This is a genomic window from Chelatococcus sp. KU-N122 (assembly GCF_055391085.1).
This window is the reverse complement of record NZ_AP043981.1, coordinates 3139217-3194094: the sequence shown is the minus strand read 5'-3', so window position 1 is coordinate 3194094 and position 54878 is coordinate 3139217. Positions and strand designations below refer to the sequence as shown.

51 protein-coding genes, 3 pseudogenes and 1 riboswitch are annotated in these 54878 nt (G+C 70.3%); of the genes and pseudogenes, 21 read left to right on the top strand and 33 right to left on the bottom strand.

Annotation, left to right across the window (positions count from 1 at the left end; genetic code table 11):
* Positions 1–334: 334 nt before the first annotated feature.
* Genes ACZ5PO_RS14300 through ACZ5PO_RS14290 form a run of 3 tightly spaced genes read left to right on the top strand, consistent with a single transcriptional unit; the run spans position 335 to position 3086 of the window.
* Positions 335–1027 carry a glutathione S-transferase family protein gene (locus ACZ5PO_RS14300; RefSeq protein WP_464194509.1) on the top strand — a complete coding sequence of 231 codons (693 nt, stop codon included), beginning with the start codon at positions 335–337 and terminating at the stop codon, positions 1025–1027.
* 26 nt (positions 1028–1053) lie between these two features.
* Positions 1054–2202 carry a tRNA epoxyqueuosine(34) reductase QueG gene (gene queG, locus ACZ5PO_RS14295; RefSeq protein WP_464194507.1) on the top strand — a complete coding sequence of 383 codons (1149 nt, stop codon included), beginning with the start codon at positions 1054–1056 and terminating at the stop codon, positions 2200–2202.
* The gene (locus tag ACZ5PO_RS14290; protein ID WP_464194505.1) at positions 2199–3086 is read left to right on the top strand and encodes an SDR family oxidoreductase; all 888 of its coding nucleotides are present in this window, start codon (positions 2199–2201) and stop codon (positions 3084–3086) included. The genes queG and ACZ5PO_RS14290 overlap by 4 nt, the downstream gene beginning before the upstream one ends.
* A 56-nt stretch (positions 3087–3142) precedes the next feature.
* Here ACZ5PO_RS14290 and olsB read toward each other — a convergent pair whose 3' ends face one another.
* Both olsB and ACZ5PO_RS14280 read right to left on the bottom strand, forming a co-directional pair.
* Complete coding sequence (olsB, locus tag ACZ5PO_RS14285) at positions 3143–4084, bottom strand: l-ornithine N(alpha)-acyltransferase (RefSeq protein WP_464196832.1); 942 nt, start codon at positions 4082–4084, stop codon at positions 3143–3145.
* 287 nt (positions 4085–4371) lie between these two features.
* On the bottom strand, positions 4372–4626 hold the full coding sequence (locus ACZ5PO_RS14280) for a hypothetical protein (protein ID WP_464194503.1): 255 nt from the start codon (positions 4624–4626) through the stop codon (positions 4372–4374).
* 214 nt (positions 4627–4840) lie between these two features.
* On the opposite strand from ACZ5PO_RS14280, the gene ACZ5PO_RS14275 reads away from it, so the two are divergent.
* Positions 4841–5959, top strand: a complete 1119-nt coding sequence (locus ACZ5PO_RS14275; protein WP_464194501.1) for a CaiB/BaiF CoA transferase family protein — start codon at positions 4841–4843, stop codon at positions 5957–5959.
* A gap of 13 nt (positions 5960–5972) precedes the next feature.
* On the opposite strand, the gene ACZ5PO_RS14270 is transcribed toward ACZ5PO_RS14275, so the two are convergent.
* Complete coding sequence (locus ACZ5PO_RS14270; RefSeq protein ID WP_464194499.1) at positions 5973–8366, bottom strand: heavy metal translocating P-type ATPase; 2394 nt, start codon at positions 8364–8366, stop codon at positions 5973–5975.
* A 90-nt stretch (positions 8367–8456) separates the two neighbouring features.
* Between ACZ5PO_RS14270 and cueR the strand changes: the two are divergent.
* Positions 8457–8828: pseudogene (cueR, locus tag ACZ5PO_RS14265) on the top strand (Cu(I)-responsive transcriptional regulator); the annotation flags it as partial.
* Positions 8829–8921: 93 nt separating this feature from the next.
* On the opposite strand, the gene ACZ5PO_RS14260 reads toward cueR, so the two are convergent.
* The 3 genes and pseudogenes from ACZ5PO_RS14260 to ACZ5PO_RS14250 form a co-directional block, all read right to left on the bottom strand.
* Positions 8922–9626, bottom strand: a complete 705-nt coding sequence (locus tag ACZ5PO_RS14260; RefSeq protein ID WP_464194497.1) for an adenosylcobinamide-GDP ribazoletransferase — start codon at positions 9624–9626, stop codon at positions 8922–8924.
* 336 nt (positions 9627–9962) lie between these two features.
* Positions 9963–11087 (bottom strand): cobyrinate a,c-diamide synthase, encoded by a 1125-nt coding sequence (locus ACZ5PO_RS14255; RefSeq protein WP_464196830.1) that lies wholly within the window; start codon positions 11085–11087, stop codon positions 9963–9965.
* Positions 11088–11197: 110 nt separating this feature from the next.
* A pseudogene (locus ACZ5PO_RS14250) lies at positions 11198–11296 on the bottom strand (hypothetical protein); the annotation flags it as partial.
* A 26-nt stretch (positions 11297–11322) separates the two neighbouring features.
* Here ACZ5PO_RS14250 and ACZ5PO_RS14245 point away from each other — a divergent pair.
* On the top strand, positions 11323–12456 hold the full coding sequence (locus ACZ5PO_RS14245; protein ID WP_464194495.1) for a cobalt-precorrin-5B (C(1))-methyltransferase: 1134 nt from the start codon (positions 11323–11325) through the stop codon (positions 12454–12456).
* A 17-nt stretch (positions 12457–12473) separates the two neighbouring features.
* Here ACZ5PO_RS14245 and cobM read toward each other — a convergent pair whose 3' ends face one another.
* The 3 genes from cobM to cbiE are packed head-to-tail and all read right to left on the bottom strand — an operon-like array spanning position 12474 to position 14901.
* The gene (cobM, locus tag ACZ5PO_RS14240; protein WP_464194493.1) at positions 12474–13232 is read right to left on the bottom strand and encodes a precorrin-4 C(11)-methyltransferase; all 759 of its coding nucleotides are present in this window, start codon (positions 13230–13232) and stop codon (positions 12474–12476) included.
* Complete coding sequence (locus ACZ5PO_RS14235; protein ID WP_464194491.1) at positions 13229–13657, bottom strand: cobalamin biosynthesis protein; 429 nt, start codon at positions 13655–13657, stop codon at positions 13229–13231. Before ACZ5PO_RS14235 ends, cobM begins: the two co-directional genes overlap by 4 nt.
* Positions 13654–14901 (bottom strand): precorrin-6y C5,15-methyltransferase (decarboxylating) subunit CbiE, encoded by a 1248-nt coding sequence (cbiE, locus tag ACZ5PO_RS14230; RefSeq protein ID WP_464194489.1) that lies wholly within the window; start codon positions 14899–14901, stop codon positions 13654–13656. The genes ACZ5PO_RS14235 and cbiE overlap by 4 nt, the downstream gene beginning before the upstream one ends.
* On the opposite strand from cbiE, the gene ACZ5PO_RS14225 reads away from it, so the two are divergent.
* A complete protein-coding gene (locus ACZ5PO_RS14225; protein WP_464194487.1) occupies positions 14900–15694 on the top strand; it encodes a cobalt-precorrin-6A reductase in 795 nt (264 codons plus the stop codon). The genes cbiE and ACZ5PO_RS14225 overlap by 2 nt on opposite strands.
* On the opposite strand, the gene ACZ5PO_RS14220 is transcribed toward ACZ5PO_RS14225, so the two are convergent.
* From ACZ5PO_RS14220 to ACZ5PO_RS14190, 7 genes are read right to left on the bottom strand one after another with little or no spacing between them, the layout of a single operon-like run.
* Positions 15661–16437: a precorrin-3B C(17)-methyltransferase gene (locus ACZ5PO_RS14220; RefSeq protein WP_464194485.1), complete on the bottom strand. Its 777-nt coding sequence runs from the start codon at positions 16435–16437 to the stop codon at positions 15661–15663. The genes ACZ5PO_RS14225 and ACZ5PO_RS14220 overlap by 34 nt on opposite strands.
* Positions 16434–17225 (bottom strand): precorrin-2 C(20)-methyltransferase, encoded by a 792-nt coding sequence (locus ACZ5PO_RS14215; protein WP_464194483.1) that lies wholly within the window; start codon positions 17223–17225, stop codon positions 16434–16436. The genes ACZ5PO_RS14220 and ACZ5PO_RS14215 overlap by 4 nt, the downstream gene beginning before the upstream one ends.
* An 8-nt stretch (positions 17226–17233) precedes the next feature.
* Positions 17234–17869 carry a precorrin-8X methylmutase gene (locus tag ACZ5PO_RS14210; RefSeq protein WP_464194481.1) on the bottom strand — a complete coding sequence of 212 codons (636 nt, stop codon included), beginning with the start codon at positions 17867–17869 and terminating at the stop codon, positions 17234–17236.
* A complete protein-coding gene (gene cobG, locus ACZ5PO_RS14205; protein WP_464194479.1) occupies positions 17866–19365 on the bottom strand; it encodes a precorrin-3B synthase in 1500 nt (499 codons plus the stop codon). The genes ACZ5PO_RS14210 and cobG overlap by 4 nt, the downstream gene beginning before the upstream one ends.
* Entirely contained in the window at positions 19362–23084 is a 3723-nt protein-coding gene (locus ACZ5PO_RS14200) for a cobaltochelatase subunit CobN (protein WP_464194477.1), read from the bottom strand. Before ACZ5PO_RS14200 ends, cobG begins: the two co-directional genes overlap by 4 nt.
* A gap of 22 nt (positions 23085–23106) precedes the next feature.
* Positions 23107–24141 carry a cobalamin biosynthesis protein CobW gene (gene cobW, locus ACZ5PO_RS14195; RefSeq protein WP_464194475.1) on the bottom strand — a complete coding sequence of 345 codons (1035 nt, stop codon included), beginning with the start codon at positions 24139–24141 and terminating at the stop codon, positions 23107–23109.
* Entirely contained in the window at positions 24138–24542 is a 405-nt protein-coding gene (locus ACZ5PO_RS14190; RefSeq protein WP_464194473.1) for a DUF1636 family protein, read from the bottom strand. Before ACZ5PO_RS14190 ends, cobW begins: the two co-directional genes overlap by 4 nt.
* A gap of 140 nt (positions 24543–24682) precedes the next feature.
* Positions 24683–24895, bottom strand: a riboswitch (cobalamin riboswitch).
* A gap of 168 nt (positions 24896–25063) precedes the next feature.
* Between ACZ5PO_RS14190 and ACZ5PO_RS14185 the strand changes: the two genes are divergently transcribed.
* Entirely contained in the window at positions 25064–25477 is a 414-nt protein-coding gene (locus tag ACZ5PO_RS14185; protein ID WP_464194471.1) for a VOC family protein, read from the top strand.
* A gap of 36 nt (positions 25478–25513) precedes the next feature.
* Here the strand turns inward: ACZ5PO_RS14185 and ACZ5PO_RS14180 are convergent, their stop codons facing one another.
* Together ACZ5PO_RS14180 and ACZ5PO_RS14175 are read right to left on the bottom strand one after the other, a co-directional pair.
* A complete protein-coding gene (locus ACZ5PO_RS14180; RefSeq protein ID WP_464194469.1) occupies positions 25514–26911 on the bottom strand; it encodes a DUF1254 domain-containing protein in 1398 nt (465 codons plus the stop codon).
* A gap of 205 nt (positions 26912–27116) precedes the next feature.
* On the bottom strand, positions 27117–28589 hold the full coding sequence (locus ACZ5PO_RS14175) for a DUF1254 domain-containing protein (protein ID WP_464194467.1): 1473 nt from the start codon (positions 28587–28589) through the stop codon (positions 27117–27119).
* Positions 28590–28822: 233 nt separating this feature from the next.
* On the opposite strand from ACZ5PO_RS14175, the gene ACZ5PO_RS14170 reads away from it, so the two are divergent.
* The gene (locus ACZ5PO_RS14170) at positions 28823–29512 is read left to right on the top strand and encodes a Crp/Fnr family transcriptional regulator (protein ID WP_464194466.1); all 690 of its coding nucleotides are present in this window, start codon (positions 28823–28825) and stop codon (positions 29510–29512) included.
* A 48-nt stretch (positions 29513–29560) separates the two neighbouring features.
* Here ACZ5PO_RS14170 and ACZ5PO_RS14165 read toward each other — a convergent pair whose 3' ends face one another.
* The 3 genes from ACZ5PO_RS14165 to ACZ5PO_RS14155 all read right to left on the bottom strand — a co-directional run bounded on the left by ACZ5PO_RS14165 (position 29561) and on the right by ACZ5PO_RS14155 (position 32978).
* On the bottom strand, positions 29561–31138 hold the full coding sequence (locus ACZ5PO_RS14165; RefSeq protein ID WP_464194464.1) for an FAD-dependent monooxygenase: 1578 nt from the start codon (positions 31136–31138) through the stop codon (positions 29561–29563).
* Between the two features lie 104 nt (positions 31139–31242).
* Positions 31243–32280, bottom strand: coding sequence for an MBL fold metallo-hydrolase (locus ACZ5PO_RS14160; protein WP_464194462.1), 1038 nt, complete (start codon positions 32278–32280; stop codon positions 31243–31245).
* Positions 32281–32312: 32 nt separating this feature from the next.
* Positions 32313–32978, bottom strand: coding sequence for a peroxiredoxin (locus ACZ5PO_RS14155; protein WP_464194460.1), 666 nt, complete (start codon positions 32976–32978; stop codon positions 32313–32315).
* A gap of 138 nt (positions 32979–33116) precedes the next feature.
* Between ACZ5PO_RS14155 and ACZ5PO_RS14150 the strand changes: the two genes are divergently transcribed.
* From ACZ5PO_RS14150 to ACZ5PO_RS14140, 3 genes are all read left to right on the top strand, one after another.
* Entirely contained in the window at positions 33117–34832 is a 1716-nt protein-coding gene (locus ACZ5PO_RS14150) for a BTAD domain-containing putative transcriptional regulator (RefSeq protein ID WP_464194458.1), read from the top strand.
* 78 nt (positions 34833–34910) lie between these two features.
* Positions 34911–35303: a barstar family protein gene (locus ACZ5PO_RS14145; protein WP_464194456.1), complete on the top strand. Its 393-nt coding sequence runs from the start codon at positions 34911–34913 to the stop codon at positions 35301–35303.
* 279 nt (positions 35304–35582) lie between these two features.
* On the top strand, positions 35583–36425 hold the full coding sequence (locus tag ACZ5PO_RS14140; protein ID WP_464194454.1) for an alpha/beta fold hydrolase: 843 nt from the start codon (positions 35583–35585) through the stop codon (positions 36423–36425).
* Between the two features lie 125 nt (positions 36426–36550).
* Here ACZ5PO_RS14140 and ACZ5PO_RS14135 read toward each other — a convergent pair whose 3' ends face one another.
* Entirely contained in the window at positions 36551–37207 is a 657-nt protein-coding gene (locus ACZ5PO_RS14135; RefSeq protein ID WP_464194452.1) for a methyltransferase family protein, read from the bottom strand.
* Between the two features lie 228 nt (positions 37208–37435).
* The gene (locus tag ACZ5PO_RS14130) at positions 37436–38866 is read right to left on the bottom strand and encodes a TIGR00366 family protein (protein ID WP_464194450.1); all 1431 of its coding nucleotides are present in this window, start codon (positions 38864–38866) and stop codon (positions 37436–37438) included.
* Between the two features lie 100 nt (positions 38867–38966).
* Here ACZ5PO_RS14130 and ACZ5PO_RS14125 point away from each other — a divergent pair, with 100 nt between their 5' ends.
* The 4 genes from ACZ5PO_RS14125 (at position 38967) to ACZ5PO_RS14110 (ending at position 42027) form a co-directional block, all read left to right on the top strand.
* Positions 38967–39659 carry a GntR family transcriptional regulator gene (locus tag ACZ5PO_RS14125; RefSeq protein ID WP_464194448.1) on the top strand — a complete coding sequence of 231 codons (693 nt, stop codon included), beginning with the start codon at positions 38967–38969 and terminating at the stop codon, positions 39657–39659.
* 591 nt (positions 39660–40250) lie between these two features.
* A complete protein-coding gene (locus ACZ5PO_RS14120) occupies positions 40251–40469 on the top strand; it encodes a rubredoxin (RefSeq protein ID WP_464194446.1) in 219 nt (72 codons plus the stop codon).
* Positions 40470–40498: 29 nt separating this feature from the next.
* Positions 40499–41302, top strand: coding sequence for a pirin family protein (locus tag ACZ5PO_RS14115; RefSeq protein ID WP_464194444.1), 804 nt, complete (start codon positions 40499–40501; stop codon positions 41300–41302).
* Positions 41303–41469: 167 nt separating this feature from the next.
* The gene (locus ACZ5PO_RS14110; RefSeq protein ID WP_464194443.1) at positions 41470–42027 is read left to right on the top strand and encodes a tautomerase family protein; all 558 of its coding nucleotides are present in this window, start codon (positions 41470–41472) and stop codon (positions 42025–42027) included.
* Positions 42028–42252: 225 nt separating this feature from the next.
* Here ACZ5PO_RS14110 and ACZ5PO_RS14105 read toward each other — a convergent pair whose 3' ends face one another.
* On the bottom strand, positions 42253–43005 hold the full coding sequence (locus ACZ5PO_RS14105; protein WP_464194441.1) for a response regulator transcription factor: 753 nt from the start codon (positions 43003–43005) through the stop codon (positions 42253–42255).
* A gap of 918 nt (positions 43006–43923) precedes the next feature.
* Between ACZ5PO_RS14105 and ACZ5PO_RS14100 the strand changes: the two genes are divergently transcribed.
* Positions 43924–44817 (top strand): Hint domain-containing protein, encoded by an 894-nt coding sequence (locus ACZ5PO_RS14100; protein ID WP_464194439.1) that lies wholly within the window; start codon positions 43924–43926, stop codon positions 44815–44817.
* Positions 44818–45300: 483 nt separating this feature from the next.
* On the opposite strand, the gene ACZ5PO_RS14095 is transcribed toward ACZ5PO_RS14100, so the two are convergent.
* The 4 genes from ACZ5PO_RS14095 to ACZ5PO_RS14080 form a co-directional block, all read right to left on the bottom strand.
* Positions 45301–45543, bottom strand: a complete 243-nt coding sequence (locus ACZ5PO_RS14095) for a hypothetical protein (RefSeq protein WP_464194437.1) — start codon at positions 45541–45543, stop codon at positions 45301–45303.
* Positions 45544–45914: 371 nt separating this feature from the next.
* Positions 45915–46079, bottom strand: coding sequence for a hypothetical protein (locus ACZ5PO_RS14090; RefSeq protein ID WP_464194435.1), 165 nt, complete (start codon positions 46077–46079; stop codon positions 45915–45917).
* A 125-nt stretch (positions 46080–46204) separates the two neighbouring features.
* Positions 46205–46474, bottom strand: coding sequence for a hypothetical protein (locus ACZ5PO_RS14085; protein ID WP_464194433.1), 270 nt, complete (start codon positions 46472–46474; stop codon positions 46205–46207).
* Between the two features lie 13 nt (positions 46475–46487).
* Positions 46488–47129 carry a TetR/AcrR family transcriptional regulator gene (locus ACZ5PO_RS14080; RefSeq protein WP_464194431.1) on the bottom strand — a complete coding sequence of 214 codons (642 nt, stop codon included), beginning with the start codon at positions 47127–47129 and terminating at the stop codon, positions 46488–46490.
* 82 nt (positions 47130–47211) lie between these two features.
* Between ACZ5PO_RS14080 and ACZ5PO_RS14075 the strand changes: the two genes are divergently transcribed.
* Both ACZ5PO_RS14075 and ACZ5PO_RS14070 read left to right on the top strand, forming a co-directional pair.
* Positions 47212–47637 carry an ester cyclase gene (locus ACZ5PO_RS14075; RefSeq protein WP_464194429.1) on the top strand — a complete coding sequence of 142 codons (426 nt, stop codon included), beginning with the start codon at positions 47212–47214 and terminating at the stop codon, positions 47635–47637.
* A gap of 43 nt (positions 47638–47680) precedes the next feature.
* Positions 47681–48016, top strand: a complete 336-nt coding sequence (locus ACZ5PO_RS14070) for a DoxX family protein (protein ID WP_464194427.1) — start codon at positions 47681–47683, stop codon at positions 48014–48016.
* A gap of 359 nt (positions 48017–48375) precedes the next feature.
* On the opposite strand, the pseudogene ACZ5PO_RS14065 reads toward ACZ5PO_RS14070, so the two are convergent.
* From ACZ5PO_RS14065 to ACZ5PO_RS14055, 3 genes and pseudogenes are all read right to left on the bottom strand, one after another.
* A pseudogene (locus ACZ5PO_RS14065) lies at positions 48376–49598 on the bottom strand (extracellular catalytic domain type 1 short-chain-length polyhydroxyalkanoate depolymerase).
* Positions 49599–49709: 111 nt separating this feature from the next.
* Entirely contained in the window at positions 49710–50126 is a 417-nt protein-coding gene (locus ACZ5PO_RS14060; RefSeq protein ID WP_464194425.1) for a CopG family transcriptional regulator, read from the bottom strand.
* A 108-nt stretch (positions 50127–50234) separates the two neighbouring features.
* A complete protein-coding gene (locus ACZ5PO_RS14055) occupies positions 50235–51131 on the bottom strand; it encodes a LysR family transcriptional regulator (RefSeq protein ID WP_464196828.1) in 897 nt (298 codons plus the stop codon).
* Between the two features lie 291 nt (positions 51132–51422).
* On the opposite strand from ACZ5PO_RS14055, the gene ACZ5PO_RS14050 reads away from it, so the two are divergent.
* Positions 51423–52157, top strand: coding sequence for an SDR family NAD(P)-dependent oxidoreductase (locus ACZ5PO_RS14050; RefSeq protein ID WP_464194423.1), 735 nt, complete (start codon positions 51423–51425; stop codon positions 52155–52157).
* A 122-nt stretch (positions 52158–52279) separates the two neighbouring features.
* Positions 52280–52879, top strand: coding sequence for an NADPH-dependent F420 reductase (locus ACZ5PO_RS14045; RefSeq protein WP_464194421.1), 600 nt, complete (start codon positions 52280–52282; stop codon positions 52877–52879).
* Between the two features lie 47 nt (positions 52880–52926).
* Here the strand turns inward: ACZ5PO_RS14045 and ACZ5PO_RS14040 are convergent, their stop codons facing one another.
* On the bottom strand, positions 52927–54264 hold the full coding sequence (locus ACZ5PO_RS14040) for a GAF domain-containing protein (RefSeq protein ID WP_464194419.1): 1338 nt from the start codon (positions 54262–54264) through the stop codon (positions 52927–52929).
* Positions 54261–54740: a pyridoxamine 5'-phosphate oxidase family protein gene (locus ACZ5PO_RS14035; RefSeq protein ID WP_464194417.1), complete on the bottom strand. Its 480-nt coding sequence runs from the start codon at positions 54738–54740 to the stop codon at positions 54261–54263. Before ACZ5PO_RS14035 ends, ACZ5PO_RS14040 begins: the two co-directional genes overlap by 4 nt.
* Positions 54741–54878 lie beyond the last annotated feature (138 nt).

The following is a 54878-nucleotide window of genomic DNA, read 5'->3' as shown; positions in this document are numbered from 1 at the left end:
CCGGCAGCGGCAGCCGCGTGACCGGAATGCGCCTCCCGGCGGGCCCGGCGTTCACCATGCCTGCAGAGGGTGCAGGGCTGCCGGCAGCGAATTCGGTTGTCGCCAAGCCGGTGCGGCTCTATACGGGCCGCGCACGCTCCCGACGCTCGTCCCCCCAGATCGCGACGAGCAGACCCCACCGGCTCCTAGCCAACCCGACGCGGACCGCGATGCGACGAAGGCGATTAACGGCTCTTTGACCACATCGTGCTCCCATCCCTTGGATTTTCGATGACGTTGATGCCGATGGATCGCACCGATCCGGGCGCATGGACGTAATCCACGCCCGGCCCGCATGGCGACGCTTCATCACCATCCGCTTTGTCCGCATTCGCGCTTCATCCGGCTCGCCCTGGGCGAGATGGGCAGCGACGTGCAATTGACGGAAGTGCGCGCCTGGGAGCGGCGCGAGGAGTTCCTGGTCCTCAATCCGGCGGGGACGACCCCTGTGCTGGTGGAAGACCAGGGCTTCGCCGTGCCCGGCACAGCTCCCATCTCCGAATACCTCGACGAAACACGCGGGCTGGTGCTCGGCAAGAACCGCCTGCTGCCGGAGGACGTGGCGGCGCGCGTGGAGGTGCGCCGCCTGCTCGACTGGTTCAACGGCAAGTTCTTCGACGAGGTATCGAGCCACCTGGTCACCGAAAAGGTCTACAAGCGCTTCATGGCGTCGGACCTGGGCGGCGGGCCGCCGGACATGAACGCCATCCGTGCGGCACGCACCAACGTGCGCTATCATCTGCGCTACATCGGCTTTCTGCTCGGACGGCGGAACTGCCTGGCGGGCGAAACGCTCACCTACGCGGACCTCGCCGCGGCAGCGCACCTCTCCTGCGCCGACTACCTCGGCGACGTCCCCTGGAGCGAAGACGAAGCGGCGAAGGCATGGTATGCGCGGGTGAAGTCGAGGCCGTCATTCCGGCCACTGCTGCAGGACACGGTGCCCGGCATGGCGCCGGCGGCGATCTACACCGACCTGGACTTCTGAGCGGCGAAGCGCTGAAGCGCGCCGTCGTGGCCCGCGCCCGGGCCCACGGCTTCGACGTCGTCCGGGTGGCGGCCGCCGACAGCATCCCGGAGGCCGGGCCGCGGCTGGCCGCCTGGCTCGACGCCGGCCATCACGGCGCCATGGCGTGGATGGCCGACACAGCCGCGCGGCGGGCAAGCCCGAAAGCGATGTGGGACAAGGCCCGCTCGGCCCTGGTGCTCGGCCTCAACTACGGCCCCGACAGCGACCCGCTGGCCAGCCTCGCCGACGCCTCCCGCGCCACCATCTCGGTCTACGCCCGCGGGCGCGACTATCACGACGTGATGAAGGGCCGCCTGAAGCAGGTCGCCGGCCTGCTGGCGGCCAAGAGCGGGGCCGACGTGAAGGTGTTCGTCGATACGGCGCCGCTCATGGAAAAGCCCCTCGCCGCCGCCGCCGGCCTCGGCTGGCAGGGCAAGCACACGGTGCTGGTCTCGCGCGAGTTCGGCAACTGGCTGTTCCTGGGCGTGATCCTCAGCGAAGCGGAGTTGCCGCCCGACGAAGCCATGGCCGACCACTGCGGGACGTGCAGCCGCTGCCTCGACGTCTGCCCGACGCAGGCTTTCCCGGCGCCCTACCAGCTCGATGCCCGGCGCTGCATCTCCTACCTCACCATCGAGCACGCCGGGCCGATCCCGCACGAGTTCCGCACCGCCATGGGCAACCGCATCTTCGGCTGCGACGATTGCCTGGCCGTGTGCCCCTGGAACAAGTTCGCCCGCGACGGCCGCGACGCCAAGCTGGCGGCGCAGGCGGATCTCGATGCGCCGCGGCTCGACGAGCTCCTCAGCCTCGACGATGCCGCCTTCCGCGCCCGCTTCGCCGGAACGCCGATCAAGCGCACCGGCCGCGACCGGTTCCTGCGCAACGCGCTCATCGCCGCCGGGAATTCGGGCGACGTCGCCCTCCTGGAGGCTGTCGAGCGGCTGTTGGACGACCCCTCCGCCCTGGTCAGGGGGGCGGCGGTGTGGGCCTTCGGCCGCCTCGCCCCCGCCGCAACGGTTGCGGCCGTGGCGACGCGGCGCGGCCGGGACGCCGACGAGACCGTGCGGGCGGAGTGGGAGGCGCTGCACCATCATGGCCGGACCAACCCCGGCCAGGACTCTGGACGCTCCAAGATCGATAGCCACGCATGACCCAGCTCTTCGTCTTCGGCCTCGGCTATACCGCGCAAGCCTATGTCGCCCGCGCCAGCAGCGTGTTCGACCGCGTTGCCGGGACGGTGCGATCGCCCGCCCGCGCCGCGCATGCCGGCCTCCCTGCCGATGCCGTCCATCTGTTCGACGGCAGCGACGTGGCGACCCGATTCGATTCGGCGATCGGCCGGGACGTCGCCGCGGCCGATCTCCTGCTCGTCTCGGTGCCCCCGGACCAGGTGGGGGACCCGGTGCTGCGCTTCTATGCCGACGCCATCTCGACGGCGCCGCGCCTCAAGCAGATCGCCTATCTGTCGACGGTGGGCGTCTACGGCGACCATCAGGGCGCCTGGATCGACGAGGACGCGGCGCTGGCGCCCACCAGCGCCCGCAACGCCCGCCGTGTCGAGGTGGAGCAGCAATGGCTGGCGCTCGGCGCAGCCGCGGGAAAATCCGTTCAGGTCTTCCGCCTGGCAGGCATCTACGGGCCGGGCCGGAACGCCCTGGTCAAGCTGCGCGAGGGCACGGCCAAGCGCCTGGTGAAGGACGGCCAGGTGTTCAACCGGATCCACGTGGACGATATCGCGGCGGCCGTCGGCGCCGCCTGGCGCCGGGCGGCCGACAGCGCCGTCTGGAACGTGACCGATGACGAGCCCGGTCCGCCGCAGGACGTGATCGCCTATGCCGCCGGGCTGCTCGGGCTGCCGCCGCCGCCGGAGGTGGCGTTCGCCGAGGCGGATCTGACGCCCATGGCGCGCAGCTTCTGGGGCGAGAATAAGCGGGTGTCGAACCGGCGCCTGCGCCGGGACCTCGACATCGCCCTCACCTATCCGACCTACCGCGAGGGGCTCGACGCCCTCGCCGCCGCCGGCGAGGGCCGCTGAGGCCTATCGCCGGGCGCTGCGGCCGCGTATGACGCGGCCGCCCGCGGCATGGATCGCTACGCCGCGTGCCGGTTGGCCGACGGCCCGAAGTGGTTGATGTAGCGCTGGCTGATCCCGGACACCGGCAGGACGACGGCGACGTCCGTGGTGCCGAACTGGCGGTCGACGACGGCACCGTCGCCGAAGCTGGCGCCGAGCCTGAGGTAGCCCTTGATCAACGGCGGCAGCGATTGCATCGCCTGCTTGACGTTGACGGCCTCCTTGGGCAGCCGGTCCATGGCCACGTAGCGGTTGCCCAAGGCGCTCATGCGCCAGGGCTCCGGCGACCGGGCGTAGTGGTGGAGGAAGCTGAGCTGCAGCTCCAACTCCGCCGGATCCGTGCCCTCCAGGCTCGCACAGCCGAACATGGCGTCGATGCGATGGTGCAGGATGTAGGTCCACACGCCGTGCCAGAGCAACTCGACGGTGCGCTTGTTGCGGTAGGGCTTCAGCACGCACGAGCGGCCGAGCTCCAGGAAGCGCAGGCCGCGGTGGCGGTCGAGCAGCGGCTGCAGGTCGAACTCGCCCGTCGTGTAGAAGCCGAAGTTGCGATCGGCGGCCTCCTGGCGGAGCAGGCGATAGGTGCCGACCACCTTGGGCTTGCGCGGGGCGAACGGCTTGCGGTCGGCGGCGTGATCCAGCACCAGCAGGTGGTCGCAGATCGGGTCGAAATCATCCATGTCGCGCCGCGCCAGCATGGACGCCGCATTCGGCACCGCCGACAGCTCCTCGTAGAAGACCCGGTAGCGCAGCCGCTGGGCCCGCTTGATGTCCTTCTTGGTGGTGGCGAGGCGCACCTCGAGCGATCCGAGCCGGCCGAGGCAGGGATCGAGGCCTCCCTGGTCGGGCAGCCGATTCGGCAGCGGCACGAGGCCGGGCAGCAAGCGAATCGGTGCCCCCGCCCTCGGCGCCGGTCGCAGCGCAGAGGGAAGGAGCAACGGCTTGAAGACGTTGAGCATGGGCTTTGCCGCAGCCGGCGGCCAGCTCTCGCGCCAATTGTCGCGCATTGCAGGCGTATGCTCCCTTGGCGTTCGGACGGTTGCGACGAGGCCCTGGTTAACTGACTAAAGTTGGACGGAAGCATAAGCGTCCAAAGCTTTTATGACAATGCGGCCGCCGAGGTCGAGGTTCGGCCGTCAGTGTTGACTTGCCGGCAAACAAAAAGAGAGCGCCAGCATCCCGGCGCTCTCCGACCAGCTCGACGACTTGACGTGCGCGGCGCGACCGCAGCGGCAGCCGCGGCCGCTCAGTTCTCGCAGTTCGAGCAGATGCTGCCCATCAGGCGCTTCATCCGCGTGTTTTCCTTGTCGATCTCGTTGAGCTGCCGCGAATTGCTGCGCTTGACGTTGATGTTGTCGGCACGCTCCGCGTTGATCACCGAGTCTCGGGTCGGCTGGAGATGGCCGTTGTTGACCCGCGGCGCGCTCGGGTTGGTCTGCGCCGCCGCAGCGAACGACAGCACCAAGCCAGCCCCCACGGCGACAAATCTGATGATAGACACGACGTCCCTCACGCACTCGACGAGCCGCCAATATACATCAATTCGCCGGCGCCTGAAGATTTTTGGGACGGCGAAGGCGCGACGACGGCCCCGCTTTGACGCAAGTGACGGCGCGTGCCATGCGGGCGGTGGGGACTTGTGAATCCGGGCGCGTCCTTCGCGGTAGGCCGCAGCGGCCGCAGCGCAGCGGGGACAGAGCAGACAGGGCTGACTCATGCAAGACCTCGACGGCATTCTGGTGGTCTCGGTCGAACAGGCGGTGGCGGCGCCCTACGCCTCCTCGCGCCTGGCCGATGCGGGCGCCCGGGTCATCAAGGTGGAGCGTCGCGACGGCGATTTCGCCCGTGGCTACGACCGCTACGCACAGGGGCAGAGCAGCTACTTCGTCTGGCTGAACCGGGGCAAGCAATCGATCGCCGTCGACCTGCGCGATGCCGGCGACATCGCCCTGCTGCGGCGCATGATCGGGACGGCCGACGTCTTCATCCAGAATGCCGCGCCGGGCGTCATGGCTGGCCTGGGGCTCGATCCCGACGAGCTGCGGCGCGACAACCCCCGCCTGATCACCTGCACCATCACCGGCTACGGCGAAGACGGGCCGCTGAAGGACCTCAAGGCCTACGACCTCCTGGTGCAGGGCGAGACGGGATTGGCCGAGATCACCGGCAACGCCGCCGGCCCCGGCCGCGTCGGCGTGTCCGTCTGCGACATCGCCGCCGGCATGACGGCCCTGAACGGCATTTTGCAGGCGTTGATCGGCCGCGGCCGGACGGGTCTCGGCCGGCACGTATCGGTGTCGCTGTTCCATGCGCTGGCCGATTGGATGAACGTGCCGTTCCTGCAATTCGCCTACGGCGGCCACACGCCGGCCCGTATGGGCCTGAACCATCCCACCATCGCCCCCTATGGCGCCTATGCCTGCCGTGGCGCCCAGGCGATCCTGTTCTCCATCCAGAACGAGCGGGAGTGGGCCAAGCTGTGCAGCGACGTGCTCGGCAAGGCGCAGCTCACGCAGGACCCGCGCTTTGCCGACAATAATCTGCGCGTGGCCAACCGCCCGGCCCTCGACGCCGAGATCGACGCAGTGTTCTCCACCCTCGATCGCCAGGAGGTGGTTGAACGCATGGAGCGGGCGCGCATCGCCTACGGGCGCATCAACGCGCTGGCGGACCTGGCCGCGCACGCCCAGGCCCGCTTCATCGAGGTCGCCACGCCCGGCGGCCCCGTGCGCATGCTGGCACCGGGAGCACTGCACGACGGCGCCATCCTCGCAGCCGACGGCGTGCCGGCGCTCGACGCGGACGGCGCCGCCCTGCGGGCGGAGTTCGGCTGACGGCGTACGGGCGCTACAGCTTCAGCCGGCCGAGGCGGGCGGCGTTGGTGATGACGCTCACCGACGACAGCGACATGGCGGCCGCGGCGATGACCGGCGACAGCAGCAGGCCGAAGAGCGGATAGAGCACGCCGGCCGCGATCGGCACGCCGGCCGCGTTGTAGATGAAGGCGAAGAACAGGTTCTGCCGGATGTTGCGCATGGTCGCCTCCGACAGGTGCCGGGCCTTGGCGATGCCGGCGAGATCGCCCTTGAGCAGGGTGATGCCGGCGCTCTCGATGGCGACGTCGGTGCCGGAGCCCATGGCGATGCCCACGTCCGCCGCCGCCAGCGCCGGCGCGTCGTTGACGCCGTCGCCGGCCATGGCGACCACCTGGCCCGCGGCCATATGCCGGCTCACCACCGCCGCCTTGTCCGACGGCAGCAGCTCGGCCTCCACCGCGTCGATGCCCAGCCTGGCGGCGAGCGCCTCGGCGGTGGCACGATGATCGCCGGTCAGCATGACCACCCGGATGCCCTCGGCCTTGAGCGCGGCGAGCGCCGCCGGCGTCGTCGGCTTGACCGGATCGGCGACCGCGATCAGCCCGGCGAGGCGGCCGTCGACGGCCGCGAAGACCACGCTGGCGCCATCGCGGCGCAGCCCCTCGGCGGCCGCCGTCAGCGGGCCGGTGTCGACGCCGCGCTCGGCCAGGAAGGCCGCGCTGCCGACCGCGACCTGGCGCTGCTCGACCGTGCCGAGCGCGCCCTTGCCCGCCGGCGACTCGAAGCCGGCTACGGCCGCAAGCGCAAGCTTGCGGGCCTCGGCCCCCTCCACCATGGCGCGGGCCAGCGGGTGCTCGCTCGCCCGCTCGACACTGGCCGCGAGCCGCAGCACCTCGTCGGCGGTGAAGCCCTGCGTCGGCACGACCTCGGTCAGCGCCGGCCGCCCCTCGGTGAGCGTGCCGGTCTTGTCGATCATCAGCGTATCCACGCGCTCCAGCCGCTCGAGCGCCTCGGCGCTCTTCACCAGCACGCCGGCGGCGGCGCCGCGGCCGACGCCGACCATGATCGACATCGGCGTGGCGAGCCCCAGCGCGCACGGGCAAGCGATGATGAGCACGGCGACGGCGGCGATGAGCGCGTAGCTCAGGCGCGGCTCCGGGCCCCAGATCATCCAGGCGGCGAAGGCCAGCACCGCGACTGCGATCACCGCCGGCACGAAATAGCCGGCCACCCGGTCGGCGAGGCGCTGAATCGGCGCGCGGCTGCGCTGGGCCTGGGCCACCATCTGCACGATGCGCGCCAGCATCGTCTCCTGGCCGACGTGGGTGGCCACCATGACCAAGCCGCCGCTGCGGTTGATGGTGCCGCCGGTGACCTTGTCGCCCACCGATTTGGTCACCGGCATCGGCTCGCCGGTGAGCATCGCTTCGTCGACGGCGGCACGGCCGTCGATCACTTCGCCGTCCACGGGCACGGCCTCGCCCGGCCGCACCCGCAGCCGGTCGCCGACGGCGATGGCGTCGATCGCCACGTCCGCTTCGGTGCCGTCGGCGGCGATGCGCCGGGCCGTCTTCGGCGTCAGGTTGAGCAGGGCCTTGAGCGCGCCGCCGGTGCGCTCGCGCGCCCGGAGCTCCAGCACCTGGCCCAGCAGCACCAGCACGGTGATGACCGCCGCCGCCTCGAAATACACCGGCACGCTGCCGTCGTGGGCACGCGCCGCGGGCGGAAACAGGCCGGGCGCCAGCGTCGCCACCACCGAATAGGCCCAGGCGGCGCCGGTGCCCATGGCGATCAGGGTGAACATGTTGAGATTGCGGGACGTGAGCGACGCCCAGCCGCGCACCAGGAACGGCCAGCCCGCCCACAGCACTACCGGCGTCGCCAGCACCAGCTGGATCCAGTTGGACAGGCTGCCGCCGATGGCGTGGGTCCAGCCGAACAGATGGCCGCCCATCTCAAGCACGAACACCGGCAGGGTGAGCACCAGGCCGATCCAGAAGCGCCTGGACATGTCGGCCAGCTCGGGATTGGGCTGATCGTCGAGCGACACGACCTCCGGCTCCAGCGCCATGCCGCAGATCGGGCACGAGCCCGGGCCGACCTGGCGGATCTCCGGGTGCATCGGGCAGGTGAAGATGGTGCCGGCCGGCACGGACTTCGCCGCCGGCGCCGACCCGTGGTGATGGTGACCGTGGCCATGGGCACCCGCGGCGGCGTGGCTGGCGCCGGCGGCGAGGTAGCGGTCCGGCTCGGCGACGAACTTGCTGCGGCAGCCGGCGCAGCAGAAATGGTATGTCTGTCCCGCGTGCTCGGCGGAATGCTTGGCGGTCGCGGGATCGACGCTCATGCCGCAGACGGGATCGATCGCCGCGGCGGGGGCTGGCGCGGCGGCGTGCGCGCTGCAGCAACTGCTATGGTCGGCCATGGGGGCCCTCATCTTCATCCGGTTCTCTTGCAAACGACCGTGCACCTTCCCATCATGGGAAGGTCAAGCCCGTTGTCCGAGTGCCCCGTCATGAACATCAGCCAAGCCGCGACACGGTCCGGCGTGTCCGCCAAGATGATCCGCTACTACGAGCAGATCGGCCTCATCCCGGCGCCGGCGCGGCGCGACAGCAATTATCGTGACTACGACGTCAGCGACGTGCACCGGCTGAGCTTCGTGCGGCGCGCGCGCGACCTGGGCTTCCCGATCGAGCGCATCCGCACCCTGCTGGCGCTCTGGGGCGATCGCGGCCGCAGCAACGCGGAGGTCAAGGCGATCGCGCTCGCCCACGTGGAGGAGCTCGAGGCGCAGCGCGCCAGCCTGGACGAGATGCTGCGCGTGCTGCGCCACCTGGCCGACAGCTGCGAGGGCGACGGCCGCTCCGACTGTCCGATCATCGACGGGCTGGAGGGGCATGGGCCGCCGATCTGCGCGCCGGACCATCCTTGCCATGAGGCAGCTCGAGCGCAGGCGGTTCAAGCCCATGAGCCGAGCCTAACGGGCGAGACTCGCCGCGCAGAGCACGGCCACCTCGGCCCCCTGCTGGAGGGCGCCCAGGACGTCGCCGGTCTGGCCGCCGATGTGGCGCAGGGCCAGCCACGCCAGCACGGCCGCCCAGCCCGCCAATAGGCCGACCGCGATCAGCCAGGTGGCGAGGCCAAGCGGCAGCAGGGCCGCGGCGCCGAGCCCCAGCGCCAGCGCCGCGGTGCCGCCGCCGGGCGAGCCGGCCCGCGCGGCGAGACCGTCGGTGCGCGCCCGGGGCAGCGTCCGCATCATGGCCGGCAGCAGGCCGCGGCTCGCCGCGTGGGCCGCGATGAGCGCCACGATGGCCGCACCGGCCCCATGGGCCGCGAGGACGGCGGTCAGCGCCGACCAGCGCAGCAGCAGGACGAGGGCGAGCGCCACGACACCGTAGGTGCCGATACGGCTGTCCCGCATGATCTCCAGCTTGCGCGCCGCGGTCCTGCCGCCGCCGAAGCCGTCGGCCACATCGGCGAGGCCGTCCTCGTGCAGCGCCCCGGTGGCGAGGACGCCGGCGCCCAGGGCCAGAGCGGCGGCGACCGTGGGCGGCGCACCGGCCGCGTGCGCGGCGAGGAGGACAAGCCCGGCGATCAGGCCGACGGCAAGGCCGGCAACGGGCGCCGCCCAGATCGCCTGCGCGAGATCGGGCGGCCGATCAAATGGCGCCTCTGAAGCCATCAGCCTTTGCCGAACAGCGTAGAAGCGGCTGAACCACCCCCCACCCCTGCCCCTCCCCGCCACTTCGTGGGGGAGGGAGGAGCTTCGGCTTGCGAGCGTGGAGAGTTGGGTGGGGCCGCTGCCGAACGGCCTCCCCCTTGTGGGGAGGCTGTCCCGACCAAAGGGGAGGGACTGGTGGGGGTGGGGTCCAACCGCCTCGACGCTGGCTGAGGTTGCTCGGCCGCGCCATGCGGCAAGCCCCCCTCACCCGCGGGATCACTGGGCGACGTTGCCGCCGCGACCGGCAGGCGGGTGAAGAAGGCCAGGCATAGCCGGATGTCGGCGAGCGCCCGCATGTCAGGCCGACGCGATGGCGTGGAAGAAGGTGCCGGAGACGTGGCCGCGCCGGCCGCCGGCGGCGCCCAGAGGGCGGCCTTCGCCGTCCGCGAGGTCGGCGAGCGGCTCATCGGTGCCCGCGTCGGCGACGACGGCATAGTGGAACTCGTGGCCGCGCACCACCGCGCCGGCGGGCCCGAGCACGCCGGCCGTCCGCAGGGACGCCTCGCGATAGCCCAGGTTGAGCTTGCGCCGGGCATAGCTGGTGCTGTGGCCGAGCAGGCCGAGCATGGCGTGCGGAAGGCCGTCCGCATCGGCGAGCGACTGGCCGAGCACCATGTAGCCGCCGCACTCGCCGTGGACGGGCCGCGTCTCGGCGAACCGCCGCACGCCCGCCTTGAAGTGCTCGGCCGTGGCGAGCCGCCCCGCATGCAGCTCGGGATAGCCGCCGGGCAGCCAGCAGGCGTCGCACTGGTCGGGCGGCGGCTCGTCGGCGAGCGGCGAGAACGGCACGATCTCGGCCCCGGCGCGGCGCCAGCCCGCGAGGACGTGGGGGTAGATGAAGCCGAAGGCGGCATCGCTGGCGAGCGCGATGCGCTGGCCGGGCGGCGGCAGCGGCAGCGGAGGGGCATGTGCGCCCAGGTCCGGCAGTTGCTGGGCGAGCGCCAGGATGGCGTCGAGGTCGAGGTGGCGCTCGGCCACCGCCCTGAGCTGCGCCAGGCGCTCGGTGAGGTCGGCGTGCTCGGCGGCCTGCACCAGGCCGAGATGGCGTTCGGGCAGCGCCAACGCCGCGTCGCGGGGGATGGCGCCCAGCACGGGCATGCCCAGCGTTCGCATGGCGTCCGTCACCAGACGGATGTGCCGGTCGCTGCCGGCCCTGTTGAGGACGACGCCGGCGATGCGCACCGCCGGGTCGTAGCCGGCAAAACCGCGGGCGACGGCCGCCGCCGACTGCGACTGGCCGGAGATGTCGAGCACCAGCACGACCGGCAGCTCCAGCCGCGCGGCGACGTCGGCGGGGCCCCGGAGCGGCCGGGCCGGCCCGGGATGCCGTCGAACAGCCCCATGGCGCCTTCGGCCACGACGAGGTCCGCGGCAGCTGCCTCGTCGGCCAGCGCCTCGACGAGTGGTGCCGGCATCGCCCAGGTATCGAGGTTGAGCCCCGGCCGGCCGGTGGCGGCGGCGTGGAAGGCGGGATCGATGTAGTCGGGCCCGGTCTTCACCGCCCGCACGGCGAGGCCGCGCGCCGCAAAGGCGGTGAGCAGGCCGAGCGTCACCGTGGTCTTGCCGGCGCCCGAGCGCGGCGCCGAGACCAGCAGCCCGCGGGCGCGGGGCTCCGTCGCGGCAGCAGTCATCGCACACCTCTGCTATGACGGCGGCCATGAGCGAAGGTCCCGCCATTCCGCCGCCCGAGCCCGGAGCACCGGGCGGCCGGCCGCTGCGCCGCGGCTGGACCACCGGCGCCTGCGCCACGGCGGCCGCCAAGGCCGCGTTCGCCGCGCTTGGCGATGGGGCATTTCCCGACCCGGTGGCCGTCTCGCTGCCCGGCGGCCTGCGCCCCTCCTTCGCCCTGGCGACGACGCGCCTCGGCGCCGGCGAGGCCACGGCCGGCGTGGTCAAGGACGCCGGCGACGACCCGGACGTGACCCACGGCGCGCTCGTGCTGGCGACGGTGCGGCCGGCGCCGGCCGGCAGCGGCGTGCTGTTCAAGGCGGGCGCCGGCGTCGGCACGGTGACGCGGCCCGGCCTGCCGATCGCCCCGGGCGAGCCGGCTATCAACCCGGCACCCCGGCGCATGATCCGCGAGGCCATCGCCGAGGTCGCGGCGGCGACAGGCCAGCCCGCGGACGTGGAGGTGGAGATCTCGATCGCCGACGGCGCCCGCCTTGCGGAACGGACGCTCAACGGCCGGCTCGGCATCGTCGGCGGCCTGTCGGTGCTCGGCACCACCGGCGTGGTCATCCCGTTCTCGTGCGCCGCCTGGATTCACTCGATCCACCGCGGCATCGACGTCGCCCGCGCCATGGGCATCTCCCATGTCGCCGGCGCCACCGGCTCCGCCTCGGAGGCGGCGGTGCAAGCCCTGCACGGCCTGCCGGAGACGGCGCTCATCGACATGGGCGACTTCGTCGGCGGCATGCTGAAGTACGTGCGCACCCATACGGTGCCGCGGGTCACCATCGCCGGCGGCGTCGCCAAGATGACCAAGCTGGCGCAAGGGCTGCTCGACCTGCACTCCAAGCGCGGGCGGGCGGACATGCCGGCGCTCGCGGCGCTGGCCCGCGCCGGCGGCGGCTCGGCTGCCTTGGCGACGGCGATCGAAGCATCGAACACCGTCGCCGAGGCCTTCGGCCACGCCCAGGCGGCGGGCCTCGCGCTCGGCGACCTGGTGGCGTGGGCCGCCTGGACGCCGGCGGCAGCCACCCTCGCCCGTCCCGAGATCGCGCTCGAGATCGCGGTGTTCGACCGCGAGGGCCGCCTGGTCGGCCACGCGCCGTTCGCGCCGACGGCCTGAGCGGACGGGAGCGCCGGTCATGGCCCGCCTCTGAAGCGGCGCCGGTAATCCGGGTCGTAGAGTGCGCTCTCGCGAAAATCCCGCGCGGCCAGCGCCGGCCCCACCAGGACCAGCGCGGTGCGCTCGATCGGAGCGTCCGCGAGCTGGCTCACGATATTGTCGAGCCGGCCACGTACGATGCGTTCGTCCGGCCAGCTCGCCCGCTCCACCACGGCGATGGGGCAATCGCCGCCATAGAGCGGCACGAGGGTGTCGACGATACCAGGCAAAGCGTGGATGGCGAGGTGGACGGCCAGCGTCGCCCCGGTGGCGCCGAAGGCAGCGAGCGTCTCGCGCGGCGGCATGGCCGAGGCGCGCCCCGAGACACGGGTCAGCACGACGCTCTGGGCCAGCTCCGGCACCGTGAGCTCGGCCTGAAGCGCGGCCGCCGCAGCGGCGAAGGCCGGCACGCCGGGCGTCAGCGTGTAGGGGATGCCGCGACGATCGAGCCGCCGCAACTGCTCGGCCAGCGCCGAGTAGATCGACAGGTCGCCGGAGTGGAGGCGGGCCACGTCGTGGCCGGCGGCGAAGGCGGCGACATACTCCGCCTCGATCTCGTCCAGGCTCAACGGGGCGGTGTCCACCAGCCGCGCGGCCGCCGGGCAATGGGCGAGCAGCTCGCGCGGCACGATCGAGCCGGCATAGAGGCACACCGGGCAACGCGCCAGGAGATCGCGCCCGCGCACGGTGATGAGGTCGGCCGCCCCCGGCCCGGCGCCGATGAAGTGCACGGTCATGAGCCCGGCTCCTCCCGCCCGTCGTCGGCGGCAGCGCCGCCTCGGGCCAGATCGATGTGGGCCAGCGCGCAGGTGACCGGGCCGACGGCGACGCGCGGTCCCAGGAGGTGCGCGTCCAGCCCCGCGGCGGCCAGCGCCGCCGCCTCCGACGCGGAGGGCACGCCGAGCACCTCCTCCACCCGCTCGGAGGCGCTCAGGACGTGGTCGGCCATGGCGGTGAGCTCGGATGCGGTCACGAAGACGAGCGGTAGTCCCAGGGCGTGGGCGAATGCGGTGAGCGCCGCCTCGTCGCGCTTGTGCGCCGGGGCGGCGAGACGGGTGACGGCGTCGGGCTCGAGCGCCGCCTGCAGCAGGGCGACCTCGAACGCCGCCCTGACCTGGGCGACGCTGACCCCCTTGCGGCAGCCGAAGCCGGCGACGATCACGGCTTCCTCCAACGCCACTGGGTGACGGGCAGGGCCGGCCGCCAGCCGGTCATGCCGGCGACGGGCGCGGCGCGCGCCACGGTGAGACGCGTGAGCTCGCCACCGCGATCACGGTGGGCGGCGAGCAGCAGCGCCTCGGTCTCCAGCGTCACCGCATTGGCCACGAGCCGGCCGCGCGGCTTGAGTGCAGCGATCGCCGCGTCGAGCACGCCGGGGTCGCTGGCGCCGCCGCCGATGAAGATCGCGTCGGGGGTCGGCAGACCGTCGAGGGCAGCCGGCGCCTTGCCGGTGACGAGACGCAGCCCGGGCACGCCGCAGCGGGCGGCATTGCGGATGATGCGCTCGGCCCGGTCGGGCCGCTCCTCGATGGCGATGGTCGCAAGGCCGGCCCCACGCAGCATCCACTCGATGCCGATCGAGCCCGCGCCGGCGCCGATGTCCCACAGCAGCTCGCCGGCGCGCGGGGCGAGCGAGGACAGGGTGAGCGCCCGGATCTCGCGCTTGCTGAGCTGGCCGTCGCTCTCGAACAGGTCGTCGTCGAGGCCGCTGGCGAGGGTGAGCACACGTGCCCTGGGGTCCGCCACGATCTCGACAGCGACGACATTAAGGGGGCCGATGTCGTCCAGGCCGAAGTCCGCCGCGGCGGTCTCGCGCACGCGCTCCTGCGGCCCGCCCAGGGCCTCGAGCACGACGATGCGGGAGCCGCCGAAGCCGCTCTCGGCGAGGAGTTTCGCCAGCGTCGCCGGCCCGGCACCATCGGAGGTGAGGACGAGGATACGCGCCCCGGGCTGCAGCTGCGGCCGCACCAGATCGGGCGCGCGCCCGTGCGCCGACACCTGCGCCGTCTCGGCCAATGCCCAGCCGAGGCGCGCCGCGGCCAGGCTGAAGGCGGAGGCGGCCGGCACCACCTCCATCTCGGCCGCATCGATGTGCCGGCTCAGGGTCGCGCCGACGCCGTAGAGCATGGGGTCACCCGAGGCGAGCACGCACACAGCCCGCCCGCGCGCAGCGAGCACGGCGGCGATCCCCTCGGAGAACGGGCTCGGCCAGGCCAGCGCCTCGCCGCGGATCAGCTCCGCCGCCAGCGTCAGGTGGCGCTGGCCGCCAAAGACCAGGTCGGCGCCGGCGACGAGCGCCCTCGCCCGTGCGCCGAGGCCCGCCGCGCCGTCCTCGCCGATGCCGACGACGGCGAGCCAGCGGCTACCGACCTTGCCTGGATCGTCGGGCCTGCTATCGGGAGCCATGACCATCCGCGTCCTCATCCTGGGCGGCACGGCGGAAGCCCGGCGGCTGGCGGGCCGGCTGGCGGACAAGCGCGCGCTCGCCGTCACCCTGTCGCTCGCCGGCCGCACCGCGCATCCGGTGCCCCAGCCGGTGCCGACCCGCAGCGGCGGCTTCGGCGGCGCCGCTGGCCTCGCCGCCTATCTGGCGGCCGAGGCCATCGACCTGCTGATCGACGCGACGCACCCCTATGCGGCGCGGATCTCCGCCAATGCGGCGGCGGCCAGCACGGCCGCCGGCGTGCCGCTGCTCGCCATCGTCCGCCGGGCCTGGAGCCGCCAGGCGGGCGACCGCTGGAGCGAGGTCGCCGACGTGGCGGGCGCCGTCCACATCCTCGGCCCGAGGCCGCGCCGGGTGTTCCTGGCGCTCGGCCGGCAGGAGGTCGGCGCCTTCGCCGACGCGCCTCAGCATCAGTACCTGATCCGCAGCGTCGACCCGGTGGAGCCGCGCCCGGCACTGCCCCACGCCACCTATATCGTGGCGCGCGGCCCCTTCGGGGAGGCCGACGACCAGGCGCTGCTGGCCGCCCACGGCATCGAGGTGATCGTCGCCAAGAACAGCGGCGGCGGCGCCACCTACGGCAAGATCGCCGCGGCTCGCACACTGGGCATCGAGGTGGTTCTGGTGAGGCGCCCGGCGCTCCCGCCAGGCGAGACGATCGCCCGCGTGGCGAGCGTCGATGCGGCCGTCGCCTGGGTCGCCGCCTTCGCGGCGGGGCGCCCTCACGCCGGCCGCTCCGCCGAGCGCGGCGAATAGACCAGCGGCGCCAGGCCCGGCCGCTCGACCACGCGTGTGGCGGGCGAGCCGATCACCACCAGGGTCGCCATGTCGGCCATGGCCCCGCGCGCCTCGCCCAGCGGCACGATCGTGATGCGCTCGTCGGGGCGGAAGGCGGCGCGGCCGAAGACCACCGGCGTCGCGGCCGGCAGATGCGCGCGCACCACGTCGAAGGCGGCGTCGAGCTGGTGCGGCCGCGCCCGGCTCGCCGGATTGTAGAGGGCGACGACGAAGCCCGCGCCGACGGCCGCCGCCAGCCGTTGCTCGATCAGAGCCCAGGGCTTCAGGTTGTCGGAGAGCGAGATGGCGCAGAAGTCGTGGCCGAGCGGCGCGCCGATGCGGGCCGCCACGGCCAGCATGGCGGTGACGCCGGGAATGACGGCGATATCGAGCGCGCGCCAGGCAGCGGGGCCCTTCTCGATCGCCTCGCACACGGCGGCGGCCATGGCGAAGACACCGGGATCGCCGCCGGACACCATGGCCACGTGCACGCCCTCGGCCGCCCGCGCCAGGGCCGTCTCGGCGCGGGCCAGTTCCTCGCGGTTGTCGGAGGCGACGCGGCGCTGGCCGGGCCGCTCGGGCACCCGGTCGATGTAAGGCCCGTAGCCGTAGACTTCTGCCGCCGCCGCCAGCTCGGCCGCGGCGAGTGGGGCGAGCAGAGCGTCCGGCCCCGGCCCGAGGCCGACCACCGCCAGCCGGCCGAGGGCCCCCGCGCCGGTCATGGCGCGAGCCGCGCCGCCGGCAGCGGGGTCGCCTCGACGCCGGCAGGCGCGGTGGCCTCCGTGCGCCAGCCGGGGATCAGCACGACGGCGAAATAGGGGGCCGCGTCGTCGGGCTTGTCGCTGAGCAGCTGACAGGCTGCGTTCGGCATGGTGCCGCGCTCCACGTAGATCGCCCCCTCCAGACGCCCGGCGGCGGCCAGCGCGCGGCGCACCTTGGGCAGGTTGCGGCCGAGCTTCATGACCACGGCGGCGTCGCTCTCGCGGAAGCGGCGGGCGAGCTCGGCCTCGTCGAGGGTGCCGGGCACCACGCTCAGCACGTCGTCGCCCTGGGCGATGGGGGCGCCGGCGCCGGACCAGCAGCCGGACATGCCGGTGACGCCGGGGATCACCTCCACGTCGTAGCGGGGCGTCAGCCGCACGTGCAGGTGCATGTACGAGCCGTAGAAGAACGGGTCGCCCTCGCTCAGCACGGCGACGGTGAGCCCGGCATCGAGCTCCGCCGCGACCGCCGCTGCGGCGCCGTCGAAGAACGCGCCGATGGCGGCCCGATAGGCGGCGCTGTGGCGGTGGAGCTCGGTGGTGACGGGATAGAGCAGCGGCAGGAGCCGCGTGCCCGGCCGCAGGTGCGGCGTCACGATGGCGCGGGCGTTGCCGCCGCGCCCCTCCTTGGCGAAATGGGCCACCACGTCGGCCTCGGCCACGGCCCGCACCGCCTTGAGCGTCATCAGCTCCGGGTCACCCGGGCCGACGCCGACGCCGATCAGGCGGCCCGGACGGCGCCCGTTCATCCCGCCGTTCACAGCCCCGCCCTCGCCAGGGCGTTCAGCGCCGCCGCCGTAATGGCGCTGCCGCCCATGCGGCCACGGACGATGGCGAAGGGCACGCCGCGCGAGTCGGCGGCCAGCGCCTCCTTCGATTCCGCCGCGCCGACGAAGCCGACGGGCATGCCGAGGATGGCGGCCGGCTTGGGCGCGCCGTCGTCGAGCATCTCCAGCAGGCGGAACAGAGCCGTGGGCGCATTGCCGATGGCGACGACGGCGCCGTCCAGCCGGTCGCGCCACAGCTCCAGCGCCGCGGCCGAGCGCGTCGTGCCGAGCCTGGTCGCGAGCTCCGGCACGGCCGGGTCGCGCAGCGTGCACAGCACCCGATTGTCGGCCGGCAGGCGGGCGCGGGTGACGCCCTGCGCCACCATGGCCGCGTCGCAGAGGATCGGCGCGCCGCGGCCGAGCGCTGCCCGCGCCGCCGCGACGAAGCCCGGCGCGAAGACGAAATGGCGGGCAGCCTCCACCTGGCCGCAGGCGTGGATCATGCGCACGGCGACGTCGGCCTCATCAACGCCGAAGCGGCCGAGGTCGGCCTCCGCCCGGATGATGGCGAAGGAGCGCTCATAGATCGCCGTGCCGTCCTTGATGTAGTCGAGCGCCTGGCTCATCGGCCGTCCTCAAGCCCCGCCCCGGGGCCGCCGCCGTCCGGCGGCGCGGTGAACAATCGCTCCAGATAAGCCGGCAGGCGGCCGACGTCGAGCCGCTCAGTCGGCTCATCGCCGGCGCGTCCACCGGGAACGACGGCGCAGACGTCCGCGGCGACGCCGACCAGGGCCAGGGCAGCCGGCCCCGGGTGGGCACAGCCCTTGCGGCAGCCGGAGACGTGCACCCCCGCCCGTACCGCCTCCGGCCAGCGCTCGGCGATCTGCCGGGCGATGGCGCGCGTGTCGATCAGGCCCGAGCCGCAGGCGGGCTTGCCGCTGCAGGCGGCGATGCGGCGGCGCGGATCATCCGGATCGGTGATCAGGCCGAGCCCCGCGGCGGCCTTGATCCAGCCGGGCAGCGCTGCAGCTGGGCCGATGGCCATCAGCAGCCGCCCCGGCACGGTGCGCAGCTCGCCGGCGCCTGCGGCCATGGCAGCCTGCGCGAGCGCCGTCAGCGTGTCGGCATCCGTTTCGCCGAAGGGCAGCCCGACGGTCGCCGCCGCAAGATTGTCCAAGGCGAGCGTGTGGAAGCCCAGCGGCTCGAATGGGTCTGCCGACGTCGCGGCGGCCGAGCCGACCTCGCCCACCTCTCCGAAGCTGCAAACAAACGCTCCTCCATCCCCCCACGAAGTGGCGGGTAGGGGTAGGGGTGGGGGGTGGTCCAGCTTGCTCGCGTCGTCGGGGAGGGGCGCCTCGAGAGCCTCTGCGTCCGGCGCACCTGCTTCGACAATCAGAACCTGTCTTGATGATGCAGGGAGGCGGGACGCCCCCCCACCCCTACCCCTACCCGCCACTTCGTGGGGGGAGGGAGGGGCCCTACTTTTCGAGCTTGGAGAGTTGGCCAGGGTAAGATGCCGCGCCCGCGCCGCCGGGCCAAGGGCGGCGATGCGCGCCAACAGAGCGAGGGTGGCAGCCAAAGCGCCTCCGGCGTCCTCGTTGGCGGCAACGCGCGCGCTGCCGGCGTCGCCGGCCATGGCCACTATCCACTGGTCGGGCACCAGAGCGTGCAGACGCACATCGGCATCGAGCCCGGCGAGCCAGGGGGCGCCGCCGCCGTCGATCACGACGGAGACCTTCGGGCTCAGCCGCGCCGCCAGCCCTGCGGCGGCGACCGCCTCGCGCAGCCGCCCGGCGAGCGGCCGCGGATCGGCTCGCTCCTGCGGATCGCGGCCGGCGAGCGGCGACAGCGCGATCGGCAAGCCGGCGTACGGCGCGATGCCGAGCGCCTCCACATCGTCCGCCAGTTGCGCGGCGGAGCGCTCGCTCAGCCCGCGGATCTGGAGGTTGCCGCGAGCAGTGATGTCGAGCCGCCCGTTGCCGTGGCGTGCCGCCGCCGCAGCAAGGCCGGCGAGCGCCGCCGGGGTGAAGCCGTCGACGGCGAGCCGCACCAGCAGGCCGTCGCCGGTCGCCATCGGCGCCGTCAGCGCCGGGCAGGCGCCGCGCCTGAGGGCGGCCGTCACTCGGCCGCCTCCGGCTGGCCCTGCGCCGTCGCCAGCCATTGGTCCACGTCGTTGCGGCGCGGGTGCCAGAGGCCGCGCCGGCGCGCCTCGGCGAGACGCGCGGCGATGGCGGCGGCCGCCTGCGGGTTCTCCGCCAGCAGGAAGGACCGCACCGTGTCGTCGGCCACGTAGGCGTCGAACAGCTGGTCGATGAGGTCGCTCGGCACCGCATCGGTGGTGGCGGCGAAATCAATGAGCCGATCGACGGTCTCGGCCAGCTCGGCCGCGCCGCGCGGGCCGTGGCGCAGCTGGCCGGCGATGAAGCGGGGGCTGAGCGCCCGGCCGCGCACGATACGTGCCAAGGCGCCCGCCAGAGGCCTGGCCTGCGGCGCCTCGGGGCGGGTCGTATCCAGCACGAAGACGGAGGGCGTGCCTCCGAGGCTCGCCGCAGCGGCGGCGAAGCCGCCGACGAAGCCGGCGTCGGCGGTGCCCTCCAGGAGGTCACGGCCTGGGTCGTCGGCCCCGTGGACGAGGGCGTCGGCCGTGGCCACCCGGGCGGCGAACGCCTCGGGCGCGGCGTGGCCTTCGCCGTCGGCGCCGCCGTAGGCGTGCGAGCCGGCGGCGAGGTAGGCGCGGGCGAGCTCGTCGCGGCTCGCCCAGCGGCCGCTCGCCAAGAGCTCCTCGATGCCGGCCCCATAGGCGCCGGGCGCGGTGCCGAAGATACGCGCCGCCCCGCCGTGGCCCGCCGCCTCGGCCAGAGGGTTGTCGGCCCCCTCCCCCTCGCGCGCCGCCACCGCCCGGGTCGCTGCGTCGATCAGCGCCAGCTGCGCCGGAAACAGGTCGCGGAACAGGCCGGAGATGCGCCAGGTGACGTCGACGCGCGGCCGGCCGAGCACGGCCGGGGGCAGCACCTCGACGCCGGTGACGCGGCCGGTCGCCGGATCGCGGGTGGCGCGGCAGCCCATGAGAGCGAGGCCCTGGGCGATCTCTTCGCCGCCGGTCCGCAGGGTGGCGCTGCCCCAGAGGTCGACCACCAGGCTGCGCGGCCACTCGCCGTGGGCCTGCCGGTACTGACGCAGCACCTCGTCGGCGGCGAGGCGCGCCAGCTCGGTGGCGGTGGCGGTCGGCAAGGTGCGCGGGTCGGCGGTGAACAGGTTGCGGCCGGTGGGCATCACGTCGGCCCGGCCGCGCGCCGGCGCGCCGGCCGGCCCCGGCGCGATGCGGCGGCCGGCGAGCGCGGCGAGCAGAGCGTCGCGCTCCTCCAGGCCGCAGGCGCCGCGGCCATAAACGTGCAGGCCGTCCTTTACCGCCATGTCCTTGAGGTCACAGAGCTGCGCATCGATACGCTGCAGCGCCTCGTCGTCATCGACATCGTCGGCGGCGATGCCGAGCTCGGGGCCCAGGCCAGCGCGCTCGGCCGCCTCGACGATCAGCCGCGCCAGCCGGCCGCGCCGGCGCGGATCGAGCCCGTCGGCCTGGGCGTATTCGTCGACCAGTTGCTCCAGTTCGCCGAGCGGCCCCGACAGGCCGGCGGCGACGGTCGGCGCCGGCAGGTGGCCGAGGGTGACGGCGGCGATGCGCCGCTTGGCCTGCGCCGCCTCGCCCGGGTTGCTGACGATGAAGGGGTAGACAACCGGCAGCGCCCCGAGGACGAGCTCGGGAAAGCTCGCCGCATCGAGCGCCACGGCCTTGCCCGGCAGCCACTCGAAGGTGCCGTGCGCGCCCATGTGCACCAGCGCATCGGCATGCCGCTGGAGCCAGCAGCCGAAGGCGAGCAGCGCGTGCCGCGGCGGCAGTGCCGGGTCGTGGTAGTCGGCGCGCCGGTCGAGCGCCGCGCCGCGCTCCGGCGGCAGGGCGGCAAGCACCTGGCCGAACGCCGCCACGCGGAAGCGGAAAGCGCCGCCGACGAGGGCCAGATCGGCCGCCGGATCGCCCCACGCGGCGGTCACGGCAGTCGCAGCTGCAGGCGGCAGGGTGGCGAACCAGCGCCGGTAGTCGGCCAGCGACAGGGCGGCAGCGGTCCCGCTGCTTACCTCGCCCCGCTTGCGGGGAGAGGTCGGGTTGCGCGCCAGCGCAACCCGGGTGAGGGGGAGCTCAGAAGAGGGCTCGAGGCCGGTCACGCCACGCGGCAAGCCCCCCTCACCCCGCCCTCTCCCCACAAGTGGAGCGAGGGTGCGCGGTGGCGCGGCCCCGCCTCTGTCCTGATTGCGAGAAGCGGCTGGACCGCCCCCCACCAGTCCCTGCGCTGCGCTCGGGTCGGCCAGCCGCCGCGCCAACTCCCCAGGCCCGCAGGCATATGCACCTCCCTCCCCCCACGGAGTGGCGGGGAGGGGCAGGGGTGGGGGGCGATCCAGCTTCTCGACGGTGTCAGAACAAGAACCTGCGCCCCCGGACGGAACTCTCTGCCCAGCCTCCAGGCGCTCCAACAGCGCGCGCGCATCGGCCGGGCGGTCGGCGACCGTGTAGCCGGCCTCGACCAGGTCATCGAGCAAGGCCAGCACGCTTGCCGGCACGTCGAGACCGACCGCATAGCCCGCGCGCCCCGCCGCACCCGGATACTCCGGCAGCACGACGGCGACGCGCCGCTGCGCGGCCGCCGTGCGGCCGAGCCTGACCAGGGCGGCGGCGCGGCGGGCGACGGCCATCGCCCGGTCCGGCTCGGCCCGGTTGGCGAGGCCGGTGAAGCAGAGCTCGCCGCTCGGGGCCGCCGGGTCCTTGAATGACAAGGCGCCGGCGAGCACGCGGCCGTCGAGCTCCGGCAGCACCACGTGCATGGCGAGGTCCGCGGCGGCGAGGCCGCGCGGGCTCCCCTGCCAAGCCTCGCGGCGCGTCGTCGCCACGATCGCCTGCAGCAGCGGCGCAGTGCTGCCGGCGAAGGGGTCGGCGGCTTCGTCGTCCATGCCGAGGGCGAAGCCCGTGGTGGTCACGATGAGGGCCGGATCGAGGGCGGCCACGGCGGCACGCACGAAGGCGGCGCAGGCGGGGTCCTTCAGGCTGCCGACCATGATCGGCACCGCCGCCAGCGCCACGCCAAGCTCGCTGCCGGCCTGTGCAAGCGCGGTGCAGAGCGCGTCGACGGGGGCGAGGTCGTCGGCGAGGTAGAGCGAGCGGTAGAAGACGATGGCGACGGGCGCCGCGCCCTGCGGCAGCCGGGCCGGCATCGCCTCCGCCGCCACGAGCCCCTCGCCGGGCAGGTAGAAGGCGGCCGCCGGCACCGGCGTCGGCTCCTCCGCCGCGCTGTCGGCGCCGGCGTGGCGGGCCAGGCGCCGCAGCAGCGCGCCCATGTTGGCGCTGCCGCCGGCGCGAAAATAGCCGAGCAGCGCCTCCGCCTCGGCGGCCGGCAGCGTGGAGCGGGCCATGAGGCCGGGATCGTCCCTGTCCTCCCCCGGCAGCACGGCGAGCGCGACGCCCCGGGCGCGGGCGAGCTCACCCAGCCGCTCGGCCCCGTAGCGCCACCAGTCGAGGCCGCCGAGCAGGCGCACTACGATGACCTTGGCGTGGGCGGCGACCTTGTCGAGCCACAGGTCGACGGAGAGCGGATGGCGCAGGTCGCGCAGATTGGCGAGGCGCAGGCTCGGCAGCGCCTCGCCGCGCTCCTGCGCCGTGCGCCAGGCGGCGGCGAGGCCGCCCAGGTCGCTGTCGGTGAAGGAGACGACGACCATGTCGCCCGGCGCCTGGGCGAGATCGACCGGTTCGATCAGATCGACGATCGTCGCCGTGGTCGTCGCGAGCAGGTGCATGGGCGTGCGGCCCCAGTCCAGGTCAGGCCAACAACGTGCGCTCGACCGCGCCGCGGTCGAGGCCCTTGAGGCCAATGACGACGATCTGGCCGCGGCGTGCCTCGCCGGGCCCCCAGTCGCGGTCGTAGTGGTGGCTGACGCGGCTGCCGACGCCCTGCACCAGGAGCCGCATGGGCTTGCCGGCGACGGCGGCGAAGCCTTTCACCCGCAGCACGTTCTGGGCCTCGGCGGTGGCGGCGATGCGCGCGGCCAACGCCTTGGGGTCTGCCACCTCCGGCAGCGCCACGACGAAGCTGTCGAAATCGTCGTGGTCGTGATCCAGCTCGTCGTCGTGCAGCGTCTTGCGGTTGTCGATGTCGGCCTCGGTGCCGACGCCGAGGCCCAGCAGCACAGCCGGGTCGACCTCGCCGCGCGCCGCCTGGACGATGGTGACGGTGCGCCCCAGCGCCTGCTCCACTTCGGTGCGGGCACGGCCGAGGCCCGCCGCATCGACGAGGTCGCCCTTGCTGAGCACGATCAGGTCGGCGCAGGCGATCTGGTCGGCGAACACCTCTTCCACCGGGTCGTCGTGGTCGAGCTGGTCGTCCGCCTCCCGCTGGGCGGCCAGCGCCTCCATGTCGTCGGCGACGCGGCCGTCGGCCAGCGCCGCCCCGTCCACCACGGCGACGACGCCGTCGACGGTGACCCGGCTCTTGATCGCCGGCCAGTGGAAGGCCTGCACCAGCGGCTTGGGCAGCGCGAGGCCCGAAGTCTCGATGACGATGTGATCGACCTTGGGGTCGAGCGCCAGGATGCGGTCGAGGGCGGGGACGAAATCGTCGGCCACGGTGCAGCACAGGCAGCCGTTGGCGAGCTCGACGATGTTCTCGTCCGGGCAGGCTTCATCGCCGCAGCCCTTGAGCAGCTCGCCGTCGATGCCGACGTCGCCGAACTCGTTGACGATGACGGCGAGCCGGCGGCCGTCGGCGTGGGCGAGCAGATGGCGGATCAACGTCGTCTTGCCGGAGCCCAGGAAGCCGGTGACGATGGTGCAGGGGACGCGGGCGAGCTCGGTCATGAACGGGTCTCCGGCGTCGGGGTCTCCACGCCCGGGAGCGGCGGGATGCGCGCGACGACGCCTTTGCGGAAGGAAAGCGGGCGCTCGCGCCACGGCACGATGCCGTCGGGGGAGCCGTGATAGAGCTGGGCGGCGGCGACGATGTCGTCGACGTGGCCGGCGCCGTCGAGGTCGCCGACCACGTAGGTCCATTTGCCGGGGGCCTGCAGCGCGACCGTGCACGGCCGCTTGCACACCGACAGGCACTGCACCTCGCGCACCGCGATGGCGCTGCCGCCGAGACGGGCATCGAGCGCTGCGGCGAGCGCCCGGCCGGGCTCGTCATAGGCACCGTCCGCCTCGCCCGTGGGCTTGCGGCAGGTGGTGCAGACGAGGAGGACGGTGTCGGGCGCGGCGCTCACGCGGCAGGCCCGCCCCGGCGCCGGGGCGCCTGGACCATGGCCGGCACGCTCATGGGCGGGCGCGGCACGGGAGCTGCATGCGCGGATCGACGTGGATGCGTACCAGAATCATGGCGAACTCCTTCGCCGCCCCACCGGCGGCAGGTCGTTGCGCGACGGCCGGTCTCCTGGCTCACGGCTTAAGCGCCCACGCCGCCTTCCCGGACGGATGTCCAGTGGCCATTGGCGTCAGGCTCGCCGCTTACAGTTGCGGGGGCAGCTGCGGCCTTGGCCCGGGCAGATCGCCCGCGGCCGCACCGCATTCCCTCTCCACGGGCGCGCCCGTGGAGGTAACCGTCGCAAACGCCCACTTGGCGGAGGCAGGCCGTGCTTGTCAATGGCAGCCTCGGGCTCGGCCCCGGAAGGCGGGCATGGTCCCTGATGCGCATCAAGGACCAACGCACCAAACATTGGCATCGCGCAGTCATCTCAAGCTGGGATGATGCCGGGAATCACAAGGACAAAGACAAGGAGTGCAGCGGATGCTGTCGCACGTCACCGTCGGGATCACCGACTTCGACCGGGCCTTCGCCTTCTACGACGCCCTGATGAGCGTGCTCGGCTACCCGATGGCCGATGCCGACCCGGAGACCGCCTGGGCGTTCTGGCGGCCGGCCGATGCGGACCGCCCGCTGTTCATCATCGGCGCCCCCTACGACGGCCAGCCGCACGACGCCGGCAACGGCCAGATGGTGGCGCTGCTGGCGCGCAATCGCGCCACCGTCGACCGCTGCCACGCGCTGGCGCTGAACCGCGGCGCCGTCGACGAGGGCGCGCCGGGCCTGCGTCCGCACTACCACCCCCACTTCTACGGCGCCTATTTTCGCGATCCGGACGGCAACAAGCTCTGCGTCTGCTGCCATGAGCCGGAGCCGGAGGGCTCGCTCGACGTCTGAGCGGGCGACGCCCGCGTCCCGCCCGCATCGCCTCCGTCAGTCCACCCGCTTCACCGGCGGCGGCGCCCAGCTGCCGTCCAGCACCTGCGCCTTGGGCCAGTAGAGGCGCATGTTCATGGTAAACGCGCCCTTCGCCGGCGCCGGCAGCCAGTTGGCCTCCTTGTCTCTGCCGGGGCTCTCGCGCTGGATGTGCAGATCGAGCGAGCCGTCGGGGCTGAGCTTCAGCGCATCGCGATCGCCGATGGCGTAGCGGTCGATGGGGTTGGCGGTGAACAGCTGCCGTTCGTCGTACATGGTCAGCGACCAGAAGGCGCGCGCCGGCGGCAGCTTGTCCTTGTCGAAATGCACGACGTAGCGGTGGGCGCTGTCGAAGGGCCGCCCCTCCGAGTCCGCGAAGGCGGTGGGGTACACGGCATCGTCCGGCGCATTGGCGCCGAGCCCGCCGTAGGCGACGCCCGCCCGGTGCAGGTAGTCCGCACCGTAGGTGCCGATGGCGGTGAGGTTCGTGCGCCAGCCGTTCTGTGACACGCCGGCCTTCGTCCACGCCGCCTTGATCCGCGGCAGCGCCGCCGCGGGCGCCGCCTTCAGGGCAGCCTGAACCTCCTTGGGCTGGTCGGCGAGGGAGAAGCTCTGGCCCGGCACGAGGCCGATCCGCTTCATGCGGTCGATGATGGGGTAGTCGTTGGCGTGGGGCGGGTTCACCTTCATCAGCTCGGCGAAGCGGGCGAAGAAGACGCCCGCCTCCATCGTGTCGACCTGGTCGGGCGGGGCGCTCATGTCCAGCTTGGCATCCACCTCGCCGTTCGGCGGGGTGTAGGGCTTGTCGTAGGCGCTCAGCGGCACCGCCTTGATGCCGTCCTGGAAGGCGTGCACGGCGGCGTAGTCGGCCTTGCCGTTGGTCTGCACGCGCCCGCCGATCCAGCCGCCGGCCGTCGGGCTGTCATAGCGCTCGACGCCGGCCGGCATCTCGCCGCGCCAGCCCGGCCCGACGATGGCGAACGTCTGCGCCCCGTTGCCGGTGGCGCGGGTGCCGGGCACGGCGAACACATCAGACCATTTGTCCAGCATCGGCAGCAGGTAGTAGCGCCCGCCGGAGTCGGGAACGCTGACGACCAGCGGCTCCCTGGACACGTCGTAGACCAGCGACGAGTAGAGCGTGTCGGCATTGGGCCGGACCACGACGGTGAAGGACGGGTCCGGGAAGGCGCGCGCGTGGCCAAACTGGTTGACCGGCGCGGCTGTGGTGCCGGCCGGCGTCGCGACATTGGTCGACACCTTGCCGCTCACGTCCATGAGGACGAGCGGATAGGCATAGACATAGGCGTCACGGGCGATCTCGCCGGCTTCGTCGGCCGAGACGGCGGGCGCGGCCCATGCCGCCGGGGCGAGCGCCAGGAGGGCGGCGCAAGCGGTCGCGGCGATGCTGGGTTTCATGGGTCAGCTCCTGCTGGGTCTGTCATTTCGGGGTGTGAATGGGAGTCGTGCGCCTGCCCGCGATCGACGCGTCGGCAACAGGTCCAGCCGCTCATCGAAGGTCTGGCCTGGTGGAAGGCTTGTCCGTGATGGCGGAGGCCACGGCCCACCTCGCCCCGCTTGCGTAGGCATGGCGCATGCCGGGCCAGCCGCACGATCCGCGATGCTACTGCACCTTGCGGAGCGGAGGCGGCGCCCAGGTTCCGTCGAGCACCACGGCGCGGGGTGAATAGAGGCGCATGGTGGGCTGGAACTGCGCCTTGGGGGCCGGCAGCCAGTTGGCTCGCCTGCCCGCCCCCGGATCGTCCACCTGCACGTAGATGTCGAGCGAGCCGTCGGGGTTGAAGGCCAGCTTGTCGTGGCTGCCGAGGGCGAAGCGGTCGATGGCGTTCGGCACCTGGAAGCCGTCCATGTCGTACATGGTGATGGACCAGAAGGCGTCGGCCGGCGGCAGCTTGTCCTTGTCGAAATGCAGCACGTACCTGTTGCCGCCGATCAGGGGCTTGCCCTCGCCGTCGAAGGCCGCCGTGGGATAGACGGCGTCCTCCGGCAGGTTGGCGCCGAGCCCGCCCTTCGCGACGAGGGCGCGCTTGAGGTAGGAGGTGCCGTAGGTGCCGATGTTGTCGTTCTGCAGCGTCCAGCCGTTCACCACCTTGCCGGTGCGCTCCCAGGCCGCCTGCGCGCCGGCCAGGGTGTCCTTGGCCGCCTTGTTGACGATGGCCGCGGTTTCGGGGGCGAGTCCGGCGGCGTCGAACGGCTGGCCCGGCTCGATGCCGAGGGCCTTCAGGCGGAACAGCATCGGGTAGTCGTTGGGGTGCGGCGGATATTGGCCCATGAGCTGCGCCAGCCGGGCCAGCATGGCGACGCCGTCGAGGCCGTCCACCTGCACGACGGGCGGGGTCTTCGCGTCGACCCTGGGATCGGTGGCGACGGCTTTCGGCGGACGATAATCCTTGCCCCATTGCGACAGCGGGGTGAGCCTGTAGGCGTCCTGCACCGCATGCACGTTGGCATAGTCGGCGGGGCCGTCGGTCTTGGTACGCCCGAGGATCCAGATGGTCGAGGTGGGTGCCACGATCCGGGTGACGCCCGCAGGCAGCGCTCCCGTCCAGCCCGGCGCCACCAGCGCGTAATCGGCGGCCTTGGTGCCGGTGGTGCGGCTGCCGACCACCGCGAACACGTCCGTCCACATGTCCAGCATGGGCAGCAGGTAGTAGCGGCCCTTGGTATCCGGCACCGAAAGAATGACGGGCTCCTTCGCCAGGTCGAGCCAGGCGAAGGAGTAGAGCGTGTCGAAATTGAAGCGCACCACGTCCTTGGCGTCCGCGTCGGGATAGGCGCGGGCGTGGGCGAACTGGTTGACCGGGGCGCGCATGGGGATGGCGGCGGTGTCGGGCACGTTGGTGACCTGCCGCATGGTCGCGTCCATGCTGACGATGGGATAGGCGTAGAGATAGGCCTCACGGGCGACCGCATAGGTCTCCTCCGGCGTCAGCGCGGGCTTCGCGGCCGCGGCGGCGGCGGCGCCGAGACCGAGGAGGAGGAGGACGGCGCCCAGCGCCGCTCGCCGGCCCGCATCTGCGGCAGCCCCCCGGCTTCGGCCCAGCCGGCAACGGCGACGGGCGATGATCGGCATCATATTCATCCTCCACCTGCGCGGCCGCATCGCGAATGCGCGCGGAATATCCCGGCAACGATCGAAGCCGGCGCCAGCCAATACTTGTGTCCTGCGCTCGTCCGGCCGGGTTTGCTTCTCAGGCCGCGTGCTCATCTTGCCGATGCAACGGCCTGCGCCGCGCGGCTCGGAGGCCGCACCTTGCACATCTTAAGGCGCACGATTATCCGGAACCGGACAAAGCGACGGGTATTTCCATGGGGCGCATCAGCCGGGCCACGGCCGACCGGGTCATGAACGAACGCGGCTGGCTCACGCGGGTGCCGGACGGCGTCCGGGCGGAGGTGCTGCGCCGCAGCGTCATGCTGCGCTTCGCGGCGGGAGAGCCGGTGTTCCACCTCGATGACCCCGCGGGCGGCATCTACGGCCTGGTGGACGGCACCGTCAGCGTGAGCATCGCCCCGGCGGGCGCGACGCCGCGCCTGATCATGCTCGGCATCCCCGGCTACTGGACCGGCGAGGCCTGCTTCCTCACCCGCAAGCCACGCCGCGGCGACCTCCGGGCCGTCGTCGACACGACGCTGCTGCACCTGCCCCTCGACGCCATGGACCAGATGGCGGCGCGGGATCGGCAGATGGCGCACCACGTGGCGCAGATCCTGATGATGAGCGTGGAACTGCTGTTCCACGTGATCCACGACCTGCAGAAGCCCGAGGCGGACAGGCGCATCGCCTCGATCCTGCGGCGCGCCGGCTGGACGGGGAAGATGCCGATCCCGCTGACCCAGAGCGACGTGGGCATCATGGCCAACGCCTCGCGCAAGCAAGTGAACGCCGCGTTGAAGCGCTTCGCCGAAGCCGGCTGGCTGGAACGCAGCTACCGCGCCATCACCGTCACCGACATCCCCGCCCTGCGCCGCTTCGCCGAGGGCGACGGCGCGGACTGAGCAGGACGCGGGCGCCGCCGCTCAAGTGGAGGCTCTGCTGCAACAGGCTCAGATACGGCTCGCGCGCAGCAGGTCGACATAGGCCGCCAGAGTCGCGGCATGGCGGCTTTCGGCGCGCAGACCGATGTGGCCGTCGGCCCGCACGACGAGGAGCGTCAGATGCCCGACGCCCAGCCTCTCGGCCATCGCGGGCTCGAGATGGGCGGCGACGTCGGCGAGGCCGGAATTGGCCGTGGCGACGATCACCTCTTCGATGATGGCGCGGTCGGGCAGAGGCTCCATGTCGCGCAGCGCTTCGGTGAGCTCCTGCCGGACCGTCGACGCCCCCCCGATGAGGAATGCCGTGTGTCCGGTCCGGCCGGCGCAGCCGTGGAGCATGACGATGCCGCCAGCCGCAAGCCGCAGCTCGATCCGATCCGACAGGCGCTGGCCCGGCCAGATGACGTCATGCCGGTCGCCCATGACGATGGGCGAGTGGGCGTAGTCGATGTCGAGCTCCGCTTCCGCGACGGCCTCGTGGTGCCGCGTGACGGGATCGGCGAAGGCCGCCCGGATGGCCGCGTCGCGCTGACGGCGCTGCTCCGCGCCCGCGACCATCTGCGCGCTCTCGGCGGCGTCGCCCGAGGCCGTCACCTTCTCCGCCACGGGACGCCGCTCGGCGTCATAGCTGTCGAGCAGCCCGTCGGAGCAGCGTCCCTGGCAGACCAGGGCGAGCTTCCAGGCGAGGTTGAAGGCATCCTGGAGGCCCGTATTCATGCCGTGCCCCTGCGCCGGGCTGCAAGTGTGCGCGGCATCGCCGGCGAGCAGGATGCGCCCGGAGCGGAAGCGCCGTGCGACCTTGGTGTGGCATTGGAAGCGCGTGGGATTGGCGACGACTTCGAAGCTCGCCATCGGCAGGTAGCGCCGCAACGTGGCCAGAGCATCGGCGACGAGGTCGGATTCGGGCGAGCTCGGCCTCAGATAGACGCGCCACCGCTTGTCCGGCAGGGCGGTCAGAATGACCGGCGTCTCGTCGAGATAGGCGTAGTTGGCCTCGAACGACTCCGGCCAGCCGCCCACGCCGGCATCGAACACCGCCCAGGGCTCGGCGATGTCATGGCCGTCCTGCTCGATACCGGCGAGCGCGCGGACCGTGCTGTGGTGCCCGTCGCAGCCGATCACCCATTGCGCGAGGACGTCGCGCGCGATGCCCCGGTGCTCGACCGTGGCGAGCACACCATCCTCCCGCGCGTCCAAGGCGGTGAGCTTCGTCCCGCGCGTGACCTGGCCGCCCTGCCGGGTGAGGTAATCGGTCAGGATCGCTTCGGTGACCTCCTCCGATATGCCGATGTTGAACGGGTAGCGGCTACCGCACAGGCCGAGATCGATCTCGCCGAGCACGGCGCCGCCCGCGTGAATGCGGGCCCGCCGCTGCTTGACGCCGGCCGCCAGCAGCGGCTCCAGGATGCCGAGGGAATCGAAGATCTCCAGCGAGCGCGGATGCACGACGGTCGCGCGGTCCCAGTCCATGGGGCGGTCGTGCGCATCGATGAGCAGGCATTCCACGCCCCGCCGATGCAGCTCGGCGGCCATGAGAAGGCCGGTCGGACCGGCTCCGACCACGAGGACAGGCACAGCATTCACCACGTCGCACTCCCCGGCCGATCAGGCACGTATGTCGATCTCCGGCCGGAGATCGGCACGGAGCGAGTGATTCCTTTAAGGGATAGATCGGCCGGCCGCCCCCCTCGTCAGTGCTCGAGCGCTCCCCCGGCCGCGGCCCAGGCGGCGATGCCGCCTTCGAGATGGCGGGCCTGGGGCAGGCCGGCGTCCTGCGCTGCCTGAACGGCCATGGCCGAGCGTTCGCCGAAGGCGCAATAGAACAGCAGCCGCCGGCCCCTGGTGCGGGCAAGCTCGGCGAGCAGACCGTCTTCGGCGAGATGCTCCCGCAGCGCCGGATAGGGAACGTGCAGCGAGCCGGGGATGACGCCGTGCCGCTCACGCTCGGCGCGCTCGCGCAGGTCGACGAAGGTGACCTCGGGGTGCCCAGCGAGCGTCAGCGCCTCCCCGCCCCTCACCGCCCAGCCGCGCCGCGCCACCTCCTCCTGATGCAGGCCGATCTTCATGTTGGCCGGCACGGCGACGTCCATCATCTTCGGATTGGCGAGCTTCAGATTGTTCATCAGCTCGACATAGTCCTCCACCGATTGCACCTGCAATCGGGGATTGTAAGCCTTCTCCTCGCCGATGGTCGACACCGTATCGCCCTTGTAGTCGTGGGCGGGGTAGACCAGCGTGTGCTCCGGCAGGCGCAGCAGGCGGCCGAAGATCGACTCGTACTGCTGGCGCGGATCGCCGTTCTGGAAGTCGGTCCGCCCGGTGCCCCGGATGAGCAGCGTGTCGCCGGTGAAGACGCGGTCCGGCAGCGCGAAGCTGTAGGAATCGTCGGTGTGGCCGGGCGTATAGATGACGTCGAGGGAGAGCCCCTCGATGGTGAGCTTTTCGCCGTCGGCGAGGCGCATTGCCACCACGTCGGCCTTGCTCTGCTCGCCCATCACGGTGATGCACCGGGTGTGGTCGCGCAGCGCCCCGAGCCCGGTGATGTGATCGGCGTGCAGGTGGGTGTCGACCGCCTTGACGAGCCTGAGGTCGAGCTCGCGCATGAGCGTCAGGTAGCGGTCGACCTTCTCGATGACCGGGTCGATGATCAGCGCCTCGCCGCCGTGGCGGCTGGCGAGGAGATAGGAATAGGTGCCCGACGCCTGATCGAAAAGCTGCCGGAAGATCATGGCGCTCTCCCTCGTTGATGAACCGCTCCGTGTCAGGTCAGCACGGGCTGCGGCACGATGCGGATGTAGGGCTTGGGCTCCTTCCAGCCCTGCGGGTAGAGCTGCCGGGCTTCGTCGTTGGAGACGGAGCCGGCGATGATCACCTCGTCGCCCGGCCGCCAGTTGACCGGTGTGGCGAGGCGGTGCTTGGCGGTGAGCTGGAGGGAATCGACGACGCGCAGCACCTCGTCGAAGTTGCGGCCGGTGGTCATGGGGTAGGAGATCACCAGCTTGATCTTCTTGTCCGGCCCGATGACGTAGACGTTGCGCACGGTCTGGTTGTCGGCGGCGGTGCGGCCTTCGGCGCTGTCCCCGGCGGCGGCCGGCAGCATGTCGTAGGCCTTGGAGACGGCGAGCGTCGGGTCGCCGATCATGGGGAAGTTCGGCGCGATGCCCTGGGTCTCGGCGATGTCGGCGGCCCAGCCCGCGTGCCTGTCGATCGGATCGACGGACAGGCCGATGATCTTGACGCCGCGCTTGTCGAACTCGGGCTTCAGGCGCGCCATGTAGCCCAGTTCCGTGGTGCAGACCGGCGTGTAGTCCTTGGGGTGCGAAAACAGGATGCCCCAGTCCTTGCCCAGCCATTGGTGGAACGAGATCGGGCCTTCGGTGGTATCGGCGGTGAAGTCGGGTGCCATGTCGTTAATGCGAAGTGACATGATTGATCCCCTCCGTGTCGGGTGCGACGATGGGGGAACGATAGGGCGTCACTGTTCCGCGAGCGTTCCCCGACTGGCCTTTCGTTGTGGCGAGCCGTCCGCACCGCTCGGATTTCATCCTCCCGGGAGGGGCACGGCTTGAAGGTCTTCATCCAGCTGCTGGGACGTTTCGCCGTCCACGTCGATGGCCAGGAGGTCCCCGCCGCGGCCTGGAAGCGCGATCGCGCCGCGGCCATCGTAAAGCTCCTCGCCGTATCGCCGCAGCACAGGGTTCACCGCGAGCAGGCGATGGAGGCCTTCTGGCCGGACCTCGACGTGGAGCTGGCCGGCGCCAACCTCCGCAAGGCGGTCCACTTTGCGCGGCGCGCGATGGGCGCGCACGATCTGATCGTGGTCAACAAGGAGACCGTCGCCTTTTCCGCGGACGTCGTGCTCGATACCGACGCCGCACGGCTCGAAGCGGCGGCGGCGCTCGCGCTGCGCAGCGGTGATCCCGTAGCCTGCCGCGCGGCCGCCGATCTCTATGGCGGGACCCTGTTGCCGGACGACCGTTTCGTGGAATGGCTGGACGCGCCGCGATACCAGCTGCAGCGGCTGTACGCGGACGTGCTGCGCACGGGCCGGCTCTGGCGGCAGTTGATCGCGCTCGACCCCACGGACGAGGATGCCCAGTGCGCCCTGATGCAGGCGGCGCTGGATGCCGGCAACCGGACCGAGGCCATCCGCCAGTTCGATCAGCTACGCGAGCGGCTGCACGCGGAACTGGGGGTCGGGCCGAGCAAGGCCGCGATCACGCTCTATGAGCGCGCGCTGTCGCTCTCCGGCGTCGAGCCCGCCACGCCGGCCGAGCGCATCCGGGCCTCCCTGGCCTGGGCGCTCGTGCATCTGCAAAGCGGCGAGTTCGACAAGGCCGCCGAGCTCGCCCGCGAGACGCGGGCGCAGGCGCTCGCCGCGGGCCTCGGGCGCGAGGTGGGCGAGGCCGGCGCCGTGCTCGGGCTCACCGCGCACATGCAGGGCCGCTGGCGGGAGCTGTTCCACGACGAGTTCATCGCCTGGGTGCGCAGCGGCAGCGACTTCGTGCCGGCCGTCTTCGACGGCCACCTGTGCCTCGCCGAATTCTGCCTGTGCGATGCCGCGGGCCACGCCGCGATCGCCGAATCGGCGGAGGAGCTGCTGGCCGTGGCGGAAGACGCGGGCTCCGCGGCGGGCAGAGGCCTGGCCTGCCTGATCCTCGGCGAGATCGCCCGCTGCGCGGGGCAGCTCGACGAGGCGGAACGGCTGCTGAGCGATGCGGAGCGCCTGCTCGGCGAGGCGAACGCGGTGTCGGGGCGCGTGCTGGTGCTCGAGCGCCAGGCGGAGATCGCCCTGGCGCGCGGCCAGAAATGGCGGGCGGGCCGCCTCGTCCAGAAGGCCCTCGCCGATGCCGGCCGGTCGTGGCTGGCGAACCACCTGGTGCTGCGCCTGCAGGCCCTGGCCGTCCGCGCGGCGACGCGCGAGGACAAGATCGCCGAAGCGATCCTGGCCGGCGACCGGCTGCTGACGCCACGCGCCTGCCAGCCCTGCTCCATGGCGCTGCGCACCGCGTCGGCGATCGCGTTGGCGCAGGCCGGCCAGCTCGAGCAGGTCGACCGGCGCCTCAACGAGGCCGAGCGGATCGCCGGCATGTGGCAGGGCGGGCCATGGGCCGCCGCCCTGTGGGAAGCGCGCGGGGTGCAGCGGCAGGCCCAGGGCAACGGCATGCGAGCCGTGGCGGCCTTCGCGGAGGCCGCGGACCGATACCAGGATCTGGGCAGGCCCCTCGACCAGGCGCGCTGCCTCGGCCGCCTGGCAGAAGCGATGCCGAAGGCGTCGTGACGGGAGCGCCTCCCGATCGGGAAAGGGCCCTACCGGCACCCGCGTCATCGGCTTGAAACACCGGCCGGATCGGTTTCGTTGAAAAAAAGCCTCACCATCGACGGCAACAACATTCGCGACATCGCCTCGTTCTACGCGGAGATCAACCGTGTGTTCATGGCCGATGAGGACTGGACGCTCGGCCCCAGCCTGGACGCCCTGAACGACCTGCTCTACGGCGGCTACGGCGCGCTCGCGGGCGGCGCACCCGCCGCGCTGGTCTGGCTGAACATCGAGAAGAGCAGGGCCGACCTGGGCTTCGAGGCCACGCGGGCGTTCTATCGGAACAAGCTGCTGCATCCCGGGCAATACGACGTCGAGCGGATCAACAAAGACCTCGCCGCGCTGGAGACCGGCACCGGCGCGACTTTCTTCGAGATCGTGCTGGAGATCATCGCCGACCATCCCAACATCGAGCTGATCCCGCGGTAGCCGCGGCCCGACGGCGGACGCCGGGGACGGCCGCACCGACGCGAGCTGCCCGGAGCCCTCGCGCAGCCTCCTCCGCCTCGCCGCTCGTCCCGGCGACACGCCGGGCGCCCTCGCGAGGATGGCAGCGGCGTGGCACGCGTCGGTTCTCCTGCGCCGGTCCGCTCTCTATATGTGCCGGTGCGCGGTGCGGCAGGCACCGCGCCGCTCGGTGGCCCGGCGGCGCCTCCCGCTGCGGCCTTCGCGCAGATCATCCCGGACGATCAGCGACAGGAGCACACCATGAGCAGCGGTTACGTCACGACGAAGGACGGGGTCGAGATCTTCTACAAGGATTGGGGCCCGAAGGACGCGCAGCCGATCGTGTTCCACCACGGCTGGCCGCTGTCGGCGGACGATTGGGACAGCCAGATGCTGTTCTTCCTCCAGCACGGCTACCGCGTCATCGCCCACGACCGGCGCGGCCACGGCCGCTCCAGCCAGGTGAGCGAGGGCCACGACATGGACCACTACGCCGCCGACGCCGCCGCGGTGGCCGCACACCTCGACTTGAGGAACGCCGTGCACATCGGTCACTCCACCGGCGGCGGCGAGGTGGCGCGCTACGTCGCCCAGCATGGCGAGCCGCAGGGCCGCGTCGCCAAGGCGGTGCTGGTCAGCGCCGTGCCGCCGCTGATGCTGAAGACCGCGGCCAACCCCGGCGGCCTGCCGATCGAGGTGTTCGACGGCTTGCGCGCCGGGCTCGCCGCCAACCGCGCGCAGTTCTTCCTCGATGTGGCCTCCGGGCCGTTCTACGGCTTCAACCGGCCGGGCGCGACGCCGTCTCAGGGCGTCATCTGGAACTGGTGGCGGCAGGGCATGATGGGCAGCGCCAAGGCCCACTACGAGGGCATCAAGGCCTTCTCCGAGACGGACCAGACCGAGGACCTGAAGGCGATCAGCGTGCCGACCCTGGTCCTGCACGGGGACGACGACCAGGTGGTGCCGATCGACGACGCCGGCCGCCTCTCGGTCAAGCTGGTGCAGAACGGCACCCTGAAGGTCTATCCGGGCTATCCCCACGGCATGCTCACCACCCATGCCGACGTCCTCAACCCGGACCTCCTCGCCTTCGTGAAGGGCTGAGCGCGTCCTGATCGGGCGGAAGCACCCGATCAGAGAGAAGCCGCAGCACCCCACTGCCCCGAGGCCGCGATCCCGCCATCGCGGCCTCCCCCCTCCTCTCTCCGCCGGCCCGGCGGGCCGTCTCCTCAATAGAGCCCCGGCAGCAGCCTCCAGGTCTTGGCCCGGTAGGCCTCGTAGGCGGCGCCGAACTCCGTTGCCAGCAGCGCCTCCTCGGCGCGGATGCGCGCCGCGATGGGCACCAGCGCGGCGGCCGCCAGCAGCAGGCCGACGCCCGAGCGGAAGGCGAGCGCCCAGCCCGCCAGCAGCACGATCATGCCGAGGTAACTCGGGTGGCGGATGCGCGCGTAAAGGCCCGTCGTCTGGAGCGTGTGCTCGGGCTGGATGGCGACGAGGCCGCTGAAGCGCCGCCCCAGCACGAAGACCGGCGCCAGCCGCAGCGCCCCGCCGGCGGCGTAGAGCGCCACGCCCAGCCAGCGCACGCCGTCGCCGCCAAAGGCGAGGATGTCGCGCCGGTCCGTCCAGGCCGGCGCCCAGGCGATGAGCAGGCCCAGCACGCCCAGCGCCGCGATCACCCAGCGGTTGGAGCGATCCTCGCGGAGGCCCGCATCGAGGCTGGCCGCGGTGAACCACGAGGCGACGACAAGGGCGGCCGTCACGACCGTGAGCGCAACGAACGGAGCTTGCGAGAAGAAGGCCGCCGGCCCGCCCCAGCCGATGATGGCGAGGGCGATGAACAGGGCGGTCGACAGCAGACCGGCGACGGCGAGCTTGGACGATGTCATGAGCCTATCCCCGACGCGTACGAGCGCGCGCCCACGGCGGAGCGCGCTGCGGCGGGCGCCCTGCCTCTATCTGGGGCGCCCCGCCGGTGGCGGCCAGCGTGCCGCCGCGCCTGGCTACGGGGAGCGAGATCCCCAAAAATGGATGCCGGCTCTTGGGCAAGATCAGGCTTAGAGAACGACATAGAGCGGGATGATGCATCGAAGAAAAAATCATCCCGCTCCAGGCGTTCAGGGAGGCACCGGCGGCACGTAACTGAAGGTCGACATCAGGACGGCGCCGAGAGCGAGCGCGACGGGGAAATGAACGACGAACTGGATCGCGGTAAAGCCGACGATATCCTTCGCCTTGAGCCCGAGTATGCCGAGCAGCGGCAGCATCCAGAAGGGGTTGATGAAGTTGGGCAGCGTCTCCGACAGATTGTAGATCATCACGGTCCAGCCGAGATGGGCGCCGACGGCATTGGCGGCCGCCGCCACATAGGGCGCCTCGATGATCCATTTGCCGCCGGCGGACGGAATGAAGAGGCCGAGAAACGCCGAGTAGATCCCGACGAGGATCGAGAACGCCGTCGGGCCCGACGAGGCGCCGATGAACAGCGAGGCGATGCTGTCGCTGAGCGTCACGCCGGCGCCGTTCGGCGTCGACGTGAGCATGTTCGCCATGCCGGCGTAGAACGGGAACTGGAGCAGCACCCCGGCCGTGCTGGGCACCGCCCGCGCGAAGGCGTCCGCAAGGCTCTGCGGCCGCCAGTGCAGCAGGATGCCGAGCAACAGGAAGACGAAGTTGTAGGTGTTGAGCCCGGACAGATGCAGGAGCGGGTTGCCCTTGGCGAAGGTCATGGCGACCCAGCCGAGGCCGAGAACGACGACGAGAATCGAGAGAACCGGGCTGTAGGCGAGATAGTCGCCGGGCCGAAGCGGCGCATCCCGCGGCGACGCCTCGGCCGGCGCCAGATCGACGCCGAGGTCTTCGGCCGTCCTGGCGAGAGGATCTGTCGGCGCCGTCAGATAGCAGACCAAGGCCGAGACCAGCGTGACGGCCACGATGGTCAGCCCGTTCTGCCAGGTCAGAATCGTCTGTGAGAAGCCGATGACGCCGGTGATCGGCAGCAGGCTCGGCGGGATGCTGGCGGGATTGGCCTGCAGCTGGGCCGCGGACGAGGTGATGCCGAGCGTGAAGCCGCAGCCGAGCCCGAGATAGGCGGCCGCGCCCGCGGCGCGATAATCCAGCCTGAGGTCGCGGCGCCGCGCCATCTCGCGCACCAGCAGGCCCGAGAAGATCAGGCTGAGGCCCCAGTTGAGAAGCGACAGGGCGATGCTCAGGACGCCGACGAAGACGACGGCGTCGCGGCCGCCGGAGGGGCGGCGGGCAAGCCAGCGCAGCAACGCGGCCGCGGCCGGCGACGTCGCCACGATGTGGCCGCCGATGGCGACATAGGCCATCTGCATGGTGAAGGGGATGAGAGCCCAGAAGCCGTCGCCGAAGGATTGGCCGACGGCGACCGGCGGGGCGCCGTGCAGCATCGCGGCCAGAGCCACCAGCACGACGCCGGCGAGTACGAACACATAGGCGTCCGGAAACCAGCGATCGGCCACGTCGACGAAACGGGCGGACCATCTCCCGGCACCCGCCCGATGCTGTTCCTCGCTGCCCCGCATACCGATGCCTCCCCGGGGCGGCATGATGCATCACAGCGGCAGGCTGGCAAGGCTGGAGGATTGAAAGCGCGTTAGTAACGCGCTACATGTCGACACCATGATGACATTGGATCGACCCACGGACGGCAATCTCCGCGAGCAGGTGCTGCAGCAGGTGCGCTCGGAGATCATCTCCGGCCAGAGCGCCCCGGGTGCCATGTATTCGGTGCCCAGCCTGGCGGCGACGCTGGGCGTCTCGACGACGCCGGTACGGGAGGCGCTGCTGGAGCTGGCCCGCGCCGGGCTGATCGAGCCGCTACGCAACCGTGGCTTCAAGGTCGTCGCCCCGACGCTCAGCCAGCTGCGCAACCTTTTCGACATGCGCGAGCTGCTCGAGGTCTACGCCATCGAGCTGGCGGCCCTGAAGCGCCGCAAAGACCTGGCGCCGCTGCGGCTGCGGGCCGACGAGGTGAGCCGCTCGGTGAGCTCGGGCAGCGTGTCCGACTATCTGGAGACGGACCGGCAGTTCCATCAGGCGCTGGTCGAGCTGGCCGACAACGAGCTGCTGACCGAGACCGTGATGGCGCTGCGCGACAAGATGCGGCTCTACGGCATTAGCACCGAACCCGGCAAGGAACGCCAGCGCGAGTCCGTCGACGAGCACTACCGCTTCATCGAGCTGGTCGACATCGGCGACGCCGAGGGCGCCAAGACCCTGATGAAGCACCATATTCGCACCTGGCAGCCGATCTTCACCGACGCCCTGCTGCAGGCCGCCCGGCCGCCTTCACGCGAGCCTGCCCCGCTGCGCTAGGCCGGAGCTGGTCCTGCCGGCGCTGAGGCGGTGGGAGCCCACCCCCACCAGTCCCTTCCGCTTCGCACGGGACAGCCCCACAGGGGGGAGGCCGTTCGTCTAGCCGCCCCGCCAACTCTCCAAGGCCGCAAGCAAGCGCCCCCCTCCCCCACGAAGTGGCGGGAGGGGTAGGGGTGGGGAGCGGTCAAGCTTGCGTTACGCTTGCAGAACAAGAGCTTAGGCTGCAGCCTCAGATGCGTGAATCCAACAGCACTTGGCGGGGGGGGGGGGGGAGCGAGGCGCTTCTGCTTGCAAGCGTCTAGCTTTAGGCTGAGCGGCCGGCCGACCGACATCCCCCTTGCAGGGGGCTGGACAACGAGCGGAGGGATTGGTGGGGCCAGCCTCCACCGCCTCGACGATCACGGAATCTTCCGCCGCATGACGTGAGCGTTCGATAGCCGCTCGGCGCACAAACCACGTCCAGCCGCACCTCTCGGCCCGCGAAAAATCCGCCTCGATCGCGAATCCCCCTTGCGCCCTCTCGTCGCCAAGAGTAAGTAGAGCGTCACACGTCGCGTGTAGCGCGTTACACATTACAACATGGAGGCAGCGATGATTGACGACCCCTTCAAGCGGCTGATGTGTCTCGGCTGCGGCTTCTCCTACGACGAGGCCCTCGGCTTGCCCGAGCACGGCCTGGCGGCCGGCACCCGCTGGGCCGACGTCCCCGACGACTGGGTGTGCCCGGACTGCGGCACCCCCAAGCACATGTTCGAGATGGTGGTGATCGGCTACGCGGCCGGCGGCCCCGATCTCGCCCGCGTCGCGTGACCCAGCATTACCCCAGGGAGCAACGAGCCATGAGCAATCAGTTCATCATCCGCAACGCAGACCGCGGCCACGACATGATCAAGTCCGACGGGTCGCGGTCCTCCTACATCGCAGGCCATCCCGATGGTTTCGTCACGCGGGCGTCGAGCTTCAACTTCCACGAATACCAGGGTGGACGACCGGGCTTCGGACCGATCCGTGTCTTCGGCGACGAGATCTTCCACGGGGCGGGTTGCGGCTACAACATGCACCCGCACCACAACTTCGTCATCTGCGCCTTCGTCTTCGCCGGCGAGCTGACCCACATCAACACCGCCGGCACCGGCATGGTCGATCAGCTCAAGGCCGGGGACTACTACGTCTTCTCCTCGGGCTCGGGCGGCAAGCATTCCGAGCTCAGCGTCACGCCGGAGGACATGCACGCCATCTACCTCTGGCTGCTTCCGGAGCAGCTCTACCTGCCGCCGACCTATCACCGCGCCCACTTCGATTTCCGCACCCGGCGCAACGAGATCGTGCAGCTCGTCGGCGACGGCGACGGCGCCCTGCCGATCCCGCAGGACCTGCGCGTCTCGCGCCTGATGGCCGACAAGGGCCGCTCGTTTCCCTATCGGCTCCGCAGCCCGTCGCACGGGGCCTATGTCTTCGTGCGGGAGGGCTCGGTGCGCTGCGGCGACACCGTGCTCGGCCGGCGCGACAGCTTGGGCCTCTGGGCCGTCGAGGCGTTCGACCTCGAGGTGCTCGAGGACGACAGCGACGTGATGATCACCGAGACCATCATGATCGACGACGCCAACATCAAGGCATGGGAGAGCGAGCATGCCGGCCACTGAGCGCGCGCACGCCGACGGCGCCGACGGCCGCCTGCGGCCGCCGGCGCCCGCCCCCGCGCCGGGCGGGCTCTCGGCAGAGCCCCGCCCCTGCCCCCGGCGCGACAGCTGCCGGTCGCTCATCCGCCAGACCAGGCGCACCGACACGGGCTGCCGGAAAGGAAACTGACATGCCGATCATGACTGTCCACTACGGCGCCGGCGATCTCGACGAGACCCGCAAGGCCGCTCTCGCCAAAAAGCTCACCGACGTGATGATCCGCATGGAGGGTGGCGCCAACACCAGAGGCGGCCGCGCCTTCGCCTGGGTGCTGTTCAACGAGCTGGCCCGCGGCGACTGGTGGGCCGGCGGCGAGACCGGCAACGCCTACGTCGCCCCGCCCGGGCGCTTCCTTGTCCACGTCAACATTCCCGAAGGCTATATGAACGGCGAGCACAAGAGCGAGGTGCATCGCTGGGTGACCGACGCCGTCCTCGCCGCGACGGGCACCGCGGGCGCCGACGCCGGGGCGAGCATCCAGGTGGTCATCGACGAGGTGCCGGAGGGCAACTGGGCCGCCGCCGGCCACACCATCAGCCTCGCCAGCATCGCCGACAGCGTCGGCCTCTCCAAGAGCGGCAGCCGCTTCGCCTGGTCGAAGACCTATTTCGCCGCCAAGGCCCGCGCCCGCGCCGCCGCCGGCTATCCGGCCGACACGGGAGGCCTGTGGGCGGACCAGGCGGGCTGAGATCGCAGACATCGCGGCTAGCCGGCGGAGGGGGACGATGCACCGCGTCGTCCCCTTCGTCCCTGCTCTTGGGGGCCCTTGCCTCTGCGAAGGAACGCTGCCTGACGCTTGACGGCGCGGCCGCCGGCTTCGGGACGAGGCAACCCACACGTTGGCTTTCCTCCGGCTCACGCCGGCGTTGCGACGAGCACGAGCCGCCCGGACGGAGAGCCGTTCAGCTCTGCGTCAAGCGGAATCCTGAACAGGCTCCATCGCAGCTTCTTTCTCCATGGACGCGCTCAAGATCTCGCTCGCCAATATCGCGACCTCGGTTCGATTCTTAGCTCGCAACTTCTTCATGATGTTTCGAATATGGACTTTAACTGTAGCAGACGAAATCTTTAATTCTTCGGCCAACTCCTTGTTGCTTTTCCCTGAAGCGAGCTTCGACACTATCAATAGCTCCTGAGGAGTAAGTGCCCTTTGTTCCGGCGCGGAAGAGGGGCTGGAAAACCTTCGCTCGGCCGCCAAGGAAATGTCAGGACTCACGAAGGTGCCGCCAGCCGCGACGAATTCCAGCTCCATGGTGACGATACTAACATCGGTGTGATCGGAGATGTACCCGGAGACGCCTATGGCGAGGGCTGCGGACGCAGCATCCCTGCTTCTCTCCCGAGTTATGCTTGCGATGCGCGGCGGGCTTTCGACCGACTGAATCGTGTTAACGCTACGCGCTAGGTCATATGTATTATAGATCTGATCTAGTAATATAATTAAATCTGTCTTGCTAGACAATTCGCTCTTCATCCATGTCGACAAATCTGGGAACCCGACAACTTCGCGACCTTTTGCATTTAGGCATCTAGCGACGCAGTCACGTTGAAATGGGCGCTCCTCAAGCACCACCCAATAAGACTTGGTTGAGGCTCTTGCCGGGCTTTCTTTCGCCGCCATCGCACCGCCTTCCCTGCCTGCCAGTCTTCTAATTGCCTTGGCCATGTCGTACGGAGTATCTCCGCACCCTCATTGGGGCTGCCGGACTGAGCCTTGAGCCGCCTGGCTAGTCAACCACAAATAGCTGGCACACTGCGCGTCGCTTGCTCGCGCCGATCGAGCCTTTCATTGGGGGCAGCCACAGCCATCACCTCCAGGCGACGCATTCCGCTCTACTTCTGCATACCTATTTCGGAGGTGGAGAACGCGGCGTAAACGACAACTTTCGCTTGAAGTCGTAGCTGGGAGGATTGCCTGAAGCGCTCGATCTCGGCGCGATGCTCGCTCGCCCGGCCCAATCGCGGAGTCGGGCCGCATCGCGCCATTTTCGGGCCTAGAGCAACCTGGGCCACGAACGCGCATATACCTCTATTGGCGAATGGAAATTGAAATTTCTAATCTTGATACCACAATAGGATTATAAATAATACCTATATTGTCGTACACCATCTAAGCATATCTGCCTTTGTTGTATAGCAATTTTGGTTGATGCGCCGCACTATTTTTGCTTAACCTCAGTCAGCTCCGAGTGGCAGCAGTGGGAAGAGGCCCCATGGAGATTTCCGAATGACGATTTTCGATATTGCCGGGCCGGAACCCTCCGACGCCTCGGTGCTAACGAATCTCGAACGAAGACTGTGGAAGCGGCGTAACGTCTGACCTGGAGCGCTTCGCGAATTGGCGGGATCATCCAATCGCAAGCGAAGCTTGCCAAATTTAAAAGCTTATGGGGGTTTCTCCGTCATTGGATGGTCCCAATCAATGACGAAGCGCTCCAGGCGAAGCGATCAGCAGCGCGCTTAGGCGTTTCTCGCTCCACTCCAACCCATCATCAGGTGTTGGCAGCACCGCTGATTTGAGTGGTTCCGCCCAGCGAGCGCTACCTCGTCTTGCGCTCATCATCCAGGCAACATGGAGCATACGATGGCAGATGTGTCCTACGCGCGATTCTACATCTACGATGTTGGAACGGGCTTGATCACCTCCGAGCAGGGCACCCCGGCCGATCCGGCGGTGCTGCATGCTCCGGAGCCTCCGACCGCACTGGGCGTTGGAGATACCGCCGACATCACCTTCCAGGGGGCCACGGCCACCTGGACCTATCAGGGCATCAGCGTCGATGGTCAGCCCTTCTTCGAGAGCGCCGACGGCACGACGCACATCTTTCTGTCGCCCAACGGCGCCCTCGATCCGGGCGACCCGGCGCCCCCGTTCGCTCCCGACGCTTACTGCTTCCTTGCCGGCACCATGATCGCGACGCCGGAAGGCGAGCGCGCGGTCGAGACGCTGGTGGCCGGTGATCTGGTCCTCACGGCCAATGGCGAAACCCGCCCTATCCTCTGGATTGGACGTCAGACCGTCGCCGCCGTGTTCGCCGACCCCATGCGCAGCTATCCGATCCGCATCGCTGCCGGCGCGCTTGCGGAAAGCGTTCCCGCCCGCGACCTCCACGTGTCGCCTGACCACGGCCTTCTGGTGGACGGCGTGCTCGTGCAGGCCAGCGCTCTGGTCAACGGCACGACGGTCACCCGCGCCGCCCCGCCGGAGGCGAAGTTCACCTACTACCACGTGGAACTCGAGGACCACGCCCTGGTGCTGGCCGAAGGCGTGCCGGCCGAGACCTTCGTCGACAACGTGGCTCGCCGCAACTTCGACAACTACGCGGAGTACGAAGCGCTGCTCGGCGAGACCCGCGGCCATATTCCCGAGCTGGAGCTGCCGCGGGTGAAGTCGGCCCGACAGCTGCCGCGGGCCGTGCGTGAGCGCCTGGCTGCACGGGCCGACGTGCTGGGATTTGAGACGAAGGCGGCTGCATAGCGCCGCCCGCGGATTGTGGCTTGCTGGTACGCCAGCGCCGCGATCAAGCGGCTGTCCAGTCGAAGATGGAGCCTGAAGGGCCGGCGCCGCTCCCGTGCGGCTGCCGGCCTTTCGCTTTGGCGGCGGCGCTTGCCGACGCGATCCGGCCCCGCTCTCGATGCGCCCGTCCGGTCGTCACACCCCCGACGCCATGTCGACAGGAGGGCCACGAAGAGCCCGGGGCTCCAGTCGGTGTCGCGGGCCGGGGCCACATCCGGCGGTCGGACGCAACGCTAGTGTGGTGGATCTGAAGTTCCTGCTCCCCACATGGCATCAACGTTCAGGAACTTCAGATCCATTAAACCACACTAGAATCATAGGGTTGCTAGTGTGGCTTAGGAATCCGAAATTCGCTCCGAACGATGCCCCGAGGTGGTGCGAATTTCGGATTCGCCACACTAGAGCATTTCGCAATTGAATGAGCATCATCCAATTTCGACATGTTCATAATCTTTTGAATCTGGAGCGCTTCGCTTGCGACTTCTGCGGAATAAGCTGGCTGGTCAGAAGTCCGGCCTGGGTCAGTTGTCGGCTTGCAGCGTCCGCATGATCGATCGCACGCGGACCTTGACGGTCTCCTCGGCGACCGCCGCGCTGGGCCGCAATCTGCTTGATCGACAAGCCCTTGGCGATGCGCAGCGCGACGAGAGGCCCGGCGGGCGACAGCGAATGAACGTCCGATGCCACGCGCTCCTCGGCCGCTGCCTAGTGAGCCGAGAGGATTACACGCGCGGACACCAAGGCGCCGCCCGCGACAACCATATCGAGAACCCGGGTCACGACCTGAAGGCTCATCGTCGTCAGAAGCGCGCTCGCCCCCTCGGACAGAGCGCAGCTCACGCAATTGGTATGGGCGCCAGCGGATATAATCACAACCACAGGCCGTACGAGGCGCTGCCGGATCATGTCCTCGGCCCGTCAGGCAGTCAGTGAAGGCAGCCGACCTTTTGAGCCCGGCTCAACCGTCGCGACTGCGGCGGTTGGTCGCTGCTCTCGCTCGGCCCGCGCCCCATGATCAGCCCCGAAAGGCACCGGAGCCCGCGGCCGTGCTCATCCCGTCAGCATCGAAGTGAGCCGTTCGGAGCATGCGCTGCGATCCCCGAGCCTATCAGGGACTCGCGCAAGAGGTATTCGATCGATGTCTTGCGCGTCGCCGGGCCCGGCTGCCCGGCGATATACTGGTCCAGCGCTTCGATCATCGACGGCGTCAGCTCAATCTCCATCCTACGCCTCGACGCGGCCCGCAACCTCGATTGTTGTCCTCAGATCCCACGCGCGATTGCCAACCGGCCGTTCACTGCCGCTCAACACCGAAAAAGGCGCCGCAGCGGGCACCCCGCTCCCGGCTTCAGTAGACGCCCGGCAGCAGGCGCCAAGTCCGGGCCCGATAGGCCTTAGGCGGCGCGCCGAACTGGCTTGCCAGCGACGCCTCTTCGGCGCGGATGCGCGCCACGATGGGCACGAGCGCCAGCGCCGCGAGCAGCAGGTCGACGCCGGAACGGAAGGCGAGCGCCCATCGGAAAGCGGACGTGACGGCACGGCGCCTCTCAGGCTGCTCCCGACCCGTAAGAGCCGTTGGGACGGTCCGCCGTCGGGCGTCGTGCCGACCGAGGGACATTGCCAGCGTCCCCTCAAGATGGCGCCCGACCGGCGCGCTCTCGTGACTGACGACGCGGTCGGGACGTCGTTCCCAGAAGGTCAAGAGCCGCTTCGATCTGGCGCTCGAAGACCTCGGGCGAAGGCGATCCCGTTCCCAGGACCAGCTCCTGATACGCGTCGCCCAGCGCGAGGTGGACGAGCTGCTCCGCGACGACCGGCGCCGTCGCCGCGTCGTGCTCGTCCGCCCATAGCTGGGCGATTGCAGCCCGGACCTGGCGCGGCCCCGCCTCCCAGAACAGTCGCCCCAGCTCCGGCATCCGCTCTGCTTCCGCGACGATGGCCCGGTAGAGGCGGACGCTGTCGGGGCTAGCGACGCCGGCCGTGAAGCTCAGCAACAGCTCGCGCAGCCGCTCGCGGGCCGGCAGCGACGTCGGCGGCGGCTGGACGACCTCGGGCGCACACATCGCTTCGACCAACGCCTCCACCAGCGCCTCCTTCGACCGGAAGTGGCGATAGATGGTCTGCTTACCCACGCCGGCTTCGGCGGCGACCGCATCCATCGAGCCCTGCGCAAACCCCTCGCGCATGAACACGGCGCGCGCGCCGTCGAGGATCGCCGCGCGCTTGGCGGGGTCGAGAGCGCGTCCGGGGCGTGGCGAGGCGGCAGGACTCATGAGGGGCCCTTGACGAGACTACTTAGTCTCGCCATGTCATTAATGCGAGACCGATTAGTCTCGCTTAAAGCAGGAGCCTCAGATGTCAACCGATCCAGCCAAGCTCGGCCACCTCTTCGCCGAGATCGTGTCCGGCCACGACATGTCGCGCTTCGATGAGATCGTCGCGCCCGGCTATGTGAACCACAACCCCTTCGCCGAGCCCGGCCCGGACGGCGTCAAGAAGGTCTTCGGGGCGATCATCGCGGGCGTGCCCGACCTCAAGGCGGTCGCCGAAGAGGTGTTCGTGTCGGCGGACGGCGCGCGCGTGGTGGGCCGCTACCGCTATGAGGGCACGCACACGGGCAACTTCCTCGGCTACCCCGCGACGGGCAATGCCTTCGCCATGCGCTCGATCGACATCTGGCGGGTCGAGGACGGACGCTTCGTCGAGCACTGGGACGAGCTCAACACCCTCGACATGTTCAGCCAGGTCGGCGGAGTGCCGCCGCTCGCTCCTCGGTCATGACGCGGCGGATTCCGGCGGCAAACCGGACGAGGAGAAGGCTTCCATGTCGGTAGGCGAGCTCATCGCGGTCGGGCTTCCGATCGCCCTCGGCGTCGTGTTGATCGGGGCCGGCGTGGTCAACTTCGTCGGCTCTCGATCGGTGCGCGACGCCTTCGCGCGCTGGGGCTATCCGGCCGGTTTTCATCGGGTGACGGGCGGCCTCGAGGCGACGACAGGGGCGCTGCTGCTGATCCCCGGGACCTCGCGCGCCGGTGCCATCGGCAGCGCCTTGATCCTGCTCGCCGCGGTGATCACCCTGATCCGTCATCGCGACTGGACGCACCTGCCGGGCGCCGTCCTGCTGACCGCGGCGGCGGTGGTGGTGACGATCCGCGGATAGCCGCACCGGCCGCGCCATCGCCATGATCGCGGAAAGCGATGCTCTAGTCGGCTGCTTCAGCCAACTTGCCAGTAATTGTGAATCTGGCTTTGAGTCTTTGAGTCGATTGATAGTCGGGTCAAGCCCGACTATGACGTTGAGGATAAAGGCTCTCCGTCTCCGCTCGTCATAGTCGGGCGTGACCCGACTATCCATCCACTTGAAAACTCAAGCGTCGCCATCGGGCACTTTCATTTCAGATTGGCTGAAGCGCCCCACTAGAGCGGGATGATTTATCTTCGAATCATCATCCCGCTCTAAGTCTTTGTTTTGAGCATGATCTTACCCAAAAACCGGCGTCCACTTTTTGGGATCATGCTCTAACCGGCCGTCCCGTCCTTTGCCGTCTGCTGAAGAAAGAAGCGCATCATCTCGCGGCTGGCATCCGGTCCACGCGGCTCGGTATAGGATCCAGCGGGACTGCCGCCCGACCAGGCGTGACCTGCGCCGTGCAGGAGCCACTGCTCGAGCACCGGCAAGCCCGACGGGCCTGTCTGGATCGTCCGCGTGAACCGCATGCCGCCCGCCGACGTGCCACGCTCGACCACCGTCTGAAGCTCGTCGGCGGCCCGTGCCTGCCAAATCACCTGGTCGCCGTTGATCGGGCTGACCGTCGTGTCCCGATCGCCGTGGAAGACGATCGTCGGCACGGCCCGCCCTCGCTTGGATCGATCCGGCTGGTTCACGGCCGGTGCGCCCGAGCGCATTGCGGCGAAGGCGGAGGCGACGTCGCGCGCCGCGCCGCACGCCAGCCCCGAATGCACCCCGATCGCCGCATAGAGATCGGGATAGGTCGCCCCCATGATCGCGGCTGCTGCGCCACCGGCGGACAGACCGGCGACGTAGACGCGGCCGGGGTCGACCGCGAGCTCGCCCATGATGCGACGGGTCATCCCGGCGATCAGCGACGGCTCGCCCCGCTCCCGCGTCTGGTCGGCCGGGCTGAACCAGTTCCAGCATTTCGATGCGTTGGCCGATGGGGCCTGCGCCGGATAAGCCACCAGGAACGTCTGCTCCTCGGCCAATTCGTTCATCCGCGTCCCCGCGGCAAAATCATCCGGCGATTGGGTGCAGCCATGCAGCATGACGAGGAGCGGACGCGCCTGCCCGTCGTACCCGCTCGGCACGAACAGCTTGTAGGTCCGGGTCCCGGCGCCGTTCGAGAAGCTGTGCTCGTCAAAGCGAGCCCCCCTCGGCAGCGGCGACGATCCGACGCCTGAAGGGGAGTCACTTGTCCGGCTTCGGCGGAGGACGCCGCGCCATCCCTCGGCCCCGGGCAATACGGTGCCGGGAGACGTCGTCATGCGAGGGGACGATGGGGGCGGCGTCCAGACGCCCCCGGTGTCGCGGGCGGCACCATGTCCAGGACCGACGCGGCTGGATCGGTGGTTGTCCCACGACGACCGGGGTTGGGACGCGACCAGCCGTCTTCGGTCGCTCCATTCCCGGCGGTACCGCGCAGCAGCGCCATCGCTTCGCTCAGCCGCCCCTCGCGCGTCAGGCGGGTGACTTCCTCCATGTCGACCATCGGAAAAGCTATCATCTGAATGGATCCTGTATTCTGTGATGGGCGCGGAAGCTGTCGCTTGCCCCTTCTTGCCAAGGGCATGGGTGCCCGGAAGGCCTTGGGAGCCCGACGGCGCGCGGGTGCCGATCAGCCGATGCGGTCGGCGAGAGCAGCCTTGATCTCCGGCGTGGCCTGCAAGGCGCCCAGCACGTGGAGGGATGAAATGGTCGCGAGCGCCAGTTCGGGCGACACGTCAGCCTCGATGACGACCAGGCCCAACACCTGGATCGCCAAGGTTTCGCCGGCGGCGCGCACGGCCTCCAGCTCACGCCGGCCGTACCGGCGCAGGCCCAGATCGAGCGCGTGGCGGGCGATGGATTTCTTGACCGTGTCGGAATGCCGGTCGAGCTGGTTTCGGATCGCCGTCCGGATGAAGTCCGTCCGGTTTGCGTAAAAGCTCTCCTCGACCAGCAGATCGATGTGCCCGAGGTCCACGTAGCCGAGGTTGATGGTGATCTTCTCGCTATCGCCGGTCTTGACGAGTGCCGGTCCTGTCTTCTGCACGCTGCCATCCCCTCACCATCCACGTGGATGGTATATGGAGGGTGCCGACGGGTCTTCAAGGCCGAACGCGGACCTCCGCTGCAAGCGTCGCCGGCGGCCTGCCGGGCGTCAGTCGCGCGATACGGACAGCCCCGCGAGAAGCGGCGCGTACGCGGCGAGCCTGCGGGATACGAACTCGGTGAAGAGCCGCACGCGCTTCGTCTTGCGTGTCTCGCCCTGTGTGAGAAGCCAAACCGTTCCGTACATGTGCAGGCCGGTGCCCGGCACCCTCACCAGCAGGGGGTCGGCATCTCCGACGAAGCACGGCAGCGTCGTCATCCCGAGCCCCTGCCGCGCCGCGACGATCTGCGCCTGGGCATCCGTGACCCTGAACGGAACCTCGGCGGTGCGAACCTCACCCTCGTGGGCCCAGTCCGGGATGCCATGAATGCTGATGACGATCCACCGGATGGGATCAGGCGCGCCCGCACGCCACGCGGCTAGTCGATCGCGGGACATGTAGACGCCGCCGAACACCTCCGGTCCCTTCAGGCCGTGCAGATTGAGCGGCAGGGTTTTGCGGTCGTAGACGACGCGGATCGCGACATCGGCCTCCCGGTTGGTCAGATTTGCCAGCTCGCCGGACGACAGGATGTCCATCTCGATGTCCGGATGCAGACGCGCGAAATCGGCGAAGTCCGGCATGAGCAGGTGCGTGGCGAGGGGCGGCGCCAGCGTCACCCGCAGGCGCCCGCGCACGCTCTGGTCGCGGCCGAAGACGCGCGTCTCCAGCTGGTGCGACGACGCTTCCATCTGGTCCGCGAACTCGAGGACCTCCTCGCCCGCAGCCGTCAGGCGGTAGCCCGAAGGCAGCTTTTCGAACATGTGCACCCCGAGGCGCTCCTCGAGCTGGGCGATGCGTCGCAGCACGGTCGAGTGGTTCACCCCGAGGCGCTCGGCAGCCGCCCGCACCGAGCCTCCGCGCGCGACGGCAAGAAAGTAGCGAACGTCATCCCAGTCGATCATGGTGCAATCCGGCACCGCGCGGTGCGCCTTCCAAAGCCCCGTGTCCAATACGTCGAACAGCATCCCGCATGTGGGTGCAACGGGCGGTCATCATAGCCTATGCCCACAGGCGCGGCACAATTCCGAACGGCGGACACCGATCGTCACGGCCGGCGTCGGTCGTCCAGCCGGATCGATTTCGCACCACCGCTGTGCGCGCCTCTGCACTCAACGCCTGACGCCGGCCAGCCCATCTCGAAGTCCTCGGGAGCCTCCCCGAACGACCAGAGACGGAGCCCGACAGGAGAAGTCATGGGAAAGCTTGAAGGTAAGGTTGCAGTCATCACGGGTGGATCGAGCGGCATGGCGCTGGCGAGCGCCAGGCGGTTCGTCGAAGAAGGCGCCTATGTCTTCATCACGGGCCGGAGGCAGGAGGCGCTCGACGAGGCCGTCGAGCTGATTGGCCGGAACGTGACCGCCGTGCGCGGCGACGCGGCCAATCTCGACGACCTCGACCGCCTGTTCGACACGGTCAAGCGGGACAAGGGCAGGATCGACATCTTGTACGCGAGCGCCGGCATGGGCGAAGCCGTCCCACTGGGCGAGATCACCGAGCAGCATTTCGATGCGGCCTTCGGCCTGAATACGCGCGGCACGCTGTTCACGGTCCAGAAGGCGTTGCCGCTGTTCAACGACGGCGGATCGATCTTCATGACCGGGTCAGTCGCTTCGGTGAAAGGTTTTCCTGGTTACGGCGTGTATTCGGCAAGCAAGGCGGCGTTGCGCTCATTCGCACGCACTTGGCTCAACGAGCTGAAGGGCAGGAATATCCGGGTGAACGTGCTGAGCCCGGGGCCGATCGCCACGCCGATGCAGGACCAGGTTCTCACTGAAGAGGCGAAGCAGATGTTCGAATCCCTGATCCCGCGGGGAAAGATGGGTCGTCCCGAGGAAATTGCGGCGGTCGCGCTGTTTCTTGCGTCAGACGATTCGAGCTTCGTGAATGGGGTGGAGTTGTCTGTCGACGGCGGCTTCTCGGCCATCTGAATTCGCGCCGCACTCATCAGAAGCTTCTGGAAGATCTCGCGAAGGTCGCCAGGCAGCGAAATGGATAACCCAGTGCCGTTGAAGGCCGGGGAATCAATATCTACACGGATCGGAGACGTATTATGAGCTATGCGATTGTAGGATTCGGCAAGATCGGCCAGGCCCTCGCCCGCGCCTTCGCCCGTCAAAACATCGAGGTGACCGTCGCGAGCCGCCGGCCGCCCGAGGCGTTGGCGCCGCAGGCTCGGGCGATCGGGTCCACGGTCGTCGCCAGGTCGCTGCGGGATGCACTGGAGGCCGACACGATCATCCTGGCGGTCCCGTTCGGGGAGCATCGCGCGGTTGCGAAGGCCCTGCCGAGCTGGACAGGCAAGACTGTCATCGACGCGATGAACGCGTTGGTTCCCCTCGAGGAGCTGGATGGTCTCCCGTCCTCCGCCTTCGTCGCCAAGTCGTTCACCGGCGCCAAGCTCGTGAAAGGCTTCAATCATCTGGTTGCGGCCACCCTGGCTGCCGATCCGATCGTCGAGGGCGGCCACCGGGTGGTCTTTCTGTCGAGCGACGACGAGGACGCGATCGCTCCCGTGGCGGATTTGGCCAAGCAACTCGGGTTCGCACCCGTCAAGCTGGGAAGGCTCGACGAGGGTGGCGCGCTGGTGCACGCACGCGACCGCATTTGGGGCCGGCTGATCTTCCAGGATTTGTTCAAGAAGGAACAGTGACCGATGGACGACCACGTGCTCTGGCCCGAACAACTGGGCCCATCCAACTAGTCCCGCGCGGCGTCGAGCATGAGGGGGCCTCTCGCCTCCAGGCGAACGCGGCCTCGGCCGACACGAACGATCTGGATCGGGGCCTGCTTTTCTTCGAGCCGGCGGCGCAGGAGCAGCAGCCGGGTTTCGAGATTATCCTTGATCTCAGGCATCCGGCCGCCCAGGGTCAGCCGCATCTCCCTGTTGGTGAACGCGTCGCGCCCGTCTTTCAGGTGCCATTCGAGCATCTGGCGAAGCAGCGCGCCGGCGACGCCCTTGACGATATAGGTGCCATCCACGAACACGCTGTCGTCGACGCGGTGATGGACGACGCGGATCTCCCGGCCGTCGGAGGCGGCCGGGGACGTGGGCAGAGCCTGCGCCGGCTGGGCTGCCTCTGCCTGTTCGCTCACGCGTAAGGCGCCGGCCGCCTGGCCCGCCAGGATGTCGAGGGCCGCCTCATCCGCCTCACGGAACGCCAACCGCTCCAGGCTTTCGATGAAGAGCACCCCGGTCACGGCGCCGCGCGCGGCCATGGGAATGGCGATCTGGCTCATCGCCATGGGCAATTGCGGAAAGGTGACGGCGCGCGTGGCGTTTTCCGACGCCTCCGCCTCCACGCCGATGGCCTCTCCGTAGCGGCGGACGCGGCTCATGTCGTTGACCTTGACCGTCCGCCCGCTCGCGGCGGCCGCGCCGATCAGCCCCTCGCCGCCGGCGATTTCCGATCCCAGGCCTGAGGGCTCGTAGCCGATGCTGCCGGTCGTCACCAGGCCGCCGCGATCACCGTCGCGGATCAGCACGAGCGCATGGCGATAGCCGAGCACGCGCTCGACGCTGGACAGCAGGCTGTCGATGATCTCGTCCGCCTCCGCCTGCCCTTCGATCGCCCGTATCGCCTCGGCCAGAGCCGGCAGGCTGACAGGATCGCGGCCGGGCGCCGGCGCGGTCTCCACCGGGCTGGGCACCGTCTCGATCCGGTGCACCCGGAACATGTCGGCGCTCCGCAGACGCATGACCTCCGCCATGCCCACCTGCGCGCTGCTCGCCTTGAGCTGTCGAGCGATCTTGTCGAACAGCGGGCCGGTATCGACCGACCGCACGAATTCGATGCCGAGCAGGAACTGCTCACCCGTGGTGCCGTCGACGAGGATCAAGGTGACCTGGGTATTGGCGCGAATGTTCGCTGCCGTCTTGGCGAAGAACTGATTGGAGAGCGCCACATGGTCTTCATCGACCCGCACGACGTGCGAGAGGTAGGAGATATTCGGCATCCCGTCGGCCGAGGCCGTGGCGATGATGGAGGGAATGACGCCCTCGAAACAGGCGGACAGGTCGGACAGCCGAAGGCTCATGGCGATCTCGTTCCAGCGAGCATGCCGGCGAGCGGACCGGGCGTCTGGATATAGATCTCGCTGACGGCGATCCGGGCGACGCGCGCGTTGCGGGCCGTCAGCCATTGGGCGATGATGGGTCGGGGCACGCCGAGGGATACGAGCTCGTTCGTCGCCGCCGCGATGAAGCGCTCCGCGCGATCGAGGTGACGCGCCCCCGTATCCTCGATGGTGGCGATCCCCTTGAGCTGGAAGCTGACATAGTCCGAAGGGCTGACGAAGGTGGCGGCGATCCGCCCCGTCTGCCGGATGTCGGGCTCCAGGCGCGGCCATTGCCAGGCGGAGAAGACCACGTCGATGGCCTGCCTGTCGTTCAGCACGTCGAAGCCGACGCCGCGCCCCGCGGACGGCCGCCCGGCCGCGTCGGCCCCGGCGATGATGCACATCAACGGCCGCCTGAAAAACGCGAGGATCGTATCGTCGAGCTGCACCGCCATCCCATCTCCCGCCCGAGGCCCGCTTAGCAAGCTTTTAGGATACCCGGCGCGCCTTGCACATTCATTTAGGAACGCCCGCCTTTCCAGCGCGCTATAGAGACGCCGTGCCGGCCGGATAGCGTGGAGAACAAATAAAAT

Bases quoted from the DNA above. Each gene is read 5' to 3' on its own strand.
- ACZ5PO_RS14070 (WP_464194427.1), top strand. From the start codon at position 47,681: ATGTCGGTAGGCGAGCTCATCGCGGTCGGGCTTCCGATCGCCCTCGGC.
- ACZ5PO_RS14290 (WP_464194505.1), top strand. From the start codon at position 2,199: ATGACCCAGCTCTTCGTCTTCGGCCTCGGCTATACCGCGCAAGCCTAT.
- ACZ5PO_RS14080 (WP_464194431.1), bottom strand. From the start codon at position 47,129: ATGAGTCCTGCCGCCTCGCCACGCCCCGGACGCGCTCTCGACCCCGCC.
- ACZ5PO_RS14245 (WP_464194495.1), top strand. From the start codon at position 11,323: ATGAGCGAAGGTCCCGCCATTCCGCCGCCCGAGCCCGGAGCACCGGGC.
- ACZ5PO_RS14225 (WP_464194487.1), top strand. From the start codon at position 14,900: ATGACCATCCGCGTCCTCATCCTGGGCGGCACGGCGGAAGCCCGGCGG.
- ACZ5PO_RS14110 (WP_464194443.1), top strand. From the start codon at position 41,470: ATGCCGATCATGACTGTCCACTACGGCGCCGGCGATCTCGACGAGACC.
- ACZ5PO_RS14050 (WP_464194423.1), top strand. From the start codon at position 51,423: ATGGGAAAGCTTGAAGGTAAGGTTGCAGTCATCACGGGTGGATCGAGC.
- ACZ5PO_RS14155 (WP_464194460.1), bottom strand. From the start codon at position 32,978: ATGTCACTTCGCATTAACGACATGGCACCCGACTTCACCGCCGATACC.
- olsB (WP_464196832.1), bottom strand. From the start codon at position 4,084: ATGCTCAACGTCTTCAAGCCGTTGCTCCTTCCCTCTGCGCTGCGACCG.
- ACZ5PO_RS14200 (WP_464194477.1), bottom strand. From the start codon at position 23,084: ATGCACCTGCTCGCGACGACCACGGCGACGATCGTCGATCTGATCGAA.
- ACZ5PO_RS14035 (WP_464194417.1), bottom strand. From the start codon at position 54,740: ATGGCGGTGCAGCTCGACGATACGATCCTCGCGTTTTTCAGGCGGCCG.
- ACZ5PO_RS14175 (WP_464194467.1), bottom strand. From the start codon at position 28,589: ATGATGCCGATCATCGCCCGTCGCCGTTGCCGGCTGGGCCGAAGCCGG.
- ACZ5PO_RS14090 (WP_464194435.1), bottom strand. From the start codon at position 46,079: ATGGAGATTGAGCTGACGCCGTCGATGATCGAAGCGCTGGACCAGTAT.
- ACZ5PO_RS14115 (WP_464194444.1), top strand. From the start codon at position 40,499: ATGAGCAATCAGTTCATCATCCGCAACGCAGACCGCGGCCACGACATG.
- ACZ5PO_RS14120 (WP_464194446.1), top strand. From the start codon at position 40,251: ATGATTGACGACCCCTTCAAGCGGCTGATGTGTCTCGGCTGCGGCTTC.
- ACZ5PO_RS14105 (WP_464194441.1), bottom strand. From the start codon at position 43,005: ATGGCCAAGGCAATTAGAAGACTGGCAGGCAGGGAAGGCGGTGCGATG.
- cobM (WP_464194493.1), bottom strand. From the start codon at position 13,232: ATGACCGTGCACTTCATCGGCGCCGGGCCGGGGGCGGCCGACCTCATC.
- ACZ5PO_RS14100 (WP_464194439.1), top strand. From the start codon at position 43,924: ATGGCAGATGTGTCCTACGCGCGATTCTACATCTACGATGTTGGAACG.
- cobW (WP_464194475.1), bottom strand. From the start codon at position 24,141: ATGACCGAGCTCGCCCGCGTCCCCTGCACCATCGTCACCGGCTTCCTG.
- ACZ5PO_RS14055 (WP_464196828.1), bottom strand. From the start codon at position 51,131: ATGATCGACTGGGATGACGTTCGCTACTTTCTTGCCGTCGCGCGCGGA.
- ACZ5PO_RS14085 (WP_464194433.1), bottom strand. From the start codon at position 46,474: ATGTCCCTCGGTCGGCACGACGCCCGACGGCGGACCGTCCCAACGGCT.
- ACZ5PO_RS14220 (WP_464194485.1), bottom strand. From the start codon at position 16,437: ATGACCGGCGCGGGGGCCCTCGGCCGGCTGGCGGTGGTCGGCCTCGGG.
- ACZ5PO_RS14125 (WP_464194448.1), top strand. From the start codon at position 38,967: ATGACATTGGATCGACCCACGGACGGCAATCTCCGCGAGCAGGTGCTG.
- ACZ5PO_RS14130 (WP_464194450.1), bottom strand. From the start codon at position 38,866: ATGCGGGGCAGCGAGGAACAGCATCGGGCGGGTGCCGGGAGATGGTCC.
- ACZ5PO_RS14170 (WP_464194466.1), top strand. From the start codon at position 28,823: ATGGGGCGCATCAGCCGGGCCACGGCCGACCGGGTCATGAACGAACGC.
- cbiE (WP_464194489.1), bottom strand. From the start codon at position 14,901: ATGGCTCCCGATAGCAGGCCCGACGATCCAGGCAAGGTCGGTAGCCGC.
- ACZ5PO_RS14185 (WP_464194471.1), top strand. From the start codon at position 25,064: ATGCTGTCGCACGTCACCGTCGGGATCACCGACTTCGACCGGGCCTTC.
- ACZ5PO_RS14140 (WP_464194454.1), top strand. From the start codon at position 35,583: ATGAGCAGCGGTTACGTCACGACGAAGGACGGGGTCGAGATCTTCTAC.
- ACZ5PO_RS14300 (WP_464194509.1), top strand. From the start codon at position 335: ATGGCGACGCTTCATCACCATCCGCTTTGTCCGCATTCGCGCTTCATC.
- ACZ5PO_RS14040 (WP_464194419.1), bottom strand. From the start codon at position 54,264: ATGAGCCTTCGGCTGTCCGACCTGTCCGCCTGTTTCGAGGGCGTCATT.
- ACZ5PO_RS14260 (WP_464194497.1), bottom strand. From the start codon at position 9,626: ATGGCTTCAGAGGCGCCATTTGATCGGCCGCCCGATCTCGCGCAGGCG.
- ACZ5PO_RS14210 (WP_464194481.1), bottom strand. From the start codon at position 17,869: ATGAGCCAGGCGCTCGACTACATCAAGGACGGCACGGCGATCTATGAG.
- ACZ5PO_RS14180 (WP_464194469.1), bottom strand. From the start codon at position 26,911: ATGAAACCCAGCATCGCCGCGACCGCTTGCGCCGCCCTCCTGGCGCTC.
- ACZ5PO_RS14270 (WP_464194499.1), bottom strand. From the start codon at position 8,366: ATGGCCGACCATAGCAGTTGCTGCAGCGCGCACGCCGCCGCGCCAGCC.
- ACZ5PO_RS14160 (WP_464194462.1), bottom strand. From the start codon at position 32,280: ATGATCTTCCGGCAGCTTTTCGATCAGGCGTCGGGCACCTATTCCTAT.
- ACZ5PO_RS14045 (WP_464194421.1), top strand. From the start codon at position 52,280: ATGAGCTATGCGATTGTAGGATTCGGCAAGATCGGCCAGGCCCTCGCC.
- ACZ5PO_RS14075 (WP_464194429.1), top strand. From the start codon at position 47,212: ATGTCAACCGATCCAGCCAAGCTCGGCCACCTCTTCGCCGAGATCGTG.
- ACZ5PO_RS14135 (WP_464194452.1), bottom strand. From the start codon at position 37,207: ATGACATCGTCCAAGCTCGCCGTCGCCGGTCTGCTGTCGACCGCCCTG.
- ACZ5PO_RS14275 (WP_464194501.1), top strand. From the start codon at position 4,841: ATGCAAGACCTCGACGGCATTCTGGTGGTCTCGGTCGAACAGGCGGTG.
- ACZ5PO_RS14215 (WP_464194483.1), bottom strand. From the start codon at position 17,225: ATGAACGGGCGCCGTCCGGGCCGCCTGATCGGCGTCGGCGTCGGCCCG.